Here is a 57,212-nt window from a genome sequence, read left to right as displayed (position 1 = left end):
GGCCCTGGTCTTTGCCAAATGGAAGGGGATTAATTATGCCCGGCGCTATTTTGTGCCCATAAACCCCAATACGGAGAACCAGGAAAGGGTCCGCGGCTACTTCACCCGGGCGGTGACGAGCTGGCAGGGGGAGAGCCCTGAGACCAGGGCCATGTGGAATGCGGCCGTGCGCGGCCGGCCGCTGACGGGGCTGAATTACTACCTGGCCCAGTATATCAAGTACCTTTCCAGCCATAACGGCCAGGCCCCGGCCACGCCCTTCCTGCCCCCGGGCCAGCAGCAATCCTAAAGATTCAACCTGGAAGCGGCAGGGCCGGCGGCTTTGCCGCTTCTCCCCACTGTAGCCCACTATCCTCCCTTGTGCTCTATTTGCCATGAAGATGATTATTAATCACAGCTAAAGATCTTACCTGAATGACAGGAAATTCCCCCTCTTTTGTTGCAGAAGGGTGGTTGGAGCCGGCTGAATGCCGTTACCCGGCAGCCCATGCCATGCCACCAGGCACGGGCATAAAGGGCCTGGCAGGGCAAGACTCGTTTCGCGGCCGTGCGCTATGGTATCGTTCTGGGCCGCCGGGGCAGCGTGGTACGGCACCTGCACTGCATTTGAGATTGCTTATGGTTGCAATGGTTTTTTAGTATCGAGCCTTATTTTCCCATGGAGGAGAAGGTGTCTTCCTAGAAGGATTGAAGCATAAGCAAAGGCCCTGGGTGCTTGCAATTGCGTTGTTAGTAGTGGTATACTCCTAGTAAGGAAATCTTTCTAAGAGTAAGGAGGAGATGCTTCATGTCCACGCCGTTAGTGCGCTTAACCAGTAAAGGGCAGATGACTATTCCCCAAAGTGTCAGAGAAACTTTGGGCCTGAAGGCAGGCGATTATTTGACCATCCTGGTTGATGAAGATGAGATACGTTTGAAAAAGGTCCAGCCAGTGAAGCCCTTGAGTAAAGAAGACCCTATATGGAAATTGGTTGGTGCCGGGAGCAGCGGCCTTAAAGACGTCGCTGCCAAACATGATCATTACCTGGCTGAAGGTGAAGTAGAAAGATGGAAAAAATAATGGTAGATACCAGTGCTATTTACGCCCTTATTGACCGTTCGGACGATTGGCATGAGAAGGCTAAGAATCTCTTTAAGAAATTAAGCGAACAGGATGTTGATTTAATATTAACAAACTTTATTTTGGCTGAAACCCATGCTTTAATTTTGAGCCGTATAGGTCATGAACTGGCCCGTGAATGGGTAAAAAATTTGGTTTGGAAAATTGAACGTGTTAAAGAAGAAGATGAGAAGCGAGCCAGGGAAATCATAATTGCATACAAAGATAAGTCTTTTTCTTATACCGATGCTACTACCTTTGCTGTTATGGAACGGCTAAAGCTGAATGTAGCTCTGGCCTTTGATAATCATTTTACCCAATTTGGCTGGCAGTGTTTTGAAGATTGAATAACGTCGGCGGCTTGACTCTTCTCCAGGCGGCTCTACACTGCGGCGTGCCCTGCTTCGTCTTTTCCTCCAGCGAGTGGCCCACGTCCTGGCCCTGGAAGCCCTGGACAGGGCAGCCCCACGGCGGCCTACAACCTGGGCAGCGGCCGGGGCTATTCGGTTCTGGAAGTAATCAAAGCGGCAGAAAAGGTGACGGGGCAGAAAGTACCTTACCTTCTCGAATCCCTGGACAAGGACATTATTTACGAGAATGCTTTCCTGTGGGCGGCCAGTCTTTTCCGCAATACCGGCACCTTAACTTTCCCTCAGGTGTTCTTTCACCCAGGCGGTAATCAGGTCAGCATACTTTACGCCTTTTTTGCGGGCCAGCAGGCGTAGACGTTCCCAGTGACGTGTAGCAGGTGCTTGTTCAATGACCAACGGTTACCGGCTACTACTGCTCGGAAACTGTTAGTGTTTTTTTGCCTTGTAACATTTGTTAACAATTTCGCAAAACATTTTCAAGGTAGGGCAAAAGCCGGGTAACATTCTTCCATTATAATTGCTACGAAAATAGGGATGGACTATCCCCAAAACACGGGTGACCAGGTTCGAAAATTATCAAGGGCTAGAGCAACAAATCTTTAAAACTTAGGATTGAAGATAAGAAAGAGCTGAGAAACGACCTGCTTCTCAGCTTTTTCTGGTTGCTCGACGGGACTTGCCATCAACTGTTGCCTTTCTTTCCTGGAGCAGAAGGTATGGAATTTCTTCTGGCCGGAGGCTGGATGCCTGACTGGAAATACCAGATGTTCAAGAACATGCCGGATGCGCAGGGGAACTTTCTAAGTTTCCCGGGCGTTTACCAATATAGAGAGAAAGCTTGCTGAGGGGGGAAATAATGCCGTATAAGGGTAAGGTTTTGGTGGTTGATGACGATCAAAACGTACTGGAACTGGTCAAGTTGTACGGCGAAAGGGAAGGTTTTGAAGTCATCGGGGTTAACCACGGTGACCTGGTCCTGCCCGCATTCGACCGGGAGAATCCTGATGTGGTCATACTGGACCTCATGCTTCCGGGTAAGGACGGGCTTACCCTGTGCCGCGATTTGAGGGCGGTACGCATGATTCCCATCATCATGCTTACAGCCAAGGGAGAGGAAGCGGACCGTGTTTTGGGACTGGAAATGGGAGCCGATGACTACGTTTCCAAACCTTTCAGCCCCAGGGAGCTGGTAGCCAGAATCAGAGCGGTACTGCGCCGTACCCAAACGGTTGACGCGGTGACGAACTGGAAATTGAAATACCCGGGGCTGGAAATCCAGGCCGATACCAGGAGAGTTTTGGTTAATGGTGAAGAAACACAAGTTACTCCCAGAGAATTCGACTTGCTCTATTACCTGGCCCAGAATCCTCGACGGGTTTTCACCAGGGAGGAACTGTTGGGGGCCGTCTGGGGATATGACTACTTCGGTGATCAGCGTACGGTGGATGTCCACATTCGCAGGCTGAGGACAAAGCTGTCGCCCTTGCCCCATGAATACTTGACAACTGTTTGGGGTGTGGGATACCAGTTTACACCTCCTGTCAAAGGGGGAGAGGCCACGTCGTGAATACCTATCTCCGGCGGGGCAGGGAAAAACTTCAGTCGGTAATCCGTGCCGCGCGCGGGTTCTGGCTCATGTTCAAGCGCTTGCTGCGGGAACAATTCAACAAAAATATTTACACCAGGATACTGTTTACCAATGTGACAGCCTTTGTTGTCGGTCTGATTGCCCTGTCGATGCTTTCCAGCTTTGTAGTGAAACAGGTAACCTCTGATCAGGTCCAACAGGAGTTGTTACGCAAGGCCAAGCGGGTAAACTTTGCTTTGCTCCAGCAAAAGGACCAGGCATGGGGGACTCCACTTGCCGAGCAAACAAGCGATCGGGCCGAGGGTAGACAGGACTTGTTGAAATTTCTGGCCGATATCTTTGACGCAAGGATTACGGTCTTTGACAGGGAAGGAAACATTATGGGCACCTCAGAGGAGCAGGAAGTGGTACCCGGCAGCAAGGTAGAGGCAAAATTCGTCGAAATACTCACCAGAGGTGAAACCGCGATTACCCGGACAGTGGACCGGGAAACAGGCCGGCTCACCTTTATCGCCGTTGTCCCTATGGGGAACAACAAGGACGCCATTGAAAACGGCATCCTGCTGGAAACGAAGCCATCCAATCTCGACCTTGCTTTAAATAAAATGCGTTTGTACCTGGTTATCGGGGGAATGGTCATCCTGGTGATTATTATTTTCGTTTCTGTTTACCTGGCCATGTACATTTCCAGGCCGATTTCTCGTTTGGCTACCACCGTGGCGGAGATCAGCAGGGGGAGTTACGTTTTGAGCGGTGAGGACCAGCCTCTGGATGAAATTAATGTCCTTGCCGGCCAGCTCAATAAACTGGCGGTAAGACTGCAAAAGATACAGGCCGAAAGCCGCAGGATGGAAGAAGAAAGAGCCCGGCTATTTGCGGAGATATCGCATGAGCTACGTACCCCTCTGACAGCTGTTCAGGGCTTTATTGAGGCTATCCGCGACGGTATGGTGCAAGACGAGGCTTTACTGGAGAGGTACTTAGACACGATTTACACTCAAACGGTGCATATAACCAGGCTGGTAGATGACATATTGGAATTAAGCCGCCTGGAAAGCGGCAATATCACTGTCGAAAAGCTGCCCGTGGACTTAATCGCCCTGGCACAGGGTGTTGCTATGTCCATGGAGGGTGTGGCCAGGAGCAAGAATACCTCGATCCTGTTCGAGGCACAAACAGAAGATGCGGTCGTGATCGGGGACGTTGATCGGATGGAACAGATTATCAGGAATTTACTGAAGAATGCTGTCACGGCCACGGAGAACGGTACCATCAGGGTTGGCGTGGGGGCTAGACAAGGTGAAGTGGTACTGACCATTGAGGATAATGGTATTGGCATACCGCCCGAGGACCTGCCACACATCTGGGACAGGTTTTACCGGGTGAAGAACCAGCGCGGTGGTCGCATGCAGGAAAAAGGCAGTGGTCTGGGGCTGGTGATTGTGAAAAAGCTGGTTCAGCTACAAGGCGGCAAGATAGATGTTGTAAGCCAGTTGGGGAAAGGAACGACTTTTAGCATCAGTTTCCCATCTTATAACCAGAAATAGGTAATTGTCCCCGGCTAATACAGTCGGGGGATTTTTTTCTTTTGCTTCCACGGGCTTTCTGCCGACAGCGAACCCCATTTGCTATTAGCAGGTGGTTCAATAAAGTAGCAACAGTTACCGGCTATTACTGCTCGGAAACTGTTGTTTTTTTATGCCTTCAATGCCTCGTAACATTTATTAACATTGTCGAAAAACAATTTCAATGTCTGGTAAAAGCCGTTTAATATTCCTCCGGTATAATTTTCCTCGAAAGGAGGGGTGGTTGAAATCTCCGGGGAGGTGGTGGCGGTGTAGCGAACCAAAAAAGGATTTGGCGTAAAACTCTTAGGCGAAGGGAAAATGCGATTTTGGGGCTCTGAAGGATAAGTTTGTTGCTAAATTTAAGTCGAGGAGGAAAGTTTATGTCTATGCCAAAAGAAAAATTGAAAAAGATTGCCATAGGTTCTGTGGTCACATCTTTTTTGACTTTCGCCACTATAATGCCAGCCAGTGCTGCTGATGATTTCCAAACCGAGGAAGACAGCAACGCCAGTATTACCGTGCAAGAGGAAGTACGGGGGGACTCCTTGCGCCCATACTCTTTCGAAATGCCGGATAAAGCCGCGGCGCAGATTATCCTCATGGAGGACGGGAAATCAAGACAAATATTGGTTTGGCCGAGGGCCAATCTGAGAGCTGGAACCGCCGTTGCTCAAAACGGAATGGAAGAAGCCACCGCTCCCACCGGTGATGAGGAAGCGATAGGCGAAGGAGAAGCCGCCGTTACTGGGGAAGATGAAGCAGTAGAAGCAACAGTAGAAGCAGTGAGTGAAGAAGAGGCCACAGTCCCTGCCGGTGAAAAGGAAACAGTAGCTGAAGAAGAAGCCGCCGTCCCTGCCGATGAAAAGGAAGCGGTAGCTGGAGAAGGAGCTGCGGCCCCTGCCGATGACGAGAAAGCGGTAGTTGAAGAAGGCGCCGCTCCCGCCGGGGAAGAGGAAGCAGTGAGTGAAGAAGAGGCCACTGCTCCTGTTGATGAAAAGGAAGCGGTAGTTGAGGAAGAGGTTGCCGTTACTGGGGAAGATGAAGTAGTAGAAGCAACAGTAGAAGCAGTGAGTGAAGAAGAGGCCACAGTCCCTGCCGGTGAAAAGGAAGCAGTAGCTGAAGAAGAAGCCGCGGCCCCTGCCGATGAAGAGGAAGCGGTAGCTGGAGAAGAAGCCGCGGCCCCTGCCGATGAAGAGGAAGCGGTAGTTGAGGAAGAGGTTGCCGTTACTGGGGAAGATGAAGCAGTAGAAGCAACAGTAGAAGCAGTAAGTGAAGAAGAAGCCACCGCCCCTGCCAATGAAGAGGAAGCGGTAGCTGAAGAAGAAGCCGCCGCTCACGTTGACGAAGAAGCTGCAGTAGATGAAAAAACCACCGTCGACGAAGAGGAATCAGTATATGAAGCAGTCTACGGTCCCAGCGATAAAGAAGAAAGAGTGCAAATTAAACTCTACACCAGGCTCCTTAAATCATACGACAAATTGCTGGATATTTACGACCAACTGTTAGGTTTTTTCGGAACGATCTTCGCCCACTAAACAGACTGTCTGAATAAAACTGTTGCCAGTTCATGACTCCCGGCACGGGGAGTGTGACTGTGCACGGTAACTGACGGTTAAGGGACCACCGCCTTTGGCGGTAACCAATGCTATAAAAGTAGAAAAGCCATCTCTTGGTAATGCTGTCAAGAGATGGCTTCTTTATCATTTAGCGGCATAGGGAGTAACGGAGTTCGGCAACCCTCTCCCTATGCCCACAAGATGGGATAGTTTCCAAGTTTCTGGCTGTAAGCAGGATGTCCCGATAACGCCGGGCTAAACTTTGGTTTCCCTGGCGGAGGGGGTAAACCATGACTTCGATCAACGTCATGGAGGTGATGCAGGTAAATAGGCCATTATCCATATTTTCGAAGAAGAGAAGAACAAGCGGTAGGTAGGTTGAGTTTTCTTCCACAAAGTAAATCAAGGGAGCGGTATCGAGAGCAACCTTCTTGCCGCACAGGTTGGCTAACCATTCCATGACGCCCGCTCCTGTTCTATATAGTCCTTAACGTTTACATCTTTCCAGGTTTCTTTTCCAAGGCCTTGCAATTCCAAGATGCTCCGGGAACTCCCTTGCGTGGCCTGTTTTCTAATAAGGATGGATACCTCTTCGAGCAAGCGCAATTGATGTGCCAGGTCTAATTCTTTCACCCGTTCTAGAATCTCATAGTGCAATACGGGAAACTTTTTCCGGGCAGGGAACTTAGACTGGTAGGAAATCCTTTGCATCCTGACGTAACGTTTACCGGTAGCTGTATTCCCGGCAGCTTACGAAAATAGCCACTTCCTTTAGCCCCTGTTAGAATGAGGGGCCCAAGGAGGTGAGCACCATGGCCAAAGTGACGGCACCCACCGGTTCCCAGTCCACTTATCATCCCTCCCGGAGTCATTTTAGTCCATTTTACTGGCCCATACCAGCCGTGTCGGTGAAACACATCACAGTGGTATAATTATGAGAAAAACGCATGGTGCAGGCAAAGTGAATGAGGCAATAATCGTGGTTGGAGGCGGTCCCGCCGGCATGATGGCTGCCCTGGCGGCAGCAGGGGAGGGCGCACGAGTAATCCTCCTGGAACGGAACGACAAACTGGGGAAAAAGTTGCTCCTTACCGGAGGCGGGCGCTGTAACTTAACTAATGACTCTTCACCGGCTGAATGTGTCAGTAATATACCCGGCAATGGCAAGTTCCTTTACAGCACCTTGAATGGCTTTCCCCCTGCCCGGGTGAGGGAGTTTTTTGCCAGTTTGGGGGTACCTACGGTGGTAGAAGAGGAAGGCCGGGTTTTCCCTGCTTCCGGCCGGTCGGGAGATGTGGTCAGGGCTATGGCCAGGGCGTTGGAGGAGCGGGGTGCGGAGATTTACTACGCCACCAGGGCAACGGGGCTCCTGCTCCGGGATGGAAGGTGCTCTGGCGTGGTTACCCGGAGGGGTAAAATTTACGGCCGGGGGGTCATTGTGGCTACCGGGGGCCTCTCCTACCCGGCAACCGGTTCCACCGGTGACGGCTACGACCTGGCCCGCCAGGCCGGGCATCATATTGTGGGCCTGCGCCCCTCTTTGGTCCCCCTGGAGAGCCCGGAAGGGTGGATCCGCGATAGCCGGGTGCAGGGCATTTCTTTAAAGGGAGCAGGCCTTACCCTGCTTGCCGGGGCGGGAAGGAAAAGGGTGAAATCAATAAAGGGAGACGTTCTGTTTACCCACTTTGGTCTATCCGGACCCGGCATCCTTTGTCTGAGCAGGCACCTGGATGGAGAAGGAAACAGCGGGCCGTGGGAACTGGTACTCGATTTCTTCCCCGGCGAAACGCTGGAGGAGCTGGCAGAGCGTTGCTTGAGACTGGCTACCGGGAGCCCGGCAAGGAGCGTGAAAAATCTTCTGGATGCTTTGCTTCCCGGACGGCTGGTGCCGGAAATTCTTGCTCGAGCCGGGATAAACCCGGAAGGCCATTGTGGCCAGGCAGGCCGTAAGGGGTGGCGGCAGGTGGCCCGGGTATTGAAGGGACTGAATATCCGTATCAGCGGTACACGTCCTGTAAAGGAGGCCATGGTTACCGCCGGCGGGGTAGATGTGCGGGAGGTTGACCCGCGCACCATGGCTTCCCGTTTAGTGCCGGGGCTGTATTTTGCCGGGGAAGTGCTGGATGTGGATGGCTACACCGGGGGTTACAACCTGCAAATAGCCTTTGCCACCGGCTGGGCGGCGGGCAAAGGAGCAGCCATGGGTCAACGAAATCTTGCCGGGATGGCAGGAAACCATCGTTCGTTGTCGAAAAAGTCAAAGGTAAAATACTGGCAAAGCGTGGGGAAGGATAATGAACCGGGATAAAGCGGGGGAACTTGTAGCCCGCGGGCAAAAACTGCTGGATAAAGGGGACTTTAAAGGCGCAGCAAAAGCTTTTGCCGCCGCCCTGGAAAAGGAGGACGTCGTTCCTATCCGCAACAACCTGGCCCTGTCTCTTTTTCACAGCGGCGACCCCAAACGCGCCCTGGAGGTAATCCAGCCTGCCTTAAACACGGATGAAGAGTATAAACGCGCCAATCCCTTCACCTATGCCCTGGCCTCCCAGATTTTCTTTGCCCAGGGGCGGGGAGAGGAAGCCCGCCAGTGGCTTAAAAAGGCCGTGCAGAGCTTCGACGCCGGCCTGGCGGAATTTTATCGCGCCCGCAGCCAGGTCCCGCACCATTTCCGGGAGTATACGGTGAGCATCATGCGGGCGGCGGCCGAATTGAACGATCACCGCCAGGTATTTGAGCTGTATCGCCGCTGGGAGACTTGTCATGTTTCCTGGGAAAACAAGTTCCTGGCAGGGGTGGCCTGCTTCAACCTGGGCCGTTATAAACGGGCGGCGAGCCTGTGGTCTTCCATATCCGGTGTGTACAGGTTATTTGCCGCCATGCAGCAGGTGGCTTTTATGGTGGAGCGCGGCGTTATCCCGCCCTTTGCCATGAGCTACACTACTTACACCCAGGAAGAAATTGATGCAATTATCAAAACATGTGCCGTGGATAAGGAGGCCCGCCGCCGGTACTGGCAGGACGGTTATATCCTGATGGTGCTGCTATCCTATATCCTGGAGGCGGGAGAAACGCCGGCGGCCGGCATGGTGGCCCATTCCCTGGTGGCCTACGCCGGCGAATGGGGGGAAAAGCTGGGGTGGAAGATATTAGAATCTCCTGGCTTCAGCCCCACAGTAAAGATGGCGGCGGCGGAGGCCTTCATTGAACGGGGGCTACTGAAGGAAGGGGAGCCGGTTCGCATGTTTATTGAGGGGGAAAACCGGCTGGTACATATTAAGAAAACCCCTGTTGTCCTGGGAACGGATAAAGAGCTGGATGCCATAGTGGAAAGGGCCTTCGAACTGCGGGATAAGGGCCAGGTAGATGCCGCCATTGACCTGCTGCAGGACCTTCAACAACAAGGAAAATTCTACCCCCGGGCAATGATGGCCCTGGCCAATCTCCTGCGCCAGAAGGGCGAGCTGGCAGAAGCCCTGAGGATAATGTCCATGCTTAAGGAGGTTGGCCCGGAAGACCCGGCGGTGTTGTTCAATTATGCCGCGTTAATGCTCCAGATGGACAGGATAGAGGAGGCCCGTGCCTCCCTGGAAAAAATCGCTAGGGAGGGGTTGAGCGAAGAATTCCTTCAGAAACTGGAACTGCTGGAAATAGAACTGCAAAAGAGGGAAATCCTGCTCAATATACCGGAGGAAGCGATCAAGTTTTATCAAGAGGAAGAGCGGGGGCAAATAGAAGCCAAATCCCTACCCCTTGATCCTTCCCTCCTGCGGGGATTAAAGAACATGCCAGCCCACTGGCTGGACGGAGCCTGCTACCAGTACGGCCTTAAACCCGCACGGTTGCGGCGCGAGCGGGAAAAGCAGCTGGCGGAGCATCTTTCTTCCCGCGACAACCTGGAAAAGGTTGTGGGCGAGCTGGGCGCTGGGGAACTGGAGCTTCTAAAATATTTGCTGCAGAGGGGCGGCTGGAGCCGGCTAAATGCTGTTAGCCGCAAATTTGGCTCCCTGGAAGGGGACGGTTTCTTCTGGCAGGAGCAGGCCCCCCGATCTTCCCTGGGCCTCCTCTGGTCAAAGGCCCTGGTAATGGTGGGCAAAGCGAGTCTGGAAGGCAGGCGGGTCAAAATTGCCACTATACCTGTAGAACTGCGGCGGCCCCTTGAGGATATATTGGGTATGCAAGGAACAGGGGGCGTGGGAAAGTGAGCGTTAGTCTGGCTGAGTTTGCGGCGCCTGCCCGCCTGAAGATTGCGGTGGTCCCGAGGTTTCCGGAGGGATAAAGGATCCTTCAATGCAGGTAGTCTTCCAATTCGGACAGGTCGTTGATGTCGAAGATGTTGTCGATCACGCTTCCTTTGGGGAGCGTTTTTAGCGCCCATTATAGTTTACCTTGCTCAACCCATATGCTTCAGGTAAAATAAAGAAAAAGTTGCCAAGAACAGGGGGTGCGGGAAAGTGAGCGCTAACCTGGCTGAGCTGGCGGCGGGCCGGGAACGGTACACCTACGCCGACTACTGCCGCCTGCCGGAAGGGTCGCCTTATCAGCTTATTGGAGGGGAACTGGTAATGACGCCTTCGCCAACACCCTATCATCAGATGGTATCCATGAAGCTGGAGTTAAAAATGGCGGGCTATGTCCTGGAGAAGGGGCTGGGCATTGTTTTAGACGCTCCTGTCGATGTCTACCTGGGAGAAACAGAAACCTACCAGCCGGACATAATTTTCATATCCAACGAAAGGCTGGCCATCATCGAAGAAAAATGCATCAAAGGCGCCCCGGACCTGGTGGTGGAGATTCTTTCGCCCGGTACAGCTTACTACGACCTGCGCCGCAAGTATAAGGTATACGAAAAGGAAGGCGTCAGGGAATACTGGATAATTGACCCCGGGAATAAAGGGGTACAGGTTTTTTGCCTGCAGGACGGGAAGTTTGCCCTGGACCAGGAAATAGAACAGCAGGGCGCTGTTAAGTCGCGGGTTATAGCTGGCTTTCAAATTCAAGCAGAAAGCATCTTCTGAACGTCATTCCCCCTGTACAGGGTAAAAGACCTGGTGGAAAAGCCCTGGCCGGAAGAGGCGCCGTCCACCCTGGCCGCCCTGGAGAGGTACATCATCGAACCGGAGGTGTTTGACTTCCTGGAGAAACAGGAACCCGGGGCGGGCGGGGAGATCCAGCTTACCGACGCCCTGCGGGTGCTGGCGGGAGAGCGGCCCATGTACGCCTACGTCTTCGAGGGGCGGCGGTACGACGTGGGGGACCGGCTGGGTTTCCTGCAGGCCACGGTGGAGTTTGCCCTGAAGCGGGAGGATTTGCGGGAGCCTTTCCGGGAGTACTTGGAGGGTTTGATGCGCCGGTTGCCTAATACCCTGGAGCCTGGGATATAGGCATAGTCTTACCGCATTTTCCGAGCGGTGCAGGCGCACGCAAGGACTGCATCGATTACAAAGAAGATTTCCCCCAATTGCCTGGCAGTTACATGCTGGTAAAGAACACTCCCTTGCCTACTTAAAGACAGCTGGAGAGCCCGGATAATCTTGTCTGGGCAGGAAATTCCATGTGTCTGTCGAATAGAAACGAAACAGTCGCTCTGAGTATAGAAAGGAGCATCTAACCTCAACAATGAACGTTCCACCTTCAGGACCCGCCCTGCCGTACGAAGACGAAGTAGATTTAAGGGAAATTTTGCTGGTCCTCTGGCGCCAGCGCTGGATGATTATCTTTATTACCCTGGCTGCTGTGTTAGCTTCTGTCCTTGCCAGTATGGCGTTGCCCAGGGTTTATAGAGTAGAAGCCCTGGTAGAATTAGAAAGGGTAGACACCAGAGCTTCACAGCAAAATGAAGGGAAAGCAATACTTGAGAGCCAGACCCTCTTAACCACGGCCCTGGAGCAACTGGCAATACCGGCTGACCCCCGCAGCTTTAAAGCCCGCGGGGAAGTGATCAAAGATACCGAATACCTCAGGTTTTCCCTGGAGGGCCAGGACCCCCGGCAGGTTGCAGCCGTGGCAGGTAAAATGGTGGCCCTTTTTATTGAGCAGCGGAATAAAGTTTATGAAGAGCGCCGGGCGCCGCTGGAAAAAGAGCTACATAAAATCAGCCGCGACCTGGAACAATCCAGTACCGACAGGGAAAAAATTAATGAGCTTATTGCCGGCCTGGAAAAAGCGCCTTTAAACGAGGTTGAGCAAAAGCTTTATGCCCTGCAACTGGCCCAGTTGCAGGGGATCCAGGCCCAGGAAAAGGTTGGACTGACAGGACAGTACCTTTCCCTCCAGGATAAACTGGCCGCCATGCACCCGGCAAAAATCGTTGATGATCTCAGCGAGCCGGAAAAGGTCAGGCCTCGCCTGCTGCTCAATGCTGCCGTGGCCCTGGTCCTGGGTCTAATGGCAGGCATTTTCCTTGCTTTGGGCCGCAACTGGCTGGCAGGACCCTCCCAAAAATGAATGCCAGGCGGATAAGCCGGTAAGATTGCGCCGCGATTGAGCCGGGATGAGTTGACAAAAATTCATCCCTGGCTTATAATATGAGCTAAGGCAGAGGGAGAGGAGTATTAATCCACAGAAGGACGCTTTTTGACGGGAGATACTATCAAGAGGCGTTTCATCGTGCACAAACATGTTATCCAATGGTGGAGGTAAGGTAAAGGCGCTTTTCAGGAGATCCGTCTTCTGAAAGAGCGCTTTTTTATTCTATTAGCCAGGATTATTAAACCTTTTTAATCAAAAGATCAATGCAAGGGTGCTTTAAAGGAGCAGTGTTGCTCCAGGAAAGCACCCTTTTTACGTTTTGCAGGAAACGTCCGGCCGGACGATAAGATACAGGTCATCTTCAGCCGTTACAGCAGGCCCGGAGACTGCAGCGGCTCGGACGTAGAAACAAGTGTAGGTTTAGGATTTTGCATTAAAAACAAGAAATATGGAGGGTTGATTATGACCAGAAAAATTGCCATTTACGGAAAGGGTGGGATTGGCAAATCCACCACCCAGCAAAATACCGCTGCCGCCCTTGCCTACTTCTATGGGAAAAAAGTCTTGATTCACGGCTGCGATCCCAAGGCGGATTGCACACGGTTGATTCTCGGCGGCAAACCGCAGGAGACGGTGATGGATACCCTGCGGGAGTTCGGAGAAGATGCGGTGACCGTCGACCGGGTAGTAAAGACCGGGTTTTGCGGGATCAGGTGCGTCGAGTCCGGAGGGCCGGAACCAGGTGTTGGTTGTGCCGGCAGGGGTGTAATCACGGCCATCAGTTTAATGGAAGAGCTGGGTGCTTATACACCGGACCTGGATTTCATCTTTTTCGACGTACTGGGTGACGTTGTCTGCGGCGGTTTTGCCATGCCGGTGCGTGAAGGTAAGGCCCAGGAGATCTACATTGTGGCCTCGGGGGAAATGATGGCCCTTTATGCCGCCAATAATATCTGTCGCGGTATGGTCAAGTATGCCGAACAGAGCGGCGTCAGGCTGGGGGGTATCATCTGCAACAGCCGTAACGTTGATGGGGAGAGGGAATTGATGGAAGAGTTTTGTTCTTGCATCGGTACCCGGATGCTCCACTTTATCCCGCGGGACAATATCGTCCAGAAAGCGGAATTTAACCGCCAGACGGTGACCCAGTTCGATCCGGATTGCAACCAGGCCCGGGAGTACAGAGAGCTGGCCAGAAAAATCATTGATAACGATATGTTCGTCATTCCGCAACCGATGACCATGGACGAAATGGAGAGCCTGGTGGTCAAATTCGGGCTGTTGGACTAAAAACCGGAAGCCTCAAGAGAAGACGAAAATTTATATATGGGGGGTTATAGATATGAAAATGCTCCGGGCTATCATTCGTCCCGAAAAAAGCGAAGAAGTGGTAGATGCCCTGGCTGAAGCCGGATACGTGGCCCTGACCAAAATGGATGTGGTCGGGCGGGGTAAACAAAGAGGTATTCATATGGGCAGTATCTATTACGACGAACTGCCCAAGGTAATGATCATGCTGGTAGTGGAAGACAGCCAGGTGGAAGAAGTGGTAGCGATCATTACCAGGTCAGCCCATACCGGCAACTTCGGTGACGGCAAGATCTTTGTCACACCGGTGGAAGAAGCCTACACCGTACGGACAGGTTCCGCCGGGCTGTAGGGAAAGGGTGATCTCCTTGAAAGAAATAGTTGCCATCATCAGGCCCAATAAAATTAACGCTACCAAAAAAGCCCTTGACGTGTTAGGTTTTCCGGGTATGACCGCCTGCAAGGTAGTCGGGCGGGGTAAGCAGAAAGGCATTCTTGGGGAAGTAGCCTTCACCGTCAGCCCCGAACTGCAAAACCAGGAGGGTGGGATGAAATACGTGCCCAAAAGGATGCTTTCCCTGGTGGTAAATGATCAAGACGTGTCCCTGGTTGTGGCGGCAATCATCAAAATCAACCGTACCGGTCAGATTGGCGACGGGCGTATCTTTATATGTCCTGTTGAGGAAGTAGTACGTATACGTACGGGGGAAAAGGGAGAGGCGGCCATCTGATTGAGAAGGGGGAAGAACATCATGCCGATGGTAAAAATGAAGTGCAACGAAACGATTCCCGAGCGGGATAAGCATATTTACCGCACCGAAAAGGAGAAATCCATAATTCCGGCCTGTAATATCGCCACCCTTCCCGGGGATATGACCGAGCGGGGGTGTGCTTTTGCCGGTGCCCGCGGGGTCGTAGGCGGACCAATTGCCGACGTCATCCAACTGGTTCATGCGCCTGTAGGTTGTGCCTGGTACACTTGGGGTACGCGGCGCCATCTGTCCGACTTTTATCTCTGGGCTACGCCCACTCGCCTGACCAATGTTGCCTTCAACCGCCGCTACTGCGTGTGTACCGACATGCAGGAAAAAGACGTTGTTTTTGGAGGCATGAAAAAGCTGGAACGGGCCTGCCTGGACGCCATCCGGCTCTTCCCTGAAGCAAAGGGCCTGATTATTTTTACCACCTGCACCACCGGCCTGATCGGCGACGACGTGCAGGCGATAGCCCGGCAGGTTGAGAAGGAAACCGGCAAGCTGATCTTCACTTCCGAATCACCTGGTTGCTCCGGGGTGAGCCAGTCAAAAGGTCACCACGATTTTAACACCCAGTTTTACCGGCAGATACGGCAGTTAAGGGAGCGCCGGCCGGAGCTAAAAATGAGCGAAGAAGAAAAAACGCCCTATGACATCTGCCTGATTGGCGAGTACAACATGGACTGGGATTTAAAGGTGGTGAAGCCCCTCTTTGAAAAAATCGGCGTGCGCGTTGCAGCCGTTTTTAGCGGTAACGAGCGCATCGAAAACCTGGTCAAGATGCCCGACGTAAAATTAAACGTGGTGCACTGCCAGCGTTCGGCCGAGTATATCGCCCACATGCTGGCAGACGGGTTTAACATACCCTTTATTCGCGTCTCACTCTTCGGGATTAAACAGACTGCGGAAGCGCTGCGGAAAACGGCCGCCTTCTTTGGCCTGGAGGAGCGGGCCGAGGAGGTAATTGCTGAAGAAATGAAGCGGGTAGAGAAGAGCCTGGCTTTCTACCGGGAAAAGTTAAAGGGCAAGCGGGTGGCCATTTACGTTGGCGGGCCGCGGGTCTGGCACTGGATCAAGCTGATGGAGGAACTGGGGATGACCGTGGTGGCCGTCGCCTGCACCTTTGCCCACCAAGACGACTATGAAAAGATCAACGCCCGGGCGCCGGAGGGAATGCTGGTTATCGACAACCCCAACGAGTTTGAAATCGAAGAGATGCTAAAGAGCGAAAAACCGGACCTGTTTTTAACGGGACTAAAAGAAAAGTATATCGCGCGCAAGATGGGTATTCCCACGGTAAACTCCCATTCTTATGAAAAAGGTCCTTACGCCGGCTTTGTCGGTATGGTTAATTTCGCCCGGGATATTTACCAGGCCCTTTATGCACCGGTTTGGCAATTCCAGTGGGGCCTTGACGGTGCTCCATTAAAAGACGAGGGGGGAAGGGCATGCAGCTAAAGGAAATTCCTATTGCGGGCATACCTTACGATCAGATAAAAATCGCCAAAGTCCCGGCCACGCCGGAGTATTGTGAGCGGCCGGCAGAGCTGATCCCCTCCACGAGCAGGAGTGTGGTGATCAATCCCAACCGTACCTGTATGCCCCTGGGAGCCATGTGGGCGGTGCTGGGAGTAAAAAAGGCAGTTCCCTTTGTCCAGGGCGCCCAGGGTTGTACCACCTACGTGCGCTATACTTTCAGCCGTATTTTTAAAGAACCGGCCGTTATCGCTACCGCCTCCTTCCATGAGGATGCAGCGGTTTTTGGCGGCCGGCGCAACCTGGTGGAGGGCATTCGCAACCTGGTGGTACGTTACTGGCCGGAGTTGATTGGTGTGGTGACCACCTGTTCCAGCGAGATTATCGGCGACGATATGGTCAGCTTTATCAAAATGGCCAGGGCCAACCTGCGCAAAGAGATCGGGGCGGAAAAAGCGGACCAGATCCCCATCGTGCTGGTTAACACCCCAAGCTTTGCCGGGTCCCACGTGGAAGGTTATGACCGCGCCTCCCGTGCCTTTGTGGAGACCCTGGCTACCACCAGAGGGGAGCCCAACGGCAAGGTGAATATCATCCCCGGCCTGCTCTACCCGGGCGATATCCGGGAGATCAAACACCTGCTGCGCCACATGGGTATAGAAGCGATAGTGCTCTTTGATATTTCCGATACCCTGGACGCTCCCCTGGAGCCGCCAACGTCCGTCCCCTACTGGGCTCCCGGCGGCACTGAGGTAGAGGAAATTAAAGATATGGCCAATTCGCTGGCCACCTTTGCCCTGCAGCCCCACGCCGGCCAGGCCGGGGCCCGCTACCTGGAGCGCAAATACGGTGTGCGTGCCGTGGTGGGGCCGCCGCCGGTGGGAGTACAGGGCACCGATGCCTTTTTAAAAGCGTTGCGGGAAATAACCGGAAAACCCATCTCCCGGAGCCTCTTAGAGGAAAGGGGACGTTTGGTTGATTCCTTGGCCGACACCTTGCATCACACCATGATGAAAAAGGTGGCTGTTATGGGGGACCCTGATATCGTGCTCGGTGTCACTCGCTTCGTGCTGGAAATGGGGATGGAGCCGGTGGCCCTGGCCGGTGGTACGGCCAGTAAGACCTTCGTCCACGATGTAGAGGCCATCCTGGCCGAGGCAGGGTATGAAGGCGAACCGCCGCTGATCATCAACGGCGGTGACCTGTTCGAGTTTGAGGAGTACCTGAAAAAACAACCGCGCCTGGACCTGATTATCGGTAATTCCCGGGCCGTAGACATCTCCCGTGAGCTGCAGGTACCACTGGTGCGGGTAGGTTTTCCTATCTATGACCGCTTCGGTTATCAAAAACGCCCCATTGTCGGTTACCGGGGTGGGGAGATGCTCCTGGCGGAAATTGTCAACAGCATGCTGGATTACCAGTACCCGGATGACCGTACCCAGCAGCTGTAAGGAGATGAGGGAGGCAAATGCTCATTGAAACAATGCCCGAACGGGCTGGGCACCTGGAGCCGGCGAACCTGCCCGCGTGTGAGCGGCGGACCTTACCCGGGGTGATCTCCCAGCGGGCCTGCCTGCTTTACGGAGCCCGCTGGATGCTGGCGGCCATCAGGGACGCGGTTCACCTCATCCACGGGCCGGTGGGTTGTGCCTACTACAGCCAGACGGTACGACAAAAGATTTACAAGGTGTTTTCTACTGATCTGGGAGAAAAGGAGATTATCTTTGGCGGCGGGGAAAAATTGGAAGAGGCCATCAGGGAAGCAGTAAGTTTGTTTCCCCGGTCGTCAGCCGTGCTGGTTTACACTACCTGCGCGGCAGGACTGATCGGTGAAGACGTGGAGGCAATCTGCAAACAGGCGGCGGCTGCCCTGGGCCTGCCGGTGGTGCCGGTCAACTGCCCGGGTTTTGGCGGGGTGAGCCAGGGTGACGGGCACGATGTCGCTGCGGCAGCCCTGCTGGAGCATTTTATCGGGCGCGGTTCTGCCGGGACGCCCCTGGAAAACAGTGTGAACATCCTGGGTGAGTTTGATGTTCAGGGCGATTTGAAGGAAATTGAGCAGCTATTGCAGCGTCTCGGTTTAAATATTATCTGCGCCGTTTCCGGACGGGCAACGATGGAAAATATGGCCCGGGCTCGCCGGGCCCGGCTCAACATCGTCCACTGTGGGCGTACCGGGCGCTGGCTGGCCCGGAGGATGGAGGAGCGCTTCGGTATCCCCTGGCGGAAGGTATCCTTTTTCGGTTTGGACGCAACCGCGGCGGCCCTGCAGGCCATCGCTGCTTTCTTTAACCGTCCGGAGGAGGCGGCGTGGGTAGAAAAGGAGGCGGAAGCCGCCCGGCAGAGGGCGCTTCCTTACCTGGGACGCCTGGCAGGCAAGCGGGTGGCCCTGTTTTTTGGCGCTTCACGTATGGGTTCCATGGCCGGGGCCTTCAGGGAATTGGGTATGGAGGTGGTTTTATGCGGCTCCCAATTCGGCTGTCAGGAAGATTATACCGACTCCCGCCGCTGCCTGGGCCGGGGAACGCCGCTGATCGACGACGCTCACCAGCGGGAGCTGGAGGAATTCTGGCACCGCTACCGGCCGGATTTGCTGGTGGGGGGTACCAGGGAAAGATTTGTGGCCCATAAGATTGGATTACCCTTCCTGGTTTTTCCCCAGGAAACAAGCCCTTATGCCGGCTTCAACGGTTTTGTGCATCTGGCCCGGGAAGCGGCGGCCCTGGTGGGAGCGCCGGTGTGGCGGTTGAGCAAAAACGAGCTTTTGCGGGAAGAAGGAGAAGAAAAGATGGCTGAATATGTACGGTGTGTGGAGAGGGGGAAAAAGGAGAATGGGAGATCCAGCCTATGAAGAGATAACCAGGGAACATCCATGCTACAACAAAGCCGCTGCCAGGTGGTTCGGGCGCATCCACCTGCCGGTAGCGCCGGACTGTAACATAAAGTGTCGCTATTGTACCCGGCTCTACGATTGCGCCAATGAAAACCGCCCCGGCGTGACCAGCCACCTGATGACCCCAGGGGAAGCCCTGCAGCACGTGCAGCGGCTGGTGGAAAGGGACAGGTGCATCCGGGTTGTAGGCGTTGCCGGTCCCGGGGAGCCCCTGGCCAATAAGGCCACGATCTATACCCTGCGGCTGGTACATCGCCGTTTTCCGTGGCTGACAAAATGTATCAGCACCAACGGCTTGTTGTTGACCGAAAGCCTGCCGACGCTGCGGGAAGCAGGGGTGCGGGCGGTGACGGTGACGGTGAACGCCGTTTCCCCGGCGGTAGGCAGCCGGATCTACGATTACGTATCTTACCGAGGACGGGTATATAAGGGAGCTGCCGGGGCGGAACTCCTGTGGCAGGCCCAGAGTGGGGGCATTCGCCGGGCCCGGGAATCGGGCATGGTCGTTAAAGTAAACAGCGTGCTCATTCCCGGAATCAATGACCATCACCTGGAAGAGGTGGCCCGGGCGGTGAAGGCGGCCGGGGCGCATGTCATGAACATAATTCCCCTGATTCCCCAGGGGGAATTTGTCGGACTGCTGCCACCGCCGCCGGAGCGGGTCAACCTGTTGCGCCGGAAGTTGTCGCCCATTATTGACCAGATGTCCCACTGCCGGCGCTGCCGGGCGGACGCGGCGGGGAGGCTGGGATGAGATTTTATGCCCTGCCCTGGAGGTGAGGCTGATGCAGGTGCGGGTTGTGGATACGACCTTGAGGGACGGGGAGCAGGCCCCGGGGGTGGCTTTTAACCTTGAGGAAAAGGTAACCATCGCCCGGATGCTGGACCTGCTGGGTGTAGCGCAGATTGAGGCCGGCACGCCGGCCATGGGGGAAATGGAGCAACAGGCTATCAGGGCCATGGTCCGGATGGGCTCAAAATGCCGGATCAGCGCCTGGAACAGGATGGTATGGGAGGATATCCGCGCCTCCCTGGCCTGTGGGGTACGGGATGTGCATATTTCCGCTCCCGTGTCGCCCATTCAAATCCGGTACAAACTGGGGCAAAGCCATCAGTGGGTGCTGGAGCGTTTGCGGCAGGCCTGCTTCTATGCCATGGACCACGGCCTGCGGGTGACAGTGGGAGCGGAGGACGCTTCCCGGGCAGACCCAGTTTTCTTACTGGAGTTTGCTTTCCTGGCCCGGGAATTGGGGGCGGAACGGCTGCGTTACTGTGATACCGTGGGTGTTCTGGACCCGTTCACCACCTTTGAGCGTCTTGCCTGGTTGAAAGAAAAAATAGACCTGGAACTGGAGTTTCACGGTCATAACGACTTCGGCCTGGCCACGGCCAACGCCCTGGCGGCCGTCAAGGCCGGTGCTGGTTGGGTGGATGCCACCATCAGCGGGCTGGGGGAAAGGGCAGGGAACGCCGCCCTGGAAGAGGTGGTCATGGCCCTCAAGCACCTACACGGGGTCGATCTCGGCTTCAAGACGGAAAGGTTACGGGAAATCGCCGCATATGTGGCCCGCGCCTCCGGGCGGCAACTGCCTGCGTGGAAACCGATCGTCGGCAGTAACATATTCGCCCACGAATCAGGTATTCATGCCGACGGCGCCCTAAAAAATCCCCGGACTTATGAGGTATTCGCGCCTGAAGAAGTCGGCCTGAAGCGGCAGATTGTAATCGGCAAGCACTCCGGCACCGCCGCCATCAAGGCAAAGTTTGCCGAATACGGCATCGCCTTGAGCCAGGAGGAAGCCGCAGCCATACTGGAACGGGTGCGGGCGGCAGCGGTGCAGCTAAAGCGCTCCCTTGACGACAAAGAATTGGTTTATCTATATGAGGACTACCTTCTCCACCGGTCCCCCCGGATAGCTTCTACTCATTCTTCCTAGGACCCTCCCAAAAATGAATGCCAGAACGAAACATATGGTGAAACCTTAAAAGAAACAGGGAGGAGTCAATATGCAGAAAGGCAAACGGTTCGTAGCGCTGGTAGTTGGATTGGTTCTAGTGTTTTCCTTTGTCTTGCCCGCCTGGGCCAGGGCAGGAGGAGAAAAGCGATGGACCTGGGAGTATGAATTGGAATTGGAAGCCGGGTTGCCGGATGATGGGCAGCAGGATGCTGACCAGGAGCAGGAAAGGACGAGGGAGAGGGAGCGCGAAAGGGAACAAATAAAGATTAAGAACGGTAAAAGTGTGGCCGGGCATGTTTATAAAGGCGTGGAGAATGCCCTGCTGCATGTGAAAAATCCCGTAGCGCGGGCTGCATTGACGGCGATCCTGGAGGGGAGAAGTGTAGCTGAAGCAGTTTATGAAGCCAAGGCACAGTTGGGCTCCTGGAAGGACGCCGACGAGATTGCCAGCGTTACGGAGCAGCTGGAAACTGCCGTGGAAGCAGACACGACCCTTGATGCCGGTACCAGGACACAATTAAAGAAGCACCTGGGTGTGATGTACTTAAAGGCCGGCAAGTTTAAAAATGCCCGGGAATTACTGGAGACCGTCCTGGAGCAGGAGCCTGGTGACGAAGAGGCTTACCAGCAATTAGATCAGGCTTATGCGGCCAGCGGGGACTTGCAGGTAAAGGTTTATGTCAAGGGGAAGGGCCTGCAATTTGATGTTCCTCCCCGGATTGAAAACGACAGGGTGTTGATACCTGTACGGTTCCTGGCTGAGGGACTGGGTGCAACTGTAAACTATGACAATGGTGAAGTAATCATTAAAAATAGGGGCTCCACCATTCGCCTGGCAATAGGGAGCAACAAAGCCCTGGTAGATGGCGTAACGGTTGACCTGGATGTCCCGGCCCAGGTGGTTGATGGGCGGACCCTCGTACCCTTAAGATTTGTCAGCGAGAAATTTAAGGCTAAAGTAGACTATTATGGCGGCAGCAACCTGGTGGCAGTGCAGCCTTTATAAAGCATGGGGAAAGGTAGCAAGGGGAGCCTCGCCTGGCAGCGAGGCTCTTTTTATTTAACTTTAAACCCTTAACTTCTTCCTCACTATATGCTATATTGTGTGTATAGCAGAAGATGAAGACCTGTTCCTTGCTCTGGCCGGGGGCAGTTTTGTTTAAGGTGCTGCTGCGAAAAGTGTTATATCGGGTGAAATAAATGGGTGCTTTGATCGGCTGGTTCTGCCATTATACGCCGGTAGAAATTATTACGGCCCTGGGATTTATCCCTTACCGCCTTTTGGGCAGGGAGGGCAATACCCCGCGAGCTGATACATACCTGGTGGGCAACCTTTGCCCTTACGTCAAAAGCTGCCTGGAAACAGCCATCAGGCAGGAATTGCCGGCTCTGGCCGGCACAGTTATAGCCCGCTCCTGCAATGCCATGATCCACCTGGCCAGCACCTGGCCCCGTTATGGTGGCCAGGGAGTAACGTTGGTTCTGGACGTCCCCAGGCGGCTGGACGAAGAGGCTGTCCTCTACTACAGCCAGAATTTACGCCGGCTGGCAAAAGAACTGGCCCGGCTGGGTGAGCGGCAGTTAGAGGACAGCCTCTTGTGGCAGGCGATCAATGCCTGGGAAGAGCAGCGGTCTTGCTGGCGAGAGTTCCTGGCTGCCCGGGCGCGGGGGGAAATTTGCTTAAGCGGGAGTGACGTCATGGCCTGGCTGGACAGGTGGCAAACTTGCGCGACGGCGGCTGGCCGGGATAAAGGGCAGGCCGGGATCGCTGCCATAGAGCAGCGGTCCCGGCCGGACTTCCGGGGGCGGCCGCGCCTGATGCTGGCAGGCAGCATTCTCCCGGCTGAACTACCTGCCATGGTTGAAGAATGGGGGGGCTGGTCTGTTTTCGAAGACGCCTGTAACGGGCGGCGTTTTTTGCTGGCGGAGGTAGCGCGGGAAACGGGGGACCCTTACCTGCACCTGGCCCAGCTCTACCTGGGAGGACCGCCCTGCCCCCGCATGGTTGCCGATCAAACCCGGCGGCAGCAGTACTGGGCCGGCGTGGTTGATGATTACCAGATCGATGGGGTAATTTATCATGTTATGAAATTTTGCGACGCAGCCATCTACGACTTCCGCGCCATGAAGGATTTTTGCGACCGGAGGGGCCTGCCGCTGTTACGGCTCGACGGGGACTATACCGGCGGTGGTCGTGGCCAGTGGCAGACGCGGGTGGAAGCTTTCTTAGAAATGTTTTGAGGTACGGGTTATGGATATTTACCAGTTCATACGTTCCCACCTGGCCGGCCCGCTGCGGCAGCGGGCTTTTAAATCTCCCTGGACATATAGACTGTTAAAACAGCTGGTGGCAGCTCAGAAAAACCGCTATTCCTGGCAGGCAGCCCACCTGATGCTGTTAAATACCATCGACCAGGTGGCGGCGGCATACCTGCAGCAGGGTCCGGTGGTCTGGCACAATGTTTTTTTCCCCACAGAAATCCTGTACGGCCTGGGGCTGGTCCCGTTTGCTCCGGAAGCGGCCGCCGCTGTGGCTGTGGGCATGGGGGTGGCTGAGGAAGCGTTCCGGGTGGCTGAAGGCGAGTGGGTGAGCGGCGAAAGCTGTTCTTTCCACCGCCTGGCCTACGGCTGCGACCGGGCCGGCTATTTGCCGCCTCCAGGGGCCGTCGTTTGCAGTTCCCACCTTTGTGATGCCGCCCCCCAGTCCCTGGCAGCTGCCGCCGGCTATCACCATGTACCTTTTTACCTGCTGGATGTCCCTCACCGGCAGGATGCCGCTGCCATTAACTATGTGGCGCGCCAGCTTAAAAGCATAACCTTTTCCCTGGCGGAAGCTTTAGGGGTCCCGTGGGACCAGGAACGCTTCCAGGAGGCCGTGATTGCCTCGAACACGGCCCGGGAGCACTTGCTGGCCGTCAACCGGCTGCGCCGGCAGCGGCCTGCCTACATTCGCGGTGATGAAGCCCACGGGTTTATTTACCTGATGCTGGCTGGTTTCGGGTCGGAGGCTGCGGCCGCGGTGTACAGGCAGCTGGCCGCGGAGCTGGAACAGCGGTGGCGGGAACAACGCCGGGCCGTGCCGGAGGAAAGGGCCCGCCTTTTGTGGCTCCACCTGCGGCCTTATTATCCCACGGAGATTTTTAACCTCCTGGAACAGGAGGCCGGCGCGGTGGTTGTTTTCGAAGAAATGCACCACGTCTACTGGGAACCCCTGGACCCGGCCAGGCCGTTTTACAGCCTGGCGGGCAAGGTCTTAAGCCACCACGGCCTGGGTTGCATGAGCAGGAGGATAGAAGCTATCCTGGCCATGGTTGACGCCTACCAGGTGGATGGCGTCATTCACTTTGCCCACTGGGGCTGCCGCCAGAGCACGGCCGGCCTGCGCATGCTGCAGGATGCTTTGCGGGACAGGGAGATCCCCTTCCTGAACCTGGAAGGGGACTGCGTGGATAAAAGCAAGTACGCTCCTGGCGCCATCAGGACGCGCCTGGAAGGTTTTCTGGAAATGCTACGAGCAGTTTAAAGGAGGTTGTCCTTTTGACTGTAACTGCGGGACTGGATCTGGGTTCGCTGACGACCAAAGCTGTCGTTATCCGCGATGGAGCGATTGCCGGGTCGGTTGTTATGAAAAGCGGGGTCCGGAGTGAAGATATTGCCTGGAGAGCCTTGAAGGCAGCCCTGGATCAGGCGGGTATAGGGGAAGAGCAGGTAGACGGTATTGTGGCCACCGGCTATGGGCGCGTCAGGGTACCTTTTGCCCACCGCAAAGTGACAGAAATAACCTGCCATGCCCGGGGGATATATCACCTCTGGCCGGAGGTGGCGACAGTAATTGATATCGGTGGCCAGGACAGCAAGGTAATCCTCCTTGACCGCGGGGGGAAGGTGCGGGACTTTGTCATGAATGAAAAGTGCGCCGCCGGGACCGGGCGTTTCCTGGAAGTCATGGCCCGGTCCCTGGAGGTCAACGTTGAAGAAATGGGGGAGCTCTCCCTGGTAGCACCGCGGGGCGCCAGCATCAGCAGCATGTGCACGGTTTTTGCGGAATCAGAAGTGGTCTCCCTGGTGGCCGAAGGCCGGCCGGTAGCCGAAATAATCCGCGGCCTGCATGAAGCTGTTGCCCAGCGGGTAGCGGCCATGGCCAGCCGCGTGGGCTGGGAAGAGCCGGTAGCCATGACGGGCGGGGTGGCGAAAAACAGGGGTGTCGTCAAGAGCCTGGAAGATAACCTGGGGACCGCTATTCGCGTACCCCCGGACCCGCAGATCATTGGCGCCCTGGGCGCGGCCCTGCTGGCAGCTGACAGCAAGAAATAAACAGAAAACGAGGTGCCCTTGTTTGCCATACGAACCCATCACCCCCATTGCCTGGCGGGACGGCCAGGTGGAGATGATCGACCAGACGAGGCTGCCCGGGGAACTGGTTATTATCCGGCCCCGGACGGTAGAGGAGATGTGGGATGCTATAAAAAAGCTCAAGGTCCGGGGGGCACCGGCTATCGGCATAGCTGCGGCCCTGGGCCTTTACCTGGCTATCAAGGATTCCCGGGCCGGGGACAGGGCGGAATTTGAGGCCGAGCTAAAACAGGCCGCCGCTTACCTGGCCTCATCCCGGCCTACGGCGGTGAACATTTTCTGGGCCTTAAAACGGGTGCAGCAGGCAGTGGCAGCCGCCACGACGGATGATGTTTCTGCCTTGAAGGAACTGGTGTTAAAGGAAGCCCTGGCCATCCGCGACGAAGATGAAGCCATGTGCCAGGCCATCGGGAAAAATGGCGCTCCCCTCCTCCAGGATGCTGAAGCAGTCCTCACCCACTGCAATGCCGGTACCCTGGCAACCGCCCGCTACGGCACGGCCCTGGCGCCCATTTATTACCTGGCTTCCCGGGGTAAAGTCCTCAAGGTCTTTGCCGATGAGACCCGGCCCCTGCTCCAGGGAGCCAGGCTTACGGCCTGGGAGCTGCACCAGGCGGGCATCCCGGTTACCCTGATTACCGATAATATGGCTGCCGCCGTCATGGCCCGGGGCTGGGTCCAGGCGGTCATCGTCGGCGCCGACCGCATTACGGCCAACGGCGATGTGGCCAATAAAATCGGTACCTACGGGGTGGCCATCCTGGCCAGGGAACACGGCATCCCCTTTTATGTGGCGGCACCGGCTTCCACCTTTGACTTGAGCCTCTCCAGCGGCGACCAGATACCCATTGAAGAAAGAGACCCGGCTGAAGTCAGCCACTTTGGCCTGCGGCCCACGGCGCCGGAAGGCATCAACATTTTTAACCCGGCCTTTGACGTGACTCCTCACCGTTATGTAACGGCCATTATTACGGAAAGAGGGATCATCCGCCCGCCATATAAACAAAATATCGCGCGCATAATATAAAAAACCACCCCTAAGGAGGCCGGGTACGAAAATGAATAAGGAAAGGGAAATTGACGAGCAGCGACGGTTGGCTGAAGCCCTGGAGGAAGAGCAAGAGCAAAAGAGGGAGCAGTTCACCCGTAATATCATGCGGGAAAGGGAAGGCGTTGCTGCTGAAAGGGAGAAATTCCTCCAGGACCTGAAGACCGGGTCCATCAAGAAGCTGTAGTCCCCGGTGTAACCCTTGGCAGGTAGCCGGCTAGCTTCCTGCGGCCGGGGCAAGAAGGGGCGGCCAGGGCAAGGCCACTTGCGGCAGGGCAGCAGGTGGCCCCTGCAAGTATTCCCTAACTTTTAATTGACAGTGTTAAATTATGGTTCTATGATAAAATCGTTAAATAGTGCACAGTAAAATACTACATAGAAGGGGCGTTATCTGGGTGCGGATTGCGATTATCGGCGGTTCCGGGGTTTACGATCCGGGTATTTTAAGCAATATCCGGGAAGAAAGGGTTGATACGCCCTATGGTACGGCCGTCCTCAAGGTCGGTACTTACCAGGGCCAGGAGATAGGTTTCATGCCCCGCCATGGGGAGAAGCACACCGTGCCTCCCCACAGGGTGAACTACCGGGCCAACATCTGGGCCCTGAAGATGCTTAAAGTGGAACGGGTGCTGGCCACGGCTGCCGTTGGTTCCACCAACCCCGGGTACAGGCCCGGGGATTTCGTCATTGTCAATGATTTCCTGGACTTTACCAAAACCCGCACTTATACCTTTTTTGAAGGCGGCGAGATGGGGGTAGTCCATACGGATTTTACCACGCCTTATTGCCCCGAACTGCGGCGGCTGCTGGTGGAGACGGCGGCCGGGCTGGGAATAAAGGCCCATGACGGTGGGGTATACGCCTGTACGGAAGGACCGCGCTTTGAGACGCCAGCCGAGATCCGTATGATCCGGCAGCTGGGCGGGGACCTGGTGGGGATGACCAATGTGCCCGAAGTGATCCTGGCCCACGAGGTGGGCCTGTGCTACGGCCTCATTGCCATGGTGACCAATATGGCGGCCGGCATTTCCGCCACTCCTTTAAGCCACGCCGAGGTCCTGGAGATCATGGACCAGAACGGCAAGAACCTGCGCGATCTCATCATGCAAACTATCCCCAGGATTCCCCGGGAAAGAAACTGCCGCTGCAGCCTTACCGGTGGGAAGATTGAGGTCTGAAAAGGGAGGAGTAGGAAATGGCTGCGTCTATTATTCGCGATCCCGGCCTGGCCCCCGAGGGGCTGCTGAAAATCGAGTGGGTCCAAAAGCATATGCCCATATTAAATGAAATTCGCCGGGATTTTGAGGAGCGGCGGCCTTTTGCCGGCAAAAGGGTGGCCATTTGCCTGCACCTGGAGGCCAAGACAGCCTACCTGGCCCTGGTCATCCAGGCCGGGGGGGCGGAAGTGGCCATCTGTGGTTCCAATCCCCTGTCCACCCAGGATGACGTCTGTGCCGGCCTGGCAAGCCTTGGCGTATCTGTCTATGCCCACCACGGCTGCACGGCGGGAGAATATAATTTTTATTTGAATAAAGTGCTGGATACCAGGCCCCAGTTGTTGATTGATGACGGCGGCGACCTGGTCCATTTACTCCATACCGGCCGGCGGGAGCTCCTGGCGGGGATTACCGGCGGTGCCGAAGAGACCACCACCGGCATTTTACGCCTGCAGGCCATGGAAGCCGAGGGTGCCCTGGCCTTTCCCATGGTGGCCGTCAACAACGGCGACTGCAAGCACCTCTTTGACAACCGTTACGGTACCGGCCAGTCTACCTGGGATGGTATCATGCGCAATACCAACCTGACGGTCTGCGGCAAGACTGTGGTCGTTGCCGGTTACGGCTGGTGTGGCAAGGGGGTGGCCATGCGGGCTAAAGGGCTGGGTGCCAGGGTAATAGTCACCGAGGTTGACCCGGTCAGGGCCAATGAAGCCTTAATGGACGGCTTCCAGGTCATGCCGATGCGGGAAGCGGCTAAAGCCGGGGACTTCTTTGTGACGGTTACCGGCTGCGCCAATGTCATCCGCAGTGAACATTACGCCGTCATGAAGGACGGGGCCATACTCGCCAACGCCGGCCATTTTGACGTGGAAATCAACAAGCAGGATTTAATGGCTATGGCTAAAAGCCACCGGGTGGCGCGCCGCAATATTGAGGAGTTTGTCCTGGAAGACGGCCGGCGCATCTATCTCCTGGCCGAGGGGCGCCTGGTAAACATTGCGGCTGCCGACGGCCACCCGGCGGAGATCATGGACCTCACCTTTGCCCTCCAGGCCCTTTCCCTGGACTACCTGGTAAAGAACGCCGGCAAGCTGCCGCCCCGGGTCCTCCCCGTGAACAGGGAAATCGACCGCCAGGTGGCCTCATTGCGCTTAAGGGCCCTGGGGGTGGAGATAGATACCCTGACGGCAGAACAGGAACGCTACCTGGCCAACTGGCGGCAGGAATAGGCGGCGGGAATTTTAGCGGGGGTCGTGGTACAAAGCCGAAGCCAGCTGTAGTTTTAAACCGGCGCCAACGCCGCCTCCAGGTAAGCCAGGGTACACGCCGCCGCATCCAGGCGGGCGCGGATACCCAGGGGCAGGGTGGCCTGGGTAGCCAGGTGGCCGGCCGGCAGGCCGTAGAAACAGGGAATGCCCAGGGGGGCCAGGTGCCCGGTTATGACTTCCAGGGGGCCGGGTTTAAGAGAGGAATCCCCGCACCCGGTACAGATACCAAAAACAATCCCGACCGCCGCCTCCAGCTTACCTGCCAGCTTGAGCTGGGTGAGCATCCGGTCGATGCGGTAGGGCGCCTCATCCACTTCTTCGAGGAAAAGGATTTTCGCCCGGGTGTCAATTTCAAAGGGCGTACCAAGGGTGGCTGATACCAGGGACAGGTTGCCACCGGTGACTATCCCTTCGGCCTGTCCGGGATTGATGGTCACTGGTTGGGGTAATCCCGGCGCTGGCGGGATGCTGCCCAGGGGTGAAGCAACCGTCAGGGCACGGCTGAGGTTTTCCCTGGTATAGGGTGGCAAGTCCTCGCTGCCCAGTTCGGGATAGAGCATAGGGCCGTGGAAGGTTACCAGGCCGGTCATTTTGTTGAGGGCCAGGTGCAGGGCCGTAATGTCGCTGTAGCCCACTAAAATTTTTGGATGGCAACGGATAAGGTTGTAGTCGAGATCAGCCAGGAGCCGCAGGGTGCCATAACCGCCCCGAAGGCAGGTTATGGCCTTTACTTCCGGGTCCCGGAACATCTGGTGCAGGTCGGCCAGGCGCCCGGCATCGCTGCCGGCCAGGTAACCGACGGCCTTGCTTATATGGGCCCCGGTACGGACGCGGTAGCCCAGGCTGCGCCAGAATTGGATGCCCCGGGCCAGGTACGCCGGGTCCGGCAAGGGACTGGCCGGGGCAATGATCCCGATGGTATCGCCCTCCAGAAGGGCCGGGGGTTTTAAAACGGGGATTGGTCCGGACATGGCACTTCCCTCTGCATGGAGTATCAATTCCTGCGAGCCTGGTTTACTTACATTACATCTAGGTCGGCCTCCGGTTGGCCCTGGTTTAACTGGCACCAGGCCCCCCTGATCCATATTATATGCTCCACTAAAATAAAAACGGCAGGGTTTACCTGCCGTTTGCCAATTTAACCGGGCAGTGCTATTTGCGGGTGATGCCGTCGGCATTCTTTTCAGCAGAGCCCTTGGCAATGAAAGTCTTGCAGCAGGTTTCTGCCGAAGACTTAACAGGGGTGGCTGAAATAGTGCCGGCCATGGGGGCATCGACATTCTGGGGTTGAGAGTTACTCATGGCATCGGAAGTAACCAGGATCTGCGAGGCATCACAGACATTACCACTGGACCAGTAATGGCAGTTGTTTACGCTGCAGGTAATGCGCGGCATAAAAGGCACCTCCAATAATTAATATCTGGCCTTCTAAAAGAAAATATCCCACGGCAGCAACCTTTTTATGCGCTTAAATACCATTAGATAATTTATATCCCACCGGTATATACTAATTTTGAAGTTTTGGTGAAGTTCCTTGACAGAGGTGAAGCCGGTAAATAAGATAAAATTAAGCTTTACATATGGGGGGTATGCCAAAATCGACCCTGAACTTGCCAAAAATAGTTAAGGAGGTTATGATATATGATGTGGGGATATTATGGCAGCTGGGGAATGGGCCTCTGGATGCTGGTCTGGTGGGTGTTTCTAATCGGTATCCTGGTCCTGGCGGTTTATGGCCTGGTAAGCCTGTTTAACCGCCGCACCGGCCAGCAGCCCGCGCTGCGTCCCGACCCCCTGGGAATTTTGAAGGAACGTTATGCAAGGGGTGAAATCACCACCGACGAGTACCACCGCATGCGTGAGGAACTCAGGGAATAGATTTGTAGTTGGAACACTTACCACATCTTACTTCTATTTTCGGGGAGGGTGGCTATGCGACGCCAACTTGGCAGCGATGCCGGTTTAACGGCGCGGATGTTTTTAACCATGTTTTTGCTGGCAGCCCTGTATCTCTTCTTCCTGGCCGTCCTGTGGCAGGCCGGGGTCAGTTATACAGGTATTATCATTTTTGTCGGGATCATGCTGGCCGTCCAGTATTACTTTTCCGACCGCATGGTGCTATGGTCCATGGGCGCCCGGGAGGTATCGCCCAGGGAAGCGCCGGAACTCCATGCCCTGGTGGAAAGGCTGGCCGCCCTGGCCGACTTACCCAAACCCAGGGTAGCTATTGTTGATACTCCCATGCCCAATGCCTTTGCCACCGGCCGTAATCCGGCCAACGCCGTCGTGGCAGTGACAACCGGGATCCTGGAGCGCCTCGATCCGCCGGAACTGGAAGCCGTCCTGGGCCATGAATTGAGCCATATCAAAAACCGGGATATGACGGTGCTGACGCTGGCCAGCTTTTTTGCTACCGTCGCTTCCTTTATTGTGCAAAACTTTTTCTACTGGGGCGGCGCCTTTGGCGGCCGTGACCGGGACGAGCGCAACAATACCATGCTGGTTTATTTGGTGTCCCTGGTGGTCTGGCTGGTCAGTTACTTCCTCATTCGCGCCCTGTCCCGTTACCGGGAATTTGCCGCCGACCGGGGTTCGGCCATCCTTACCGGTTCGCCGGGTCAGCTGGCCTCCGCCCTGGTAAAGATCAGCAGCAGCATGGCGCGCATCCCTGACCGGGATTTACGCCAGGCCGAGGCCTTTAACGCCTTCTTCATTATCCCGGCCTTAAATGGCAACAGCATCATGGAGCTTTTCTCTACCCACCCGTCCCTGGAGCGCCGCCTGGCCTACCTGCGTAAACTGGAGCGGGAAATGGAGGATTGGCGGTGAGCTTATGGGACGCCCTCCTGGGGCGGACCCGGGTACCGCCGGCGCGGACGGAGCCCCTTTTTGCCCTGAGCACGGCCATTGTTACCCTGGAAAGCGAGCTGGGCTGGCAACCCGGCGGCCGGGCCGGGGTGGTCCTGCGGCCTGGGGAAGATAGTTTTTTTGCCGGCGCCCGCGAAGAGACGGAGGAACTGGTATCCCTGGCTGCCCGGGAAATGGAGGGCCGCCTGGAGAGTAAAAAGGATGAATATGGCTACCAGTGGCTCATCTTCGCCGACCGCGACTGGGAGGACCTGGTGGCCCTGGCTCACATGGCCGGCCAGAATTTTAAGGACAAGGGCGCCGGCGACCGCCTGCTGGCGGCGGTTTTTAAGCTGCAGAAAAAGGACCAGGTCCTCTATCTCATTTTTAGCTATAAGCGGGGAGCCTTTTATCCCTTTATCCCCGTTGATGAACGGAATAAGAAGCGGGATAATGCCGGGGAAATGCGCTTGGCGGCTTTAATGGAGAAGGAGCTTCCCTGGGAAAAGGATCTAACCCGCTGGTATCCCCTCTGGGGTTGCCCGGTATAACCCACGAAAGGAGTTTTTGTACTATGGGCATCCTGTCACGTATGTCGACAATTTTCAAATCCAAGATGAATAAGATCCTCGATCAGGTAGAAAACCCCCAGGAAACCCTGGAATATTCCTACAACCGCCAGCTGGAAATGCTCCAGAACGTCAAACGTAACCTGGCTGATGTCGTTGCTTCCAAAAAACGCCTGGAACTCCAGGCCGTAAAGCTGAAGGATAGCCAGAAAAAGCTGGAAGAACAGGCCCGCCAGGCCCTGCAGCTGGGACGGGAGGACCTGGCCACCACCGCCCTGGAGCGGAAAGCAGCCATCCAGCAGCAGCTGGATGGCCTGGAAGAGCAGATTAAAGGGCTGGAGGCCGAACAGGCAAAACTGGCTGCCGTGGAGGCCAAACTCCAGGCCAAGGTAGAGGCCTTCCGGACCAAGAAAGAAATAATCAAGGCCCAGTATTCGGCGGCCCAGGCCCAGGTCAAGATCGGGGAAGCGGCTACCGGCCTGTCGGAAGAGCTGGCCGACGTCTCCCTAGCCATCCAGCGGGCCGAAGAAAAAACTGAGCAAATGCGGGCCCGGGCAGCAGCCATTGACGAACTGGTAAATGCCGGAGTGCTGGAAGACGCCCTGGAAACGGCCGATCCCCTGGAGAGGGAATTGAAGCAGGCCGGCGCTGCCAGCCAGGTCCAGGCGGAACTGGAACGCTTGAAGAAAGAGGTGGGCAAAGCTTGATTATCCGCATTTTAACGGAAGGCCAGTACCGGCTGGAAGGGGAGGCCTTGAGCGAACTCGACCGTTTGGATGACAGGCTGCTGGATGCCCTGGCGGCAGGTAACCGGGAGGAATATGATACTAATTTCCGGGAGGTCCTGACCTTGATCCGCGGCCGGGGCAGCCGCATTCCCGATACCGAACTGGTAGAATCGGATCTCATCCTGCCGGCACCGGACACAACCTTTGAAGAGGCCCGGAGCCTCTTTGCCGGTTACCCGCGGCAGCTGAGTTAAGCTAAAATACAGGCGCTAAAAAGCAGGTATCTTTTTTAGATACCTGTTTTTTTGCTGGTGTAAAATGGAAAGATATAGTATAATAGGAATTAAATGGAGCCCACAACCATCGAAAGCATTAAAATTGCGGGCTGGCATTTGTCTGAAGCGAGCGAGCTTCTACCGAACGGCGAAGCGGTCCTGGCGAAGCCGCAGTAACCAGTTCTTCGGTTTATGCAGTCGCACTACCTTTGGAGGCACCTGAGTTTAGTGAGTGCTGGGCGCTCCGCGAGGACTTTGGTGCGGGCTAGACAATGCCAGCCTGTGACAAAGTTATTTTTGCGGGAGGGGAGAAAATGCGGAAAGCTAGTTTGGCCGGGCTAATCATGTTTTTCCTGCTGCTGCCGTGGGGAACGGCCTGGGCCGGGCCGGCGGCGAGCTCACTTCTGGCCCTGTTACCGCCGGAACAGGCCAGGGCAGCAGCATTAACCCGGGGCGGTTTTGCCGTTATGCTGGCGGCAGCGGCCCAGATTAAAAGTGTGGCTGCTGGCGACAACCTGCCCGGAGACGTCCCGGCCGGTAGCTGGTATGCACCGGCTTTAAAGGCCCTCTGGCAGGAGGGGATGATCCATGGCTATCCCAACGGCACTCTGCGTCCCGACCAGGAGATAACCACCCTGGAGGCTGTTATTCTCACCGCCCGGGTCCTGGGGTTACCCAATGAGATCAGTTCGCCCGCTACCGCACTGCAACCGGGGGATATACCCTACGGCTTCAACCAGTATGCCTTTTTCCAGCGCCAGGGGTTACTGCCACCGGGGGGACCAATGGCCGTCCTGGCACCGGCAGCAGCGGCTGGCTGGCTGGCAGAAGTCTTTAGCTCAGACCCCGGGGCGAAAGATCTTATGGATAAATGCCGCCAGGCCCTGGCCCGGCAGCAGGGTATTGCTACCCGGGGCGAGGCCAGTATTAAATTTCACAGCCGGCCGGGTTTACCGGCTACGATGGAACTGGACCGGCTGGCAATTAAGGGAGAGGTTCTCAATGAACTTCTCCTGCCGGGGCAAATGCACCAGGTTGCTGAGCTGGAACTGGAAGGCCGTAAGACCCTGCGCATAGAACAGGTTGTTAGCAATGGCAGCCTGTACCGCCGAGTTACAGAGGCTCCGGGCCAGCCCGGTGACTGGCAGCAGTTAAACCTGGCTCCCGATGTTACCCTCTTAATGCGCCAGCAGCAAAACCTGGGGTTGCCGGCAGGAATCTTTCCCTACTTGCACTATCGCTTCCTAGGAGTAACCAAAGTTGCAGGCCAGGAAGTCCTGGGTATCAGTTTTTATACCCGCCTCAATACACCCGGGAGTGTTACCGGCTTTTTACCGCCGGCAGCCCTGGGCGAGGGCCTGGAAACCTACCTGAACCCGCCTGGCAAACTTGTCCGTTCATTCTCTTACTGGGGTTTAGTTTACGTCAATCCCCAAACCTTTTTACCCGTCAGGAGCGTTATTAACCTCATCCTGGCCTTTGCTCCTGCTTACCGGGGGCAGCCGGCACCTATGGCGGCCATGGAGATGCGCTACCAGGTAGACAGTTATACCTATCAGGCCATTAAGATTAACCTACCGTTTCCGGTGCCGCCGCCAGTAAAGGAACACTAGCAGGATGAGGCCCGCGACGATAACCACATCAAAGCGGTGGAAAAGGGGACCCAGGGCTTCCCAGTTGGCCCCCAGCTGGCGGCCGGCGTAGACCAGGAGGATGGACCAGGGCAGGGAGCCCAGGAAGGTATAAATAACAAAACGGCCAAAGGGCATGGCGGCAATGCCGGCCGGCAGGGAAATAAAGGTCCGGATGACGGGCATCAGCCTGGTAAAGAAGACGGTTGCTTCGCCGTAGCGCTGAAACCATTTTTCCGCTACGGCGAATTCTTTTTCGGAGAAAAAGAAATAGCGGCCATACTTTCTTAAGAAAGGGCGGCCGCCCCAGAGACCCACAAAGTAGGCGACAATGGAACCAATGGTACCGCCAATGGTACCGGCCAGGACGGTACCCCAGAAACTGAGCTGGCCGGTGCTTACCAGGTAACCGCCAAAGGGCAGGATAATTTCGCTGGGGAGAGGTATGCAGGCGCTTTCAATGGCCATACCTATGGCTATACCTGTATAGCCGAGGCTGGCAATGAACTCCGTAATGGCATGAAAAACTGGCGCTAAAAGATTCGTCAAGGCGGGTCTCCTCCTCAGGTGGGCTTCTACCTGCTGGTATCTGCTGGCGTTCTGAATAATTATATCAGGCTTACAGGCAGGTAACAAGGATTTATTCAACTCCAGCAATGTTCGTTGCTTTTGCCCGGCTTTTCCTGCCCAACAACCTTCTCATTTGGCCCGGCTTACGCTATAATAGCCTTATCGTAATAACGTTCAACGAGCAGGGGGAGGAGTAAAGAAGCTTTGTCGGTTGTGGAATTGTTAAAAGAAAAAATCCGCCAGGAAGGGCGGGTTATTTCCGACGATATTTTGAAGGTAGATTCCTTTTTAAACCACCAGATTGACCCTATCCTGATGTTAAAAGTTGGTGAGGAGTTTGCCCGCCGGTTTGCCGGCAGCGGTATAACCAAGGTCCTGACGGTGGAAGCTTCCGGGATAGCCGTAGCCTTGATGACGGGCCTCTGCCTCAAGGTACCGGTGGTTTTTGCTAAAAAAAAGCAGCCTTCCACCATGGAAGGTGATACTTACTGCGGCCGGGTGCGTTCTTTTACCAAAGAGGAGGTCATAGACATAGTAGTGGCCGGCAGTTACCTGGGACCGGAGGACCGGGTGCTGATTATCGATGATTTCCTGGCCTCCGGGGAGGCGGCCAGGGGATTGTTAAAGATTATCGACCAGGCCGGGGCCACCCTGGTGGGTATCGGTACTGTGATTGAAAAGGTATTCCAGAGCGGCGGCGAGACTTTGCGGGAGCAGGGCATCCGGGTGGAGTCCCTGGTGCAGATCGGCAGCTTGGCCGGGGGGCAAATTGAATTTTTAAATTAATTTTACACCAGTTAGCAGGATTTTTCTACCGGGCGGCGAAGATATAAACTAAACAACTGGATTAGATTACTTCCGAGTTGTCGCTTCCTTCCGGGAAGGGCAAACGTGAGGGCCGGGGAGCAATCCCTTGACCTGCTATTGGGCAAAGGAAGGTACTCTTGTGAGGAGGGAGTACCTTTTTGTTATCCAGGCCGGGTTGCAGCGCCGCCGTCCAACCGCGGTTAAGTGCTCCTATCCGCTGTTAGCGGCCGGGTGACCTGACCAGCCTTTCATCCTGCTCCTTGGGGAGGTGAGAGCCACGTAAGAGAGGTAAATATGTCGCATTTATACAACAAACCTCGAAGGGAGGAATTATTTTGGCCAAGGTACTGGTCGTAGATCAGGACAAGTGCACTGCCTGCCGCCGCTGTGAACTGGCCTGTTCCTTTAAACATACCGGTGAATTCAACCCGGCGGCAGCCCGGCTGTCGGTGGCAGCCTTCCTTGATGATGATTATTACCTGCCGGTAGTCTGCCAGCACTGTGATGAGCCCGCCTGCCAGGCCGTCTGCCCGGCCGGGGCCATCAGCCGTGATGAGAAAACCAATGCTGTGGTGATTAACGAGGACCGCTGCATCGGCTGCCGCATGTGTATCATGGCCTGTCCCTTTGGTGCGGTTGATTATTCGGTAGCGGAGCAGAAGGTAGTCAAATGCGACCTCTGCCAGGGCGAGCCGGAGTGCGTCCTGAACTGCCCCTGGGGCGCCCTGGAGTATAAAGAACCGGCCGGCCAGGCCCTGGGCAAGCGGCTGCAAATGGCCCGCAGGGTCCAGGCTGCTCTACGGGAGGTGGTCTAAGATGTACGGCTGGATTGGGCAACTGCTGAGGGTTAATTTAAGCAGCGGCGAGTGCCGGGTTGAAAAGTTAGACCCTGCCCTGGCCCGGGATTATGTCGGCGCCCGGGGCCTGGCCAGCAAGATCCTTTATGATGAAATTGACCCTAAGGTTGATCCTTTAGCACCGGAAAACAAGCTGATCTTCATGACCGGTCCCCTGACCGGGACCATGGCCATTTCCGGCAGCCGCTATAACGTCGTCACCAAGTCGCCCCTTACGGGAGCCATTGCTGCCTCTAGCTCCGGTGGCTATTTTGGCGGCGAACTGAAGTATGCCGGCTTTGACGGGATTATTTTTGAGGGCAAGGCAGCCGAACCTGTTTACCTCTGGATTGAAGATGGCTCCTGTGAACTGCGGCCGGCCGGAGAGCTGTGGGGTAAGAATACCCACGAGACGGAAGATGCTATAAGAGCGGCTACCTGCCCCAATGCCAGGGTGGCCTGCATCGGCCCGGCGGGGGAAAAGCTGGTGCGCTTTGCCTGCGTTATCAATGACAAGCACCGGGCTGCCGGCCGTTCGGGCGTCGGCGCCGTCATGGGTTCGAAGAACCTGAAGGCCATCGCTGTCCGTGGCCACGGCGGGATTAAGGTGGCTGACGGGCCGGCCTTCCGGGAAGCGGTCCTGGCGGCCCTGGCCAAAATCAAGGCCAACGACGTTACCCACGGCGGCCTCCCGACCTATGGTACCGGCGTGCTGGTCAATGTCATCAACGCCCACGGCGGCCTGCCGACCCGCAACTTCCAGACGGGCGTCTTTGCGGGGGCGGCCAAAATCAGCGGCGAAGCCCTAGCGGAAAACTACCTGGTACGCAAGAAGGGCTGCCTGTCCTGCCCCATGGCCTGCGGCCGCGCCACCCTGGTGCCCGGGGGCCCCTATGCCGGCCACGGCGAAGGGCCGGAGTACGAAGCTCTCTGGTCCCTGGGGGCTGACTGCGGTGTAGACGACTTAGCGGCGGTGACCAAAGCTAATTACCTGGCCAATGAGCTGGGGTACGATCCTATTTCCTTCGGCGCTACCCTGGCTTGCGCCATGGAGCTTTATGAGAAGGGCTACCTGCCGGCGAAGGATACAGAGCTGCCTCTGGAATTTGGTAACGCCGCCGTGCTGGTAGAAACGGCCCGCAAGGTAGGTTACCGCGAAGGCATCGGTGACCTCCTGGCCGAGGGTTCCTACCGCCTGGCCGAACGTTACGGCCACCCCGAGCTGTCCATGAGCAGCAAGAAGCAGGAATACCCGGCCTATGACCCACGGGCCTTCCAGGGTATCGGCCTGAATTACGCCACCGCCAATCGTGGCGGTTGCCACGTCCGGGGCTACACCATTGCCTCGGAGGTCCTGGGCATCCCGGTGCAGACTGACCCTCATTCGCCTGAGGGCAAGGCGGCCCTGGATAAGGCCTTCCAGGACCTCACCGCCCTGGTGGACGCCAGCGGCATGTGCCTCTTTATCACCTTTGCCCTGGGAGCGCCGGATGTCGCCAGCATGCTGGCCCCGGCCACCGGCGTGCCCTATACCGAAGCCAGCGGCCTCCTGGCCGGCGAGCGCATCTTCAACCTGGAGCGGCTCTTCAACTTTGCCGCGGGGCTAACGAAAGCCGACGATACCCTGGCGCCGCGCCTCCTGGAGGAACCCATGCCCGAAGGACCGGCGAAGGGTAAGACTTCCGCCCTGGCGCAGATGCTGGCCGAATACTACCAGGTGCGCGGCTGGGACGAGGAAGGCCGGGTAACGGCAGCCACCATGGAAAGGTTAGGATTAGCTTAAATTGGCTTATGAAAAACATGGACGCCGGCCAGGGCGCTTCCTTGATCAAACAACCCTGTTTCTTAGGGGAGCATAGGAGATGGAAGTAGAACTTTTGAGTTTCTTGCAGCGGGCGGCCGGGGAAAGCCGGGTAGAGGTGGAAGCAACTACCATCGAGCAGCTCCTGGCTGCCCTTATCTCCCGTTACGGGGAAACTTTCCGCCGGGAACTCATGACACCGGCGGGAAAGCTGAAGGCTGGCATAGCCATCCTGGTGAACGGCCGCAATATCAACTTTCTCCAGGGGTTGGCCACCCCTTTAAGCCCGCGGGACAAAGTAACCATAATACCGCCAGCGGCAGGTGGATAAGGTTAGCGATCTTTCCTTTAAACCTGGCGGCGCCTGCAGCAGGCTACCAGGTTTGCCCTTTGTCTGATTACGCTGCTCGCCGTATTGGGCGGCCTCAAGCCAGGAGGGCTCCAGGAAAAAGCTGTGAGGCAAGAACGTTAGCCCTTTTTGATGAAATGTTTACCAGAGAAAGTTGGTGGCTGACGCCAGTGCATTACCTCATTATCGGCAACAGTGCTGCCGGGGTGGCCGCGGCCCGGGCTGTCCGCCGCGCCGACCCGGCCGGGAAGATCACCATTGTCGGCGACGAACCTTATCCTTACTACGCCCGCGTCCTTACCTCCTATTACCTCGGCGGCCTGGTCCCACGGGAAAGGCTCTGGCTGGCGGGTGAAGAGTGGTATAGTGAGCAGCGGATTCAGCTTATCACCGGCCGGCGGGCAACAGCTATTGATGTCCAGCGCCGGCTGGTAACCCTGGATGACGGGACGGAACTTTATTATGACCGCCTGCTGATAGCCACCGGCGCGGCACCACAGCAAATTGACGTTCCCGGCAGCAACCTGGCTGGTGTTTTTACCCTGCGGACCCTGGACGACGCTGCCGCCATCCGCAAATTCGCCCGGCCTGGGGGGCAGGCGGTGGTCGTCGGCGGCGGTCTGGTGGGCATCAAGGCCGCCGAAGGCCTCCACGCCAGGGGGCTCAAAGTGCGCCTGGTGGTGTCCTCGGGGCGGCTCCTTTCCCAGGCCCTGGATGATACCGGCGCGGAACTGGTGCGCCGGGCCATGGCTGCCGCCGGGTTTACTATCCACCTGCGGGAAGATGTAATCGCCCTGGAAGGGCACGAAAAAGTGACGGGAGTAGTTTTGCGCTCCGGGGCTGCGGTGCCTGCGGATGTCGTGGTCGTGGGTAAAGGGGTACGGCCCAATGTGGACTTCCTGCAGGGCAGCGGGATAGAGGTGGACCGCGGTGTCCTGGTGGATTATTACCTGGCTACAAGCATTCCCGGCATCTACGCCGCCGGGGACGTGGCCAAGGCCTACGACCGCGCCTGGCAAAACCGGCGCCTCAACGCCATCTGGGGCAACGCCGTGGAGCAGGGCCGCCTGGCCGGGCTCAATATGGCCGGTCACCAAACGGCCTACCGGGGCGGTATTGGCCAGAATTCCCTGGTGGTAAACGGCCTGGGGGTCATCAGCGGCGGCATCGTTAACCCGCCGGGAGAGGGGTATGAGGTGGTGACCCGCCTGGACGAAAAGCGGTCCTGCTACCGCAAGGCCGTCCTCCGGGGCCGGCGGCTGGTTGGTATGGTCGCCGTCGGTCCACCCCTGGGTGCCGGTGGCTTCCAGTCCCTCATCGGCCGGGAAGTAAAGGAAAAATATATCGCCAGTTTCCTGGACGGCAGCTTCACCTGGGCCATGGTGGGGCGGTAGCAGGAGGGCACCTGTTTTTCAACCCATGGAGCGGAAAGTTTCGCGAGATTAGGCTCGGTAGTTAACTTAAAGAGTGGGTATTCAAGCCCGCTCTTTATATTTTTGTAGTTATTTGCTTCCGCTAGAAATTATGCTAAACTAAAAACAAAGAGCGTGATAAATTTGGATGAATATTATACTACTCCCGGAGATTTTACAGTAAAAACTCGGAGATGATGGTGCTAGGAATGGGGAACCTTCTAACTGCCAGCGCGAAAAATAATAAAGAGGATACTGTAGAATTTGTCGCTGAGCGGATAGAACGCCGGCTAGCAGAAACGAAAGCTGATATTGAGGCCAGAATTGCGGCCATGGAAACACGGCTTACATGGAGGCTATTTGCCTTCTGGATAGGCCAGGCAGCTTTTTTCTATGGACTGGTAAAAGTATTTCTGGCTAAGTAGGGGGCGGGATAACAGGGCCCCCTTTATCACAAGGTGAGATCAGTATGGATAAAAAAATCTATACGCAATTAAAAGATTACTTTAGCGAGCAACAAAATATACGTATGGCCTTTTTATTTGGTTCCCGGGCCAGGGGGCGGGCAGGAGCCGAGTCAGATGTAGACATCGGGGTATACTTTGAGCCCGGTTATACCAGGCGGGATATTTACCAGATGTGGAACGAACTCGAGGATATGCTGGGCCTTAAAGTAGACCTCCTGGTTCTAAATGAAACAACGCCCTCCCTGGCCTGGACGGCTTTAAAGGGGAAGCGCCTGTTTATCCGGGATCAAAGTTTTTATATCCGGTATATGCTGGATATTTCCCGTGAAGCCGAGGATTTCCAGCAGTTTTTGCTCGACTGGTGGCGCTGGCGCATGAAGATCAGGGGGGCGGTATAAAATGGCACCTATTACCGATGAGCAGGTAATTTCCATCATTCGCCGCCTCAGGTTTATGGCTGCAGAGTTAGAGGATCTGAAGGCCTATGGAGAAATGGATTATTTTCAGTACCAGAGTGATCGCAAGAGCCGCCGCGATGTGGAGCGGATTATCGAAAACCTGGTCAACGCTGCCTTAGATATTGCCAAAATTCTTATAGCCGGTGAAGACCTGGAAGTACCGGAAACCTACCGCCAGGCCTTTATCCGGCTCGGTGAAGCGGGGATTATCGATAAAGAGCTGGCCCTGGCCCTTGCTGAAAAGGCCAGGACAAGGAATATTTTAGTCCATCAATACCTGGACATAAAATGGGAACTTATCAAAGATTTTTTAGCTACTGGTGTTGCCACTATAGGGCACTTCAAGAAGCAGGTAGAGCAGAGGTTAATCGCCGGTGAGAAAAGAGGCGAAAATGGAAGCTGATGGTGGCTATTCTAGCACATTCTTAGTCGCCCACCGTGAAAATGGCGCTTTGCTATTTTCATACGTTTGATGGTAGCGGGATTAGGTGTCTTTGGGAGTGATATTATGTCCCACCTGGCTCTGGTAGCTCCCTATGCCGACCTGGCGGCTCTGGCGGGGCAGGTCTGCCGGGAACTGGGAGAGGACGTAACCATTGCCGTCGGCGACCTGGCGGAAGGGGTAAAGGTGGCCCGGGAACTGGCGGCCAGAGGGGCGGAGGTCATTATCAGCCGCGGCGGCACCGCCACGCTTATCAGTCGCCATGTTGAGGTACCGGTCGTGGAGATTGTCGTCAGCGCCTTTGATCTGGTCCGGGCCCTGGCCGAGGCCCGGGAGCTGGGTCGTTATATCGGTGTTGCCGGTTTCCATAACGTCATTTACGGCACCAAAAGCCTGGAAGCAGTCCTGGGGGTCTGTATTGAAGAGTTAATTATCGAGGCGGAAGAGGACGCGGCCGGGATTATTGCTGAAGGCAAGGCTATGGGGCTGGAGGTTATCGTCGGCGATGCCGTATCTGTCCGGTCGGCCCGGGAACTGGGCCTTCAGGCGATACTCGTCACCTCCGGCAAAGAGGCCATCAGCCAGGCCATCCGCGAGGCCCGGGAGGTAGCCCTGGTACGCCGGCGGGAACGGGCCCGGGCCGAGCAATTGAAAGCCATCCTGGATTTTGCCTACGAGGGCATTGTGGCTACCGATCAGGAAGGCCACATTACCCTGGTCAACCCGGCAGCCGAAAGGATCCTGGGCCTGACGGCCCACCGGGTAGTGGGACGGCCGGCGCGAGAAGTCTTACCGGGCGTTCCCCTGGACCAGGTGCGGCAGTCAGGGCAAAAGCGCCTGGGGGAACTGCACCGGGCCGGTAATACCCTGGTCGCCGAAAACGTGGTCCCGGTCATTACCGGGCGGGAAATTGTCGGTGCTGTGGCTACCTTCCAGGATGTCAGCCACCTCCAGGCCGTGGAAACCAGGGTCCGCCAGGAATTGTACCTCAAAGGCCACGTGGCCCAGTTTACCTTCGATGATATCGTTACCCGTAGCCCGGTCATGGCCCAGCTCATTGAGCGGGCGCGCCAGTTTGCCGCCGCCGAAGCGACTATTTTGATTACCGGCGAAACCGGCTCCGGCAAGGAAATGGTGGCCCAGAGCATCCACAATGCCAGCCAGCGGCGGGAAGGGCCTTTCGTAGCGGTCAACTGCGCCGCCGTGCCGGAAAATTTGCTGGAAAGCGAACTCTTCGGCTACGAGGAAGGGGCTTTCACCGGGGCCCGCAAGGGGGGTAAAAAGGGCCTCTTTGAACTGGCCCACCGGGGCACCCTTTTCCTTGACGAAATTGGTGAGCTATCTTTAAACCTTCAGGCAAGGCTTTTAAGGGTGCTGCAGCAGAAGGCCATCATGCGCGTCGGCGGCGACCGGGTGCTGCCTATTGACGTGCGCATTATTGCCGCAACACACCGCAACCTGGAAGATGCTGTGGCCCGGGAGACCTTCCGCCGTGACCTGTATTACCGGTTGAACGTGCTGCATATAAAACTACCGCCTTTGCGGGAACGTTTAGAAGATTTACCGTTACTCATCAAAGCCCTGGCAGAAAAAATCAGCCGGCGTTCCGGGCGCCTGCCGCCGTTATTCAGCGAGGAAATTATCGCCCGCTTGCAGGCCTACGACTGGCCGGGCAACGTTCGCGAGCTGGAAAATGTCCTGGAACGCCTGGTAGTCCTGCGCGGCGGCCAGGAGGTGCAGCCTGCTGACCTGGAAGAGATTATCGGACCGGCGGCAAGCCGGCCTGAGCCCGGCCTGCATTTGGTTTTGCGGGGCACCCTGGAGGAAATGGAAGCGGAGATCATCCGCCGGACCCTGGCTCTGACCAATAACGATAAAGACGAAACCTGCCGACGCCTGGGCCTCAGTAAAACCACCCTCTGGCGGCGGCTGAAAAGCTGGGAAAGAAAGGGGGTTAATTTTTTCATATCCGGTAGCAAGAAAAAAGCCGGCAAAGGACCATAACTTTCATAATGAAAAAGAACAATTCAAAATGAAATATAGCAAAAACACAGCCAGATCTTGCTTATTTATCTGGCTTTTATTTTTCTTGCCTTTCAAAATGAAATTTTATGGATATAATAAACGCCATGTAATAAGCTCCCTTCAGAAATTTTACGCCAATCCTGCCTTGGCACGCATCTTGCATTAAATTCATAATAAGTGATGCGCCAGGAGCGAGGGTAATAAATGACAAAGATCGCCATCATCGCCGACGATTTAACCGGAGCCAACGATACCGGTGTCCAGTTTTGCCAGCACGGTTTCCGCACCATGGTTATTATAGATGCCGATAATGTGGGCCAGGTGGGGCGGGACAAGGATGTCTGGGCCATCAACGCCGACACCCGTCATCTTACGGCAGAAGAAGCCTACCGGCGCGTTTATGACTTGGCTTTAAAGCTCAAGCAAGCCTCCATAAGAAGGATTTATAAAAAAATTGATTCCACCCTGCGCGGGCATCCCGGCGCCGAACTGGAAGCCGTGATGGATGCATGGCAGGCTGAACTCGCTCTAGTGGTGCCAGCCTTCCCGTCCAACCGGCGCTTCGTGCAGGACGGGTACCTAATAATTGAGGAAAACCCCGAAGCAAAAGCGAAGATAAAACCAGTAGTTGATATTACCGGTTCTGCCCAATGTCATGTCCCCCGCGTACTCCGGCAAGAGATGGGCCGCCGCGTGGGCCAGGTCAACCTGGCAACGGTGCGCCGGGGGGCAAGTGAACTAGCAGCGGCACTTACGGCTGCTAAAGAAGAGAATGAGGTCCTGGTCCTTGATGCCGTAACGGAAGACGACTTACAGATTATCGCCCGGGCCGTCGGCTATTTGCCCGGAGAAGTTGTCCTGGCCGGGGCCGCCGGCATGGCCGCGCATTTAACTTTAGCGTGGAACCTAAAGACTATACTGGGACCTTATCCGGCCAGGGAAGGAAATGTCCTCCTCATCGCCGGTTCGCGCAATCCCGTGACTGCAGTCCAGGTACGAGAAGTGGCTGATTTCAGCGGCTGCTGGCCATTGGAGGTAGATACGGGAGCCATCCTGAGAGGGCAGGAGGACGTGGAAATTGAACGGGCAGTAAATGCTGCTGTTAACCGGGAAGCAATTCAGGATTTGTTAATCATCGCTGTAGACAGCCTGTTCCGGCAATCGCACCTGGACAGCGGGCAGGGCACCGGCAATCAATCCACCGCTATTCATCCGAACGGAGCAGAGCAACCTGCAACGGGTAACAGCGGTAAGGATTTCGATAGTAAAGCCATTGCTACGGCCCTGGGTGCTATAGCTAGCCACCTCCTGGCCACCATTAAAGTGAGGGGCCTGGTAATTACCGGCGGAGATACTGCCGTCCATGTCTGTCGTGCCCTGGGTGCCAGGGGGATAAATTTAGCAACCGAAATACTTCCCGGTATCCCACTGGGATATCTGGAGGGCGGCCAGGCCAGAGGTTTACCCATTGTCACCAAAGCTGGTGGTTTTGGACCACCTGACGCTTTTATAAAAGTATTCAAGTACCTTATTCGGGAAGCAAATCTTTAAGGCGGAGTGGGAAAGAAGATGTCCAGACCTGTAATTGCAATCACTGTAGGCGATCCCTGTGGGATCGGTCCCGAGATTACGGCTAAAGCCCTGGCCCTGCCTGAAATCTACGAAATATGCCGTCCTCTGGCGATAGCTGATGCCGGATTGATGTGCGAAGCTGTCAAGATTGCTGGTGTTAACCTGTCCGTTCGCGCTGTAGGTAGTCCTACTGAAGGCTGCTATGAATATGGCACTATCGATGTCCTGGACCTGCAGAATGTAGATTTAAGCCAGCTAGAGTACGGTAAAGTGACCCGTATGGGCGGTGAAGCCAGCTTCCAGTATATAGCCAGGGCCATCGAGCTCGCCCTGGCGGGGGAAGTTGATGCCGTCACCACCGGCCCTATTAACAAGGAGGCCATCAACCTGGCCGGCCATCACTACGCCGGCCACACGGAGATCTTCGCCGACCTGACAAAAACACGGGATTACTGTATGATGCTCATTGATAAAAATTTCCGGGTTTCCCACGTAACCACCCATGTGGCTTACAGCCAGGTGCCGTTGCTGGTAAAAAAAGAGCGGGTGCTGAAGGTAATCGAGCTTACCCATAATGTCCTACTGAAAATGGGCATTGCCAGCCCCCGTATTGCTGTAGCGGGCCTTAACCCCCATGCCGGCGAGGACGGCCTTTTCGGCCGCGAAGAGATTGAGGAAATCAACCCGGCCATCGCCGCAGCCCGCGAGCAGGGGATGCAAGTCGATGGCACAGTATCGCCGGATACTATCTTTGTGAAACTCCGCGGCGGCCAGTACGACGCCGTGGTAGCCATGTACCATGACCAGGGGCATATACCCACCAAGGTTATCGGCTTTCAGTACGACGACGCCACCGGGAAGTGGGGCTCGGTGGCTGGCATCAACATCACCCTGGGCCTGCCAATCATCCGTACCTCTGTAGATCACGGTACAGCTTTCGGTAAGGCGGGGAAGGGCACGGCTAACCCTGAGAGTATGGTGGATGCATTGAAGATGGCGGTGAAACTGGCGAGATATTAAAAATAAATTAATTTCAGCGTAGAAAAAAGGTGAAATGATGGGCGCTTATGAAAAAGCATTACGAGCGGTAAGATTTGAAGAAGTTGACCATGTCCCTGTAGTATTACCGCTAGTGGGAGCCATTTATGCTCGTTTAGCAGGTGTCCCGGATGAAGAGTATTACGCAGATGCTGCAACGATGTTAGATGCTCAAATATGGTTTTATGAACAAATAGCTGACGTTTTTACTTTTCCCGGCATCTGGCCGGATTTTGGTGCTGTGGCAGAATTGGGAGGAATGGGTGCCAGGATAGTTTTTTCCAAAGATGCGCCACCATATTTGCACGAGCCGGTTTTGCGTGATGTAAAGGAGATAGCCCGTTTTCAACCTCCCGATCCCAGGAAAGCCGAGTTTACAGCTAAAAATCTGGAATACCTTAAATATTTTCAACAGCATCTTCCTGATAAACTGCGAAAAAAGTACGGCTTTATGGACGGCCATCTCTTCTGCGGGGGTCCCGGTGAAATAGCAGCCCTGATGCTCGGTTATGAAAAATTTTTTTACGGGATTTATGATTTTCCGGAATTAATCCATGAGTTATTGCGTAAAGTAACAGATTTTATTAAAGCATATCTCCGGGCTCAAATTGAAATCGTAGGCCCACCCCGGCGCATCTATGTATGGGATCACCTGCCCGGCATGCTTAATTACCAGATATATGCCCAATTTGTCCATCCCTATCTCTACGAGGTCTTTGAATTCGTAAAAGAAGCAGAGATCAGGTTATACCATAACGAGAATAATTACCCCCATTTGCTTGATTTAATCTCTGAGCTACCCTGTAATGTTTGTCATATCGGCCCCAAACATGATCTCTCGCAAAGCAAAACTAGATTAAAAAAGTGTGTCATGGGCAATTTGCACCCCATAGTTGACCTGCTCCAGGCATCGGAAGAAGAATTACGCCATCGATGTAAAACTATGATTAAAACTGCTGGTCAGGGAGGAGGTTTATGGCTTTCTACCGCTGGAGGTATGGCACCGGAAACTGGTCTTGAAAGGATAAAAATAATCATTAATGTGGCAAATGAAATCCATGCAAGGGATGACAGGATATAGGAGGTGAATAAAGTTCGGGGCAAATATATTATGTGAATATAAAAAGAGTAAGCGAGGTTGCAAAAATGGTTGAGAGCTTTAAAAATATGGGATAGGAGGTTGAAAGTTATGACAAAAAAGTTTTGGGCCGGGTTATTAATGGCAAGCTTGATCTTTTTAGTTGCTGGTTGCGGTACAGGTGGCAAGACACCAGAGAAACAAACAGCTGAAAACAAAACCCAGCAAACTAACTCTGGTACGACAGAAAAGAAGGTATTGCGCCTGGGTACTCATCTACCCGATGAACATTCCGTAACGAAGACGGGCCAAAAATTAGCGGAGTTAGTAGCCCAGAAATCTAACGGGAAAATAGAGATTAAAGTTTTTCCCAATGGTACCATTGGTGATCAACGCGCCCTGGTGGAGGGCATGCAATTGGGGACCATTGATATGAGTATTAATGATGCCGGGTTATTATCTAATTTTGACCCTAAATGGGGAATTTGTGACTTGCCTTATTTATGGAAAAGCTATGAGCATGTCCGCAATGTTGAAGACGGTGAAGTCGGAAAAACGCTACAACAAGGCCTGTTAAGCAAAGGTATTCGCTCCCTCGGCTGGATGGATTCAGGGTTCCGGAACCTTTTTGTGAACAAGGAAATCCGTAATTTACAAGATTTAAAGGGCATGAAAATTAGGGTACCCGAGGCCCCGGTTTACGTGAAGACTTTCCAGCTTCTGGGCGCTAATCCGACGGTAATACCGTGGGGGGAGGTATATACTTCTTTACAGACTAAAGTAGTGGAAGGTTTTGAACAACCTAATGAAGCAACCTTCACTAATAAAATGTATGAAGTAACGAAGTATATAGTTAAAACGGGACACCTGTATACTGTTCTTTCTATAAACATCAGTGAAAAGACATGGCAAAAGTTATCACCTGAGGAACAAAAGATAATTGCCGACGCAGCTAAAGAAGCAAGCGCTTATGGCCGCAAATTGGCCGAGGAACTTGATAGCCAATATGGTCAAAAATTAGTAGAAAAGGGCATGAAAGTTATTGAAGTAAATAAAGATGAATTTCAAAAGGCCGTCCAACCCCTGTGGAAAGAATATGGCGATAAGGTGGGAGCCAATGATCTTATCCAAAAGATCGTTGAAGCCGGGAAATAAACTATTTTGAGAATTGATGGGAAGGGGAGCCGAAAAGCTCCCCTTCCAGTGAGAGGAGAAATCTAATGCTAAAAAAGATCACCTCCATTATTGATACTATCCAGTTTCTTTTATTTGTATCTTTTGTATCAATTTCGTTCCTGCAGGTATTCTTTCGCTACGTTCTCAATAACTCCTTAACTTGGGCTGAAGAGATAAGCCGGTATATGTTTATCTGGCTGGTCTTTCTGGGTTCGGCTCTATGCATACAAAAGCGGACCCATATTGGTGTTGATCTTTTAATTAGTAATTTTAAAGGCCTTCCTAAAAAAGTTATCTTAACTATAAATGATGTTTTAATTATAGGTTTAATGCTAATCCTTCTCCGGGAAGGGCTGGCTATTTTACCGACTTTATGGATGCAATATTCTTCGGCTTTAGGCATCCCGATGGCTTATATATACGCTTCAGTGCCCGTGGGTGCAGCTCTTATGGGTATCTATAGCCTATTGGATATCTATCGAATCTGGTATAAAAATGAAACCGCCAGTACTGAAGGGCAGGTTGATTAATATATGTTAACTGCCTTATTTATAAGTTTTCTTGTCTTATTAATTTTAGGGGTTCCTATTGCTTTTAGCATGGCAATTTCCTCGGTGATAGCTTTAATGTTTTCTTCAGTTCCAATTTCAATTACAGTACAACGAATGATTACTTCCATAGATTCCTTCTCTTTAATGGCTATACCCTTTTTTATGTTAGCTGGTGAATTAATGGATAGCGGTGGTATCTCACGCCGGTTGGTCCGCTTCGCCCAGGCGCTGGTAGGTTTTATCCGCGGTGGCCTGGGTATGTCCTGTGTGGTGGCTAGTACAATTTTCGCCGGGATTTCCGGGTCGGCTTCGGCGGATACGGCGGCCATCGGTTCAATTCTTATCCCGTCAATGGTGAAGGCAGGTTATCCCAAGGGTTATGTTGCCAGCTTGCAGGCCTGTGCTGGCTCTTTAGGACCAATTATTCCTCCGAGTTTAATTATGATCATTTATGGCTCAATTACGGGATTATCAATTGGCAAGCTGTTTTTGGCGGGGGCTATTCCTGGTATATTAATTGCCCTGGGTTTAATGGTAGTTAACTACTGGCAGGCTAAAAAATTAAATATTATTGCAACCGGCAAATTTGAGTGGAGAGAACTGGGTCAAAGTTTTATTGAGGCCATCTGGGCCCTTATTGCTCCAATTATCGTCGTGGGCGGTATTTTAGGGGGCGTATTTACGGCAACCGAAGCCGGAGTTATTGTGGCAGTATATTCGTTTGTAGTAGGTTACTTTATTTACCGCGAGTATTCTTTAAAAGATATACCTCGCATTTTTATGAAGGCAGCCATGACTACCAGTATGGTAATGATTATTGTGGCCGGTGCAGCTATCTTCGGCTGGATTTTGGCCAACGAACAGTTTCCGGAAATAGCTACTAGCTGGCTCCTCTCTTTATCAAATAATCCTGACATTGTAATGTTATTAATTATTGCCTTCTTGTTTGTAGTCGGGTGTTTTGTGGAAACCATCGCGGCAGCCATCATTTTGATACCTGTTCTTTTTTCCATAGGGAATCAATTTGCTTATGATCCCATTCATTTTGCGACCATAATTGCCATGTGCCTGGTTTTAGGAGGTATTACACCACCTGTGGGTGTACAACTTTTTATCACTTCGGCTATTGCCAGAACTACTATGAGAGAAACGCTCAGATATTTATTGCCCTTCGCCCTTGTGCCCTGGGGAGTAATCTTATTAACAGCATATTTTCCAGCCCTGGCAAAATGGTTGCCCGGCCTGGCTTTTGTTAAATAAAAAGGAGGCTTAAAATGCAAACCTTCATTGATAAGTTTATTGGCTTAAGAAATTCTTCACGCAATGAACGGTTACGAATTGCTCAAGCACCTGTTACTTTCCATGTCGGCCTGGGGCGCAGCGTCTGGGGGCGCCTGCTGGGGTTTAATCTTCTAGATTACTTCAACGATCCGAAAGTTGCTTTGGAAAGCCAGATAAAATGGAAACTTTTCTGGCATGACGAAATACCTGATGATACTATCATCGAACCAATTATCGGTATTGATTATGGCGTAGCATTAGAGCCTTCACTGTTTGGTATGCAGCCCGTATTTATGGCGGAATCCGATCCCTGGTACGGGGACCCTGGGCTTGCAAATCGCTCTGATTTAAGCCGCCTGAAAATACCTGATTTCTATCACAGCGGTTTAATGCCTCGGATCCACAGGGATTACGAAGAAATGCAAAAATTAACGGGGGGCCAGGTGGAAATCAGATTTCCGGGCTGGGCACGGGGCCCCTGGAGTGTGGCCTGCATGCTCCGCGGTTTTACCAATCTTTATTTAGATTTAATTGATGATCCGGCTTTTGTTCATGACCTGTTGGCTTTTATAACCCACAGCCGTAAAGAATGGGAGAAAGCTCGCTGCCGTTTTTTAGGCATTGATATAAAAGATACGGCTTATGAATGGCAATATGTTGTTTACCGTAATGTGGCCAACTCTGAACTTTTTAACGATGAAGTCGATGGGAATCTATTTTCCCTGGATATATATGAGAATTTTATTTACCCCTATGAAAAGGACCTTAATGATTTTTATGGGGGCACAAGGTATTATCACAGCTGCGGCAACTTGACCCCCTTCCTCCGGCGGCTTAAAGAACTGAAACCCCGGCTAATGCATATCAGCAGTGCTACTGATATAGCAGAAGCTCACAATATTTTTAACCCTGAAACAAAGTTTCAGTGTTGCATGCACCCGGTAAATGATGTGTTGATCGCTCCACAGGAAATAATGGCTGAAAAAATAAAAGCCATATTAGAAGCTGCACCCGGGAGGAAACTGGAAATTTGGGCTGACGCTCTCTACGAGGGAGACCATGATACCCTGGAGAAGGTACTCTTGTGGTTACAAACAGCCAGGAAAGTTTATCAGAACATAATCTAGCTTTTATCGCCTGCGGCGATAAATATAAAAATTACATTGGGGGTTGCAGTATTATGCGTAATGTGTGGAAGTATTCTATTGCCGGGCAGGTTATTTTTGGACCAGATACTTTGACCGAGTTGCCGTCGTGTTTAAAGAAATTAAAAGTCAACAAGCCTTTTATTGTTACGGATAAAAATATCGGCGGCTCAAGAATAGGGTTAAGGATAAAAGAGGTACTGGCAGGGTTTGATTATGTTTTTTGGGATAACGGTATACCGGAACCAACAACGGCGACAGCTATAGCCGCGGCTGCCGTTTTGAAAGAGCAAGGCTGTGACGCAACCATCGGCCTGGGTGGCGGCAGTTCCATAGACGTTGCCAAAGCCGCCGCTATCCTGGCTACCTTTGGCGGCAACCCGGCTGATTACTTTGACGAAAACAAGGTGCCGGGCCGGACCATTCCTATTATCGCCATTCCAACTACAGCCGGGACAGGTTCAGAGGTTACCCCGGTGTCGGTCCTGGAAGACGAAGAAAGGGGCTTGAAAGGTGGTATAACTGACAATAATATCCGCCCCTGGGTGGCCATAGTTGATCCCTTATTGACCTTAAGCATGCCCCCGCGGGTAACAGCGGAAACCGGCATAGATGCCCTTGGCCATGCCGTGGAGTCTTATATAGCTGTATCTAGTAAATACCTGCCCCCGGACAAAGATTATATCTTCGGCGGTTCGACCGAATTAACCGAGGTCCTGGCAGAAAAAGCAATCGGCCTGATAGCCGGTAACCTGCGCCTGGCAGTTTTCCAGGGGCAAAATGAAGAAGCTAGATACAACATGTCTTTAGCAAGTTTAATCGCCGGGATGGCCTTTGGCAATTCAGGCCTGGGCCTGGTTCACGCATTTAGTTTCCCCCTGGCAAAACGCACTCACGCTTCCCATGGTTGTTTGATTGGCTTGATGTTGCCGTATGTGGTGAGTTTTAATTCAACGGCCTGCCCGCTTAAACTGAAGCGCATTGCTGAACTTTTCGGGGAAAGCGTAGCCGGCCTCTCTGCAATAGAAGCGGCCGGCAGGGGTGTGGCAGCTATAAAGAAGTTACAGGAAGATATCGGCATCGCCACCCGCCTGCGGGAAATAGGTATAAAAGAGGAAGAGCTACCTGCTATTGCCGCGGAAACCATAAAGATCGAGCGGTTGGTCAGGGGTAACCCGCGGCGAGTGACCGAAGCGAATCTGATTGAAATACTGAAGGCGGCGTTTTAATTCATTTTTTGAGGGGGCATAAAAGTGGACGCGACAACATCTTTGTCAAAAGAGCAACTAACAAAAATGTATTATGACATGTGGATTATCCGTAATTTTGAGGAGAATTTGCTTGATTTATACCAGAAAAACCTGGCTTACGGTGGTATGCATGTCAGCGTTGGTGAAGAAGCAATTGCCGTCGGTGCCTGCGCTAATTTAAAGCGGGAGGATACCATTGTCACCAGCCACCGTGGTCACGGTCATTGTATTGCCAAAGGGGCCGACTTGAAAGGTATGATGGCCGAGCTCCTGGCTCGCAAGAATGGCCTCTGCAAGGGTAAAGGCGGTTCCCAGCATATCGTCGATATGTCTGTGGGCGTCCTGGGGGCGCAGGGTATAGTCGGCGCAGGCTGCGGCATTGCCGTCGGTTCGGCCCTCTCGTTTAAGATCCGGGGACAGAAAAACGTATGCGTAAATTTCTTCGGTGATGGTGCCGCCAATACCGGGAGTTTTCATGAATCCTTGAATATGGCTGCCTTGTACAGTCTGCCGGTAGTCTTTATCTGCGAAAATAATGGTTATGCGGTCAGTACCTCATTCGCTCGTTCGACTAAAATTGACAAGATATCCGTTAGAGCCGGCAGTTATGGCATGCCCGGCGTGACAATTGATGGTAACAATATCTTCGAAGTCTACAAGACTGTAGGGGAAGCAGTCGAACGTGCCCGCCAGGGTGATGGCCCGACCCTGATTGAAGCAGTTACCTACCGCTGGTATGGCCATTATGTAGGCGACCCCTGCAATTACCGGCCGCCGGGAGAACTGGAAAGGTGGAAGGAAAAGGACCCGATTTTATTCCTGGAAAAATACCTGCTGGCAAATAAACTTTGCCGCCAGGAGGAGATTGATGGGTTAAAGGCTGCTGCCGGGAAAGCCATTGCTGAAGCCCTGGATTATGCCCTGGCCAGTCCGGAGCCGGAACCTGCCGATCTATTCACAGACGTTTACTTTGAAAAATAAATGGGGGAAGGGGTCGTAGACAATAATGCGACAGATTACCATGGCCGAAGCCATTAATGAAGCTTTGCGGGAAGAGATGCGCAAAGATCCAAATATGTTCATCCTGGGGGAAGAGATAGGATTGCGTGGCGGTGCCTTTACGTGCACCAAGGGGTTAATGGAAGAATTTCCCGGCCGGGTCCTGGATACCCCTATTTCTGAGTCCGCCATAGCAGGAGCAGCCTATGGAGCCGCCCTTTCCGGGACCAAGGCCGTAGCCGAATTCATGTTTTCTGATTTCAGCTTTATCGCTATGGACCAGATAATTAATTCCGCCGCCAAGAGCCGCTACATGTTTGGCGGCCAGGCAACTATACCGGTAGTCTTCCGCATGTCCAGCGGTTCCGGGCGCCAGCAGGCGGCCCAGCACTCCCAGAGCCTGGAGGTACTCTATGCCCATATCCCGGGTTTAAAGGTGATTATGCCTTCTACACCTTATGATGCAAAAGGCTTGCTTAAAGCGGCTATCAATGATTATAATCCTGTGGTCTTCCTGGAACCCCGCGTCCTGTATTTTAAAAAAGGCGAAGTGCCGGAGCAAGAGTATACTATCCCTATCGGTAAAGGCGATATCAAGCGTAGTGGTGAAGATGTTACGGTAGTGGCCACCGGGGTGATGGTAGAAAGGTCCCTTGCTGTAGCCGAAAAGTTAGCCCGGGAGGGCATAAGCGTCGAAGTAATCGACCCGCGGACTATAAGACCCCTTGATACGGAGTTAATTGTGGCATCCGTTAAAAAAACAGGCCGCCTGATAGTAGTCCACGAAGCACCGCGGACTTACGGGATGGCCGGCGAGATTATCGCCCTGGTCATGGAACAGGCTTTTGACTACTTGAACGCTCCCCCGCAGCGGGTGGCTGGTCATGATGTGCCCATCCCCTATAACCGCAACCTGGAGAAGCTGGCCATACCTTTGGAAGAAGATATTGAAGCTGCGGTGCGGAAATCCCTGAAGTAAGCATTTTAGAAGCAAGAGGAGGCGTAACAACTTTGGCTACCATGGTTCTTTTACCCAAGCTCGGTGTTACCATGGAAGAAGGAAAAATCGTTAACTGGTGCAAGCAGGAGGGGGAAGAAGTAGCTGAAGGCGACATTCTCTTTGAAATTGAAACCGATAAAGTAACCATGGAAGTAGAAGCCAGGGAGGCAGGTATCCTGCGGAAGATTCTCATTGCCGAAGGTGAAACGGTGCCGGTAACTACCCCCGTGGCCATTATTGGATCGGCCGATGAAGATATCAGCGAGTTATTAGGTAGCGGCGACAATGTACAAACAAACGCCGGCCAGGCAAGGGGGGCAGCAATGCCGGGGATTGAAGAAGAAAGACCGGGAGCAGCACCAAAAGATAAACCTATCCTGGCCACACCTCGGGCGAAGAAATTGGCCCGGGAGAAAGGGGTTGACCTCAGCAAAATTGAGGCCTCCGGAGAAAATGGACGGATTATTGAGGAAGATGTAATGAAATACCTGGAGTCGACCTCCGCACAAAAGGATTCTATCCCCCTGGAAGGCATCAGGAAGATCATAGCCGAGCGGTTATCCCGGAGCGCCCAGGAACGTCCCCATGTTTACTTTACCAGAGAAATAGATATGGCAACCTGCCTCAAGCTCAAGGAGGAGCTTAATTATAAAGTAACCCTGACCGATTTCTTTGTCTATGCCGTGTCCCGGGCCTTACGCGAGTACCCGGCGATCAATGTTACCCTGGCGGGAGATGAAATCCTCCGGCATGCTGAAGTGAATGTGGGCATTGCCGTAGATGCCGGTAAAGGTTTAATCGTGCCGGTAATAAAAAACGCCGATAAGAAATCTCTCCAGGAAATTGCCGCCGAACGCACCAACCTGGTGCAGCTGGCCCGGGAAGGCAAATTAATAGCCGATCAGGTAGAGGGAGGAACATTTACTGTTAGTAACCTGGGCATGTACGGCGTGGATGAGTTTACGACCATTATTAATCCCCCCGAGAGCGCCATCCTGGCTGTCGGCGCTACCAAAAAGCGCCTAGTAGTAAGCGAGGAAGGGGATATCAGGATCAGGCCGGTAGCTAAAGTCACCCTGGCGGTAGATCACCGGGTCATTGATGGTGCCCTGGCGGCCAGGTTCTTGCAGGCAGTGACAGGGCTTTTAGAAAACATTTCCCTGTGACCGGCTTCCCAACTGCTATCAATTTTGAAAAAGAGGTAAAGGGAATGAGTAACGCCGAGTTAGAGCGTCTGGTAGAGGAAATGGTCGAGGTCGTCCACAGTGATCGCAATGCATACAACGCCCGGTTCTGGCGGCCCCAGCCACCCTGGGCCAGGGGTAACTGGCGCGGCCTGCCGGCCCTCCTGGCTGGCGGCCCGGTACCCTTTGTAGTAGAACCTGATATTTCCCTGTGGGCCGTCATCCTCGGCCTAGATATAGCGCGTTTCTGGAGCGAGCCCGAGGCTTACCTCGCCGGCCAGCTAAAAATGAACCTGCATAAATTCAGGGTTTTTCAGGATAATACTCATTTTACCGGCGAGGTAACCCCCTGGCCGGGGGTTGTTTTTGAATTAAGTTTATTTGGCATTCCCGTTGTCTGGCATGAAGATCGCGGTCCCTGGATTGCCAGTGAACCGGTGTTAAAGGAATATGATGACCTGGACAGGTTGGAGATGCCCGATTTTTATAAGAGCGGGCTGATGCCCCGGGTCCATGAATTCTATGAACGCTTTAATGAAATAGTTAAAGGCAGGTTACCGGTAATTTTCCCGGACTGGGTGTTTGGCCCCTTTGGCGTGGCCATGCACCTGCGGGGCATGCAAAACTTACTGATGGATACCATCCTCAATCCTGAATGGGTACAACGCTTATTACGCTTTATTGTTGACGCCCATAAAGAATGGAGTAAGGCCAGGGCTAAATTTATCGGCCAGCCCATTACCAATGCTAAATTATATAACGATGAAATAGATGGCAATGTCATCAGCCCGG

Annotated in this window: 58 protein-coding genes and 3 pseudogenes (1 of these 61 running past the window's edge); 56 read left to right on the top strand and 5 right to left on the bottom strand. The window is 54.3% G+C overall.

What is annotated here, in order from left to right:
* Positions 1–52 precede the first annotated feature (52 nt).
* The 5 genes and pseudogenes from MOST_RS10695 to MOST_RS18550 form a co-directional block, all read left to right on the top strand.
* A complete protein-coding gene (locus MOST_RS10695; protein ID WP_054936587.1) occupies positions 53–289 on the top strand; it encodes a hypothetical protein in 237 nt (78 codons plus the stop codon).
* Positions 290–529: 240 nt separating this feature from the next.
* Positions 530–610, top strand: a pseudogene (locus MOST_RS18555) (polysaccharide biosynthesis protein); the annotation flags it as partial.
* A 177-nt stretch (positions 611–787) separates the two neighbouring features.
* Complete coding sequence (locus MOST_RS10690; RefSeq protein WP_054936586.1) at positions 788–1,060, top strand: AbrB/MazE/SpoVT family DNA-binding domain-containing protein; 273 nt, start codon at positions 788–790, stop codon at positions 1,058–1,060.
* Positions 1,048–1,446 (top strand): type II toxin-antitoxin system VapC family toxin, encoded by a 399-nt coding sequence (locus MOST_RS10685; RefSeq protein ID WP_054936585.1) that lies wholly within the window; start codon positions 1,048–1,050, stop codon positions 1,444–1,446. Before MOST_RS10690 ends, MOST_RS10685 begins: the two co-directional genes overlap by 13 nt.
* A gap of 126 nt (positions 1,447–1,572) precedes the next feature.
* Positions 1,573–1,659 (top strand): annotated as a pseudogene (locus MOST_RS18550) (GDP-mannose 4,6-dehydratase); the annotation flags it as partial.
* A gap of 81 nt (positions 1,660–1,740) precedes the next feature.
* Here MOST_RS18550 and MOST_RS18255 read toward each other — a convergent pair.
* Positions 1,741–1,866: a hypothetical protein gene (locus MOST_RS18255; protein WP_277995698.1), complete on the bottom strand. Its 126-nt coding sequence runs from the start codon at positions 1,864–1,866 to the stop codon at positions 1,741–1,743.
* 460 nt (positions 1,867–2,326) lie between these two features.
* Here MOST_RS18255 and MOST_RS10675 point away from each other — a divergent pair, with 460 nt between their 5' ends.
* From MOST_RS10675 to MOST_RS10665, 3 genes are all read left to right on the top strand, one after another.
* The gene (locus MOST_RS10675; RefSeq protein WP_054936583.1) at positions 2,327–3,037 is read left to right on the top strand and encodes a winged helix-turn-helix domain-containing protein; all 711 of its coding nucleotides are present in this window, start codon (positions 2,327–2,329) and stop codon (positions 3,035–3,037) included.
* Complete coding sequence (locus MOST_RS10670; RefSeq protein ID WP_054936582.1) at positions 3,034–4,605, top strand: sensor histidine kinase; 1,572 nt, start codon at positions 3,034–3,036, stop codon at positions 4,603–4,605. Before MOST_RS10675 ends, MOST_RS10670 begins: the two co-directional genes overlap by 4 nt.
* Positions 4,606–5,006: 401 nt before the next feature.
* Entirely contained in the window at positions 5,007–6,161 is a 1,155-nt protein-coding gene (locus MOST_RS10665) for a hypothetical protein (RefSeq protein ID WP_106007129.1), read from the top strand.
* A 169-nt stretch (positions 6,162–6,330) separates the two neighbouring features.
* On the opposite strand, the gene MOST_RS10660 is transcribed toward MOST_RS10665, so the two are convergent.
* Entirely contained in the window at positions 6,331–6,642 is a 312-nt protein-coding gene (locus tag MOST_RS10660; protein WP_054936581.1) for a type II toxin-antitoxin system VapC family toxin, read from the bottom strand.
* A gap of 519 nt (positions 6,643–7,161) precedes the next feature.
* Here MOST_RS10660 and MOST_RS10650 point away from each other — a divergent pair.
* The 21 genes and pseudogenes from MOST_RS10650 to MOST_RS10550 all read left to right on the top strand — a co-directional run bounded on the left by MOST_RS10650 (position 7,162) and on the right by MOST_RS10550 (position 28,890).
* Positions 7,162–8,490, top strand: coding sequence for a BaiN/RdsA family NAD(P)/FAD-dependent oxidoreductase (locus MOST_RS10650; protein ID WP_161952833.1), 1,329 nt, complete (start codon positions 7,162–7,164; stop codon positions 8,488–8,490).
* Positions 8,477–10,384, top strand: a complete 1,908-nt coding sequence (locus MOST_RS10645; RefSeq protein ID WP_054936578.1) for a tetratricopeptide repeat protein — start codon at positions 8,477–8,479, stop codon at positions 10,382–10,384. Before MOST_RS10650 ends, MOST_RS10645 begins: the two co-directional genes overlap by 14 nt.
* A 249-nt stretch (positions 10,385–10,633) precedes the next feature.
* The gene (locus MOST_RS10640; RefSeq protein WP_054936577.1) at positions 10,634–11,197 is read left to right on the top strand and encodes a Uma2 family endonuclease; all 564 of its coding nucleotides are present in this window, start codon (positions 10,634–10,636) and stop codon (positions 11,195–11,197) included.
* 12 nt (positions 11,198–11,209) lie between these two features.
* Positions 11,210–11,563: pseudogene (locus tag MOST_RS10635) on the top strand (sugar phosphate nucleotidyltransferase); the annotation flags it as partial.
* A gap of 235 nt (positions 11,564–11,798) precedes the next feature.
* A complete protein-coding gene (locus tag MOST_RS10625) occupies positions 11,799–12,626 on the top strand; it encodes a Wzz/FepE/Etk N-terminal domain-containing protein (protein ID WP_054936575.1) in 828 nt (275 codons plus the stop codon).
* Positions 12,627–13,112: 486 nt separating this feature from the next.
* A complete protein-coding gene (gene nifH / locus MOST_RS10620) occupies positions 13,113–13,940 on the top strand; it encodes a nitrogenase iron protein (RefSeq protein WP_054936574.1) in 828 nt (275 codons plus the stop codon).
* Positions 13,941–13,992: 52 nt separating this feature from the next.
* A complete protein-coding gene (locus MOST_RS10615) occupies positions 13,993–14,310 on the top strand; it encodes a P-II family nitrogen regulator (RefSeq protein WP_054936573.1) in 318 nt (105 codons plus the stop codon).
* Between the two features lie 16 nt (positions 14,311–14,326).
* Positions 14,327–14,689 (top strand): P-II family nitrogen regulator, encoded by a 363-nt coding sequence (locus MOST_RS10610; protein WP_054936572.1) that lies wholly within the window; start codon positions 14,327–14,329, stop codon positions 14,687–14,689.
* Positions 14,690–14,710: 21 nt separating this feature from the next.
* On the top strand, positions 14,711–16,171 hold the full coding sequence (locus tag MOST_RS10605; RefSeq protein ID WP_054936571.1) for a nitrogenase component I subunit alpha: 1,461 nt from the start codon (positions 14,711–14,713) through the stop codon (positions 16,169–16,171).
* On the top strand, positions 16,162–17,640 hold the full coding sequence (locus tag MOST_RS10600; RefSeq protein WP_054936570.1) for a nitrogenase component 1: 1,479 nt from the start codon (positions 16,162–16,164) through the stop codon (positions 17,638–17,640). Before MOST_RS10605 ends, MOST_RS10600 begins: the two co-directional genes overlap by 10 nt.
* Before the next feature lie 17 nt (positions 17,641–17,657).
* The gene (locus MOST_RS10595) at positions 17,658–19,040 is read left to right on the top strand and encodes a nitrogenase component 1 (protein WP_054936569.1); all 1,383 of its coding nucleotides are present in this window, start codon (positions 17,658–17,660) and stop codon (positions 19,038–19,040) included.
* On the top strand, positions 19,021–19,836 hold the full coding sequence (locus MOST_RS10590; protein ID WP_054936568.1) for a radical SAM protein: 816 nt from the start codon (positions 19,021–19,023) through the stop codon (positions 19,834–19,836). Before MOST_RS10595 ends, MOST_RS10590 begins: the two co-directional genes overlap by 20 nt.
* 22 nt (positions 19,837–19,858) lie before the next feature.
* A complete protein-coding gene (gene nifV, locus MOST_RS10585; protein ID WP_161952836.1) occupies positions 19,859–21,019 on the top strand; it encodes a homocitrate synthase in 1,161 nt (386 codons plus the stop codon).
* A gap of 70 nt (positions 21,020–21,089) precedes the next feature.
* Complete coding sequence (locus MOST_RS10580; RefSeq protein WP_054936566.1) at positions 21,090–22,046, top strand: stalk domain-containing protein; 957 nt, start codon at positions 21,090–21,092, stop codon at positions 22,044–22,046.
* A gap of 194 nt (positions 22,047–22,240) precedes the next feature.
* The gene (locus MOST_RS10575) at positions 22,241–23,281 is read left to right on the top strand and encodes a 2-hydroxyacyl-CoA dehydratase subunit D (RefSeq protein WP_054936565.1); all 1,041 of its coding nucleotides are present in this window, start codon (positions 22,241–22,243) and stop codon (positions 23,279–23,281) included.
* A 10-nt stretch (positions 23,282–23,291) separates the two neighbouring features.
* Complete coding sequence (locus MOST_RS10570; RefSeq protein WP_054936564.1) at positions 23,292–24,563, top strand: 2-hydroxyacyl-CoA dehydratase subunit D; 1,272 nt, start codon at positions 23,292–23,294, stop codon at positions 24,561–24,563.
* Between the two features lie 14 nt (positions 24,564–24,577).
* Positions 24,578–25,354, top strand: a complete 777-nt coding sequence (locus tag MOST_RS10565; RefSeq protein WP_054936563.1) for an acyl-CoA dehydratase activase — start codon at positions 24,578–24,580, stop codon at positions 25,352–25,354.
* A gap of 22 nt (positions 25,355–25,376) precedes the next feature.
* Positions 25,377–26,420, top strand: coding sequence for an S-methyl-5-thioribose-1-phosphate isomerase (mtnA, locus tag MOST_RS10560; protein WP_054936562.1), 1,044 nt, complete (start codon positions 25,377–25,379; stop codon positions 26,418–26,420).
* Positions 26,421–26,451: 31 nt separating this feature from the next.
* Positions 26,452–26,628 carry a hypothetical protein gene (locus MOST_RS17270; RefSeq protein WP_157049478.1) on the top strand — a complete coding sequence of 59 codons (177 nt, stop codon included), beginning with the start codon at positions 26,452–26,454 and terminating at the stop codon, positions 26,626–26,628.
* A 208-nt stretch (positions 26,629–26,836) separates the two neighbouring features.
* Positions 26,837–27,619, top strand: coding sequence for an S-methyl-5'-thioadenosine phosphorylase (gene mtnP, locus MOST_RS10555; protein ID WP_054936561.1), 783 nt, complete (start codon positions 26,837–26,839; stop codon positions 27,617–27,619).
* Between the two features lie 17 nt (positions 27,620–27,636).
* Positions 27,637–28,890 carry an adenosylhomocysteinase gene (locus MOST_RS10550; RefSeq protein WP_054936560.1) on the top strand — a complete coding sequence of 418 codons (1,254 nt, stop codon included), beginning with the start codon at positions 27,637–27,639 and terminating at the stop codon, positions 28,888–28,890.
* 53 nt (positions 28,891–28,943) lie between these two features.
* Here the strand turns inward: MOST_RS10550 and MOST_RS10545 are convergent, their stop codons facing one another.
* Together MOST_RS10545 and MOST_RS10540 are read right to left on the bottom strand one after the other, a co-directional pair.
* The gene (locus MOST_RS10545; protein WP_054936559.1) at positions 28,944–29,900 is read right to left on the bottom strand and encodes a S66 peptidase family protein; all 957 of its coding nucleotides are present in this window, start codon (positions 29,898–29,900) and stop codon (positions 28,944–28,946) included.
* Between the two features lie 181 nt (positions 29,901–30,081).
* Complete coding sequence (locus tag MOST_RS10540) at positions 30,082–30,324, bottom strand: DUF1540 domain-containing protein (RefSeq protein WP_054936558.1); 243 nt, start codon at positions 30,322–30,324, stop codon at positions 30,082–30,084.
* Between the two features lie 246 nt (positions 30,325–30,570).
* On the opposite strand from MOST_RS10540, the gene MOST_RS10535 reads away from it, so the two are divergent.
* The 6 genes from MOST_RS10535 (at position 30,571) to MOST_RS10510 (ending at position 34,961) form a co-directional block, all read left to right on the top strand.
* Complete coding sequence (locus MOST_RS10535; RefSeq protein ID WP_054936557.1) at positions 30,571–30,807, top strand: SHOCT domain-containing protein; 237 nt, start codon at positions 30,571–30,573, stop codon at positions 30,805–30,807.
* 54 nt (positions 30,808–30,861) lie between these two features.
* Positions 30,862–31,758: a zinc metalloprotease HtpX gene (htpX, locus tag MOST_RS10530; protein ID WP_054936556.1), complete on the top strand. Its 897-nt coding sequence runs from the start codon at positions 30,862–30,864 to the stop codon at positions 31,756–31,758.
* Complete coding sequence (pspAB, locus tag MOST_RS10525; protein ID WP_054936555.1) at positions 31,755–32,327, top strand: PspA-associated protein PspAB; 573 nt, start codon at positions 31,755–31,757, stop codon at positions 32,325–32,327. Before htpX ends, pspAB begins: the two co-directional genes overlap by 4 nt.
* A 23-nt stretch (positions 32,328–32,350) precedes the next feature.
* On the top strand, positions 32,351–33,052 hold the full coding sequence (locus MOST_RS10520; protein WP_054936554.1) for a PspA/IM30 family protein: 702 nt from the start codon (positions 32,351–32,353) through the stop codon (positions 33,050–33,052).
* Positions 33,049–33,327, top strand: a complete 279-nt coding sequence (gene pspAA, locus MOST_RS10515) for a PspA-associated protein PspAA (protein ID WP_054936553.1) — start codon at positions 33,049–33,051, stop codon at positions 33,325–33,327. The genes MOST_RS10520 and pspAA overlap by 4 nt, the downstream gene beginning before the upstream one ends.
* A gap of 335 nt (positions 33,328–33,662) precedes the next feature.
* Positions 33,663–34,961, top strand: a complete 1,299-nt coding sequence (locus MOST_RS10510) for an S-layer homology domain-containing protein (protein ID WP_054936552.1) — start codon at positions 33,663–33,665, stop codon at positions 34,959–34,961.
* Here MOST_RS10510 and MOST_RS10505 read toward each other — a convergent pair.
* Complete coding sequence (locus MOST_RS10505; RefSeq protein ID WP_054936608.1) at positions 34,923–35,528, bottom strand: DedA family protein; 606 nt, start codon at positions 35,526–35,528, stop codon at positions 34,923–34,925. The two genes, MOST_RS10510 and MOST_RS10505, sit on opposite strands and share 39 nt — an antisense overlap.
* Positions 35,529–35,762: 234 nt before the next feature.
* Between MOST_RS10505 and xpt the strand changes: the two genes are divergently transcribed.
* From xpt to MOST_RS10400, 21 genes are all read left to right on the top strand, one after another.
* Positions 35,763–36,335 (top strand): xanthine phosphoribosyltransferase, encoded by a 573-nt coding sequence (gene xpt / locus MOST_RS10500; protein ID WP_054936607.1) that lies wholly within the window; start codon positions 35,763–35,765, stop codon positions 36,333–36,335.
* Between the two features lie 356 nt (positions 36,336–36,691).
* Positions 36,692–37,171: a 4Fe-4S dicluster domain-containing protein gene (locus MOST_RS10495; protein ID WP_054936551.1), complete on the top strand. Its 480-nt coding sequence runs from the start codon at positions 36,692–36,694 to the stop codon at positions 37,169–37,171.
* A 1-nt stretch (position 37,172) separates the two neighbouring features.
* Positions 37,173–38,975, top strand: a complete 1,803-nt coding sequence (locus tag MOST_RS10490; RefSeq protein WP_054936550.1) for an aldehyde ferredoxin oxidoreductase family protein — start codon at positions 37,173–37,175, stop codon at positions 38,973–38,975.
* A gap of 79 nt (positions 38,976–39,054) precedes the next feature.
* Entirely contained in the window at positions 39,055–39,324 is a 270-nt protein-coding gene (locus MOST_RS10485; RefSeq protein WP_054936549.1) for a MoaD family protein, read from the top strand.
* 188 nt (positions 39,325–39,512) lie between these two features.
* Complete coding sequence (locus tag MOST_RS10480; RefSeq protein WP_054936548.1) at positions 39,513–40,736, top strand: NAD(P)/FAD-dependent oxidoreductase; 1,224 nt, start codon at positions 39,513–39,515, stop codon at positions 40,734–40,736.
* Between the two features lie 227 nt (positions 40,737–40,963).
* Positions 40,964–41,179, top strand: coding sequence for a hypothetical protein (locus tag MOST_RS10475; protein ID WP_054936547.1), 216 nt, complete (start codon positions 40,964–40,966; stop codon positions 41,177–41,179).
* Between the two features lie 44 nt (positions 41,180–41,223).
* Positions 41,224–41,619, top strand: a complete 396-nt coding sequence (gene mntA / locus MOST_RS10470) for a type VII toxin-antitoxin system MntA family adenylyltransferase antitoxin (protein WP_054936546.1) — start codon at positions 41,224–41,226, stop codon at positions 41,617–41,619.
* Position 41,620: 1 nt separating this feature from the next.
* Positions 41,621–42,082 (top strand): type VII toxin-antitoxin system HepT family RNase toxin, encoded by a 462-nt coding sequence (gene hepT / locus MOST_RS10465; RefSeq protein ID WP_083476587.1) that lies wholly within the window; start codon positions 41,621–41,623, stop codon positions 42,080–42,082.
* Positions 42,083–42,187: 105 nt separating this feature from the next.
* Complete coding sequence (locus MOST_RS10460; RefSeq protein WP_054936545.1) at positions 42,188–44,125, top strand: sigma-54-dependent Fis family transcriptional regulator; 1,938 nt, start codon at positions 42,188–42,190, stop codon at positions 44,123–44,125.
* A gap of 225 nt (positions 44,126–44,350) precedes the next feature.
* Positions 44,351–45,697 carry a four-carbon acid sugar kinase family protein gene (locus MOST_RS10455; RefSeq protein WP_054936544.1) on the top strand — a complete coding sequence of 449 codons (1,347 nt, stop codon included), beginning with the start codon at positions 44,351–44,353 and terminating at the stop codon, positions 45,695–45,697.
* A gap of 18 nt (positions 45,698–45,715) precedes the next feature.
* Positions 45,716–46,738 carry a 4-hydroxythreonine-4-phosphate dehydrogenase PdxA gene (gene pdxA / locus MOST_RS10450; protein WP_054936543.1) on the top strand — a complete coding sequence of 341 codons (1,023 nt, stop codon included), beginning with the start codon at positions 45,716–45,718 and terminating at the stop codon, positions 46,736–46,738.
* 37 nt (positions 46,739–46,775) lie between these two features.
* Entirely contained in the window at positions 46,776–47,837 is a 1,062-nt protein-coding gene (locus MOST_RS10445; RefSeq protein ID WP_054936542.1) for a uroporphyrinogen decarboxylase family protein, read from the top strand.
* 108 nt (positions 47,838–47,945) lie between these two features.
* On the top strand, positions 47,946–48,989 hold the full coding sequence (locus MOST_RS10440) for a TRAP transporter substrate-binding protein (protein ID WP_054936541.1): 1,044 nt from the start codon (positions 47,946–47,948) through the stop codon (positions 48,987–48,989).
* A 65-nt stretch (positions 48,990–49,054) separates the two neighbouring features.
* Positions 49,055–49,540 carry a TRAP transporter small permease gene (locus tag MOST_RS10435; protein ID WP_054936540.1) on the top strand — a complete coding sequence of 162 codons (486 nt, stop codon included), beginning with the start codon at positions 49,055–49,057 and terminating at the stop codon, positions 49,538–49,540.
* 3 nt (positions 49,541–49,543) lie between these two features.
* The gene (locus MOST_RS10430; protein WP_054936539.1) at positions 49,544–50,821 is read left to right on the top strand and encodes a TRAP transporter large permease; all 1,278 of its coding nucleotides are present in this window, start codon (positions 49,544–49,546) and stop codon (positions 50,819–50,821) included.
* Between the two features lie 14 nt (positions 50,822–50,835).
* Positions 50,836–51,969 (top strand): uroporphyrinogen decarboxylase family protein, encoded by a 1,134-nt coding sequence (locus tag MOST_RS10425; RefSeq protein ID WP_054936538.1) that lies wholly within the window; start codon positions 50,836–50,838, stop codon positions 51,967–51,969.
* Between the two features lie 53 nt (positions 51,970–52,022).
* Entirely contained in the window at positions 52,023–53,216 is a 1,194-nt protein-coding gene (locus tag MOST_RS10420; protein WP_129588680.1) for a hydroxyacid-oxoacid transhydrogenase, read from the top strand.
* A gap of 66 nt (positions 53,217–53,282) precedes the next feature.
* Complete coding sequence (locus MOST_RS10415; protein ID WP_054936536.1) at positions 53,283–54,218, top strand: thiamine pyrophosphate-dependent dehydrogenase E1 component subunit alpha; 936 nt, start codon at positions 53,283–53,285, stop codon at positions 54,216–54,218.
* Between the two features lie 25 nt (positions 54,219–54,243).
* A complete protein-coding gene (locus MOST_RS10410) occupies positions 54,244–55,215 on the top strand; it encodes an alpha-ketoacid dehydrogenase subunit beta (protein WP_054936535.1) in 972 nt (323 codons plus the stop codon).
* A 41-nt stretch (positions 55,216–55,256) separates the two neighbouring features.
* Entirely contained in the window at positions 55,257–56,402 is a 1,146-nt protein-coding gene (locus MOST_RS10405; RefSeq protein WP_244267011.1) for a dihydrolipoamide acetyltransferase family protein, read from the top strand.
* 44 nt (positions 56,403–56,446) lie between these two features.
* Positions 56,447–57,212, top strand: the 5' portion of a protein-coding gene (locus tag MOST_RS10400) for a uroporphyrinogen decarboxylase family protein (RefSeq protein ID WP_129588679.1). 413 nt of this gene lie beyond the right edge of the window; the window shows 766 of its 1,179 coding nt (coding positions 1–766); it begins with the start codon at positions 56,447–56,449; its stop codon lies off the right edge, out of view.

The organism is Neomoorella stamsii (genome assembly GCF_002995805.1).
Lineage (GTDB): Bacteria > Bacillota > DSM-521 > Neomoorellales > Neomoorellaceae > Neomoorella > Neomoorella stamsii.
This window is presented reverse-complemented; position numbering and strand designations above follow the sequence as displayed.

Coding starts and splice junctions, on each gene's coding strand:
- pdxA (WP_054936543.1), top strand. CDS start 45,716: ATGTCCAGACCTGTAATTGCAATCACTGTAGGCGATCCCTGTGGGATC.
- MOST_RS10690 (WP_054936586.1), top strand. CDS start 788: ATGTCCACGCCGTTAGTGCGCTTAACCAGTAAAGGGCAGATGACTATT.
- MOST_RS10535 (WP_054936557.1), top strand. CDS start 30,571: ATGATGTGGGGATATTATGGCAGCTGGGGAATGGGCCTCTGGATGCTG.
- MOST_RS10575 (WP_054936565.1), top strand. CDS start 22,241: ATGGGTGCTTTGATCGGCTGGTTCTGCCATTATACGCCGGTAGAAATT.
- MOST_RS10590 (WP_054936568.1), top strand. CDS start 19,021: ATGGGAGATCCAGCCTATGAAGAGATAACCAGGGAACATCCATGCTAC.
- MOST_RS10420 (WP_129588680.1), top strand. CDS start 52,023: ATGCGTAATGTGTGGAAGTATTCTATTGCCGGGCAGGTTATTTTTGGA.
- MOST_RS10660 (WP_054936581.1), bottom strand. CDS start 6,642: ATGGAATGGTTAGCCAACCTGTGCGGCAAGAAGGTTGCTCTCGATACC.
- MOST_RS10645 (WP_054936578.1), top strand. CDS start 8,477: ATGAACCGGGATAAAGCGGGGGAACTTGTAGCCCGCGGGCAAAAACTG.
- MOST_RS10475 (WP_054936547.1), top strand. CDS start 40,964: ATGGGGAACCTTCTAACTGCCAGCGCGAAAAATAATAAAGAGGATACT.
- MOST_RS10605 (WP_054936571.1), top strand. CDS start 14,711: ATGCCGATGGTAAAAATGAAGTGCAACGAAACGATTCCCGAGCGGGAT.
- MOST_RS10415 (WP_054936536.1), top strand. CDS start 53,283: ATGTATTATGACATGTGGATTATCCGTAATTTTGAGGAGAATTTGCTT.
- MOST_RS10510 (WP_054936552.1), top strand. CDS start 33,663: ATGCGGAAAGCTAGTTTGGCCGGGCTAATCATGTTTTTCCTGCTGCTG.
- MOST_RS10625 (WP_054936575.1), top strand. CDS start 11,799: ATGAACGTTCCACCTTCAGGACCCGCCCTGCCGTACGAAGACGAAGTA.
- MOST_RS10545 (WP_054936559.1), bottom strand. CDS start 29,900: ATGTCCGGACCAATCCCCGTTTTAAAACCCCCGGCCCTTCTGGAGGGC.
- MOST_RS10580 (WP_054936566.1), top strand. CDS start 21,090: ATGCAGAAAGGCAAACGGTTCGTAGCGCTGGTAGTTGGATTGGTTCTA.
- MOST_RS17270 (WP_157049478.1), top strand. CDS start 26,452: ATGAATAAGGAAAGGGAAATTGACGAGCAGCGACGGTTGGCTGAAGCC.
- MOST_RS10615 (WP_054936573.1), top strand. CDS start 13,993: ATGAAAATGCTCCGGGCTATCATTCGTCCCGAAAAAAGCGAAGAAGTG.
- MOST_RS10490 (WP_054936550.1), top strand. CDS start 37,173: ATGTACGGCTGGATTGGGCAACTGCTGAGGGTTAATTTAAGCAGCGGC.
- MOST_RS10570 (WP_054936564.1), top strand. CDS start 23,292: ATGGATATTTACCAGTTCATACGTTCCCACCTGGCCGGCCCGCTGCGG.
- MOST_RS10440 (WP_054936541.1), top strand. CDS start 47,946: ATGACAAAAAAGTTTTGGGCCGGGTTATTAATGGCAAGCTTGATCTTT.
- MOST_RS10425 (WP_054936538.1), top strand. CDS start 50,836: ATGCAAACCTTCATTGATAAGTTTATTGGCTTAAGAAATTCTTCACGC.
- MOST_RS10430 (WP_054936539.1), top strand. CDS start 49,544: ATGTTAACTGCCTTATTTATAAGTTTTCTTGTCTTATTAATTTTAGGG.
- MOST_RS10435 (WP_054936540.1), top strand. CDS start 49,055: ATGCTAAAAAAGATCACCTCCATTATTGATACTATCCAGTTTCTTTTA.
- MOST_RS10520 (WP_054936554.1), top strand. CDS start 32,351: ATGGGCATCCTGTCACGTATGTCGACAATTTTCAAATCCAAGATGAAT.
- MOST_RS10665 (WP_106007129.1), top strand. CDS start 5,007: ATGTCTATGCCAAAAGAAAAATTGAAAAAGATTGCCATAGGTTCTGTG.
- MOST_RS10600 (WP_054936570.1), top strand. CDS start 16,162: ATGCAGCTAAAGGAAATTCCTATTGCGGGCATACCTTACGATCAGATA.
- MOST_RS10460 (WP_054936545.1), top strand. CDS start 42,188: ATGTCCCACCTGGCTCTGGTAGCTCCCTATGCCGACCTGGCGGCTCTG.
- MOST_RS10685 (WP_054936585.1), top strand. CDS start 1,048: ATGGAAAAAATAATGGTAGATACCAGTGCTATTTACGCCCTTATTGAC.
- mntA (WP_054936546.1), top strand. CDS start 41,224: ATGGATAAAAAAATCTATACGCAATTAAAAGATTACTTTAGCGAGCAA.
- MOST_RS10445 (WP_054936542.1), top strand. CDS start 46,776: ATGGGCGCTTATGAAAAAGCATTACGAGCGGTAAGATTTGAAGAAGTT.
- MOST_RS10675 (WP_054936583.1), top strand. CDS start 2,327: ATGCCGTATAAGGGTAAGGTTTTGGTGGTTGATGACGATCAAAACGTA.
- MOST_RS10595 (WP_054936569.1), top strand. CDS start 17,658: ATGCTCATTGAAACAATGCCCGAACGGGCTGGGCACCTGGAGCCGGCG.
- MOST_RS10485 (WP_054936549.1), top strand. CDS start 39,055: ATGGAAGTAGAACTTTTGAGTTTCTTGCAGCGGGCGGCCGGGGAAAGC.
- htpX (WP_054936556.1), top strand. CDS start 30,862: ATGCGACGCCAACTTGGCAGCGATGCCGGTTTAACGGCGCGGATGTTT.
- MOST_RS10550 (WP_054936560.1), top strand. CDS start 27,637: ATGGCTGCGTCTATTATTCGCGATCCCGGCCTGGCCCCCGAGGGGCTG.
- MOST_RS10410 (WP_054936535.1), top strand. CDS start 54,244: ATGCGACAGATTACCATGGCCGAAGCCATTAATGAAGCTTTGCGGGAA.
- MOST_RS10455 (WP_054936544.1), top strand. CDS start 44,351: ATGACAAAGATCGCCATCATCGCCGACGATTTAACCGGAGCCAACGAT.
- nifH (WP_054936574.1), top strand. CDS start 13,113: ATGACCAGAAAAATTGCCATTTACGGAAAGGGTGGGATTGGCAAATCC.
- hepT (WP_083476587.1), top strand. CDS start 41,621: ATGGCACCTATTACCGATGAGCAGGTAATTTCCATCATTCGCCGCCTC.
- MOST_RS10405 (WP_244267011.1), top strand. CDS start 55,257: ATGGTTCTTTTACCCAAGCTCGGTGTTACCATGGAAGAAGGAAAAATC.
- MOST_RS10540 (WP_054936558.1), bottom strand. CDS start 30,324: ATGCCGCGCATTACCTGCAGCGTAAACAACTGCCATTACTGGTCCAGT.